This is a genomic window from Streptomyces sp. NPDC048506 (assembly GCF_040651315.1).
Classification (GTDB): domain Bacteria; phylum Actinomycetota; class Actinomycetes; order Streptomycetales; family Streptomycetaceae; genus Streptomyces.
Window position 1 is genome coordinate 1 of the sequence record NZ_JBEZIX010000038.1, and the last position, 57,671, is coordinate 57,671.

The following is a 57,671-nucleotide window of genomic DNA, read 5'->3' on the forward strand; positions in this document are numbered from 1 at the left end:
AGCCGGTGGCCGTTCATCTATGCGGGCATCAGCCAGAAGCCGGAGCAAACCCCCGGATCAGGTCGAACCCCTACACCACTTCCCTGGACGCAACCTCGGTCTGCCGCTGGGTGATGGTGCCGCTCATGTCCGCCCCTTGGTCCGTCTTCGTGGTGCGCTTTCGATGCCACTGATCTTTCCGTTCGGCGTAGCGGGCGGGCAGAGCCAGCTGTACCGCATCGGTCAGGACAAAAGTCACCGTGGCTGTGCTCGCGAGTCTCGACAGCAGGTGTGGGGAGTCAGGTGTGGGGAGTCAGGTTCGGAGAGTCAGGTGTGGAGAGTTCCGGGAGTTGGCCGGATCGGCCCGGGGCCGTGCAGGCTGAGTCCAGCTGTACCGTGTGCGCCATGTCAGAGATCGGGTCCTCTGGTCCGTCAACGCCGTTCGGCGACATGCATGGTTGGGCTCTGCGGTGGGACTGGCGGTCCACAGGGGAAGTGGCCTCCATGCCACCGGTGGTGGGGCCGCCGCCAGCCCGCCGGCAGGGCGTACATGCGGTTGCCACCTCGATGCTCGAGGGCCGACCGGTGGCTGCCGCCGCCGGCAAGGAGGGCTCGGTACGGCTGTGGGACCTCACCACCGGGCAGCAGATCCGTGAACCGGCCACTGGACACTCCAAAGCGGCCTATGCAATGGCCACCACAACGCTCGACGGCCGGTCCGTGGCCGTCACCGTCAGCAATGACAAGTCGGCACGAGTGTGGGACCTGACCACAGGCCAGCAGATCGGCAGCCTGTTCACCGATCACGAGGCGATGGTGCGGGCGGTTGCCACGACCACGCTCGACGGTCGACCGGTGGCGGTCACCGGCGGCTTCGACGGAGCGGTGCGAGTGTGGGATCTGCGGACGGGACGCCAGGCCGGTGAACCGTTCACCGGCCACCTGGGCATGGTGGGGAATGTTGCCACTACGGTGCTCGACGGTCGACCGGTCGTTGTTTCCAGCGGCGCACTCGGGCAGATAGCGGTGTCGGATCTGTCCACGGGCGAACAGATCCGTGAGACGTTCACCAGCCACAAGGACGGAGCATCAGCGCTGGCCACCACCGTGCTCGATGGCCGGCCGGTGGCCGTTACCGGAGGTCACTACGACGAAGCGGTGCGGGTGTGGGACTTGGCCACCAGCCGGCAGATCGGTGAACCGTTGACGGGCCACCGCCGGGCGGTGGAGGCGATTGCCGTCACCGAGCTCGATGGCCGGTCGGTGGCCGTCACCGGCGGCGACGACACAACCGTGCGACTTTGGGACCTCGCCACCGGAAAACAACTCCACGTTTTCGCCGGGCACAGCGACTTTGTGTGGGCGGTCGACATCGCCGTTCTCGACGGTCGGCCGGTCGCCGTGACCGGCAGCAGTGACGGAACCGTACGGGTGTGGGACCTGCTGTTCGGTCTGGGAAGTGCCGAGCTTGCCACAGGCCATCGCCGCCAAGTGAGAGCGGTGACCACCGTATCGATCGACGGACAGCCCATTGTGGTCACCGGCAGCGACGACCACAGCGTCCGCATGTGGGACCTGGGCTCCGGAGAGCCGTTCGGGCAGCCGCTCATCGGTCACACAGGCCCGGTGAGGGCGCTCGCCGGCACCGCCGTCGACGACCGCGCGGTCGTCGTGACCGGTAGCGACGACCACACCGCCCGGGTCTGGGACCCGGCCGCAGGACAGCAACTCGGCACTCCACTGACCGGCCACACCGCCGCTGTCTCCTCGGTCGCCACCACCTCGGCGAGTGGACGGCCGCTGGCCGTGACCGCCGGCCCCGACAAGACCGTACGGGTTTGGAACCTCGCCACCGGCGGGCAGATCGGTGCACCGGGTGTCAGTCACCACCGGTGGGTAAGCGCCGTCGCAACCGCCTCCATCGACGGAACACCCGTTTCCGTGGCAGGTTCCTGGAACGGCTCCATCCGGGTCAGGGACCTGGCCACCAATCGGCAATCCTGCGCCCACCCCACCGGGCGCCACGGCAAGAACGTGCAGCAGATCGCCACCGCTGTGGTCGGCGGACAACCGATGGCGCTCACCAGCGGCAATGACGTCGACGAGCCGGTGAAGCTGTGGGATGTGACCACCCGCCAGCAGATTGGCGAACTGCCTTCTGCCACCGGGGTGCAGATTGTCACGGCAGCAACCGTCAAGGGCCACCCCGTTGCCGTCACCGCCAGCTACCGCACGGTGCAGGTGTGGGACCTCACCACCCGTCGGCAAATCGGCCCTGCCCTACACGTCCCCGCCTACGTAACAGCCGTAGCCGTAGCGGAGGGTGGCGACATCATCGTCTGCTTCGGCACAGACATCGCCGTGTTCACCAGCGCACCAAGCCGATATGCCAACCCTGTATGTTCTCCTGTCCTCTGAGGGAAATCCGAAGTCGCATGACCCGACGACGAGTTCACGAAGTCGCAGCGGTACATGGAGGCACCTGAACCCGCGACTCTCACCGCACAGGTCGCCTGGGGCGTGGCGCCACCGCGCACCGCGGTGGTGGCGCAGCACGACGGTTCTGGATCAGTTTCTGTAGTCGATCACGCTCCGTGTGCGCTTCACGCCCAGAGGACCCGTTTCCGGGGCGTCGACCTCGGTGTCGGTGAGGTCACCGCTGATCTGGCGCGGCAGTGCGCGTTCGCGGTCGATCACCGCGCCGCCAGAAGGGCGTCCAGGCCGGAAGTCACACTCAGGCCAACGGACGCCCTTCGCCATGGTCGCGGCCGGCACAGACACCGGACTCAATCATCTACGCGATGTGGCGCTTCAGCCGTCGGTGCTCGAAGCAGTACGCGAGTGCGTTGAGGGCCAGCATGGTTGTGGCGAGGGCCGGCTGGATGGGCGGAACCCAGTCGCCGTCGACGAGGGCGGTGCCGGGGTAGAGAATCGCCGACAGCTGAGTGATCCAGTACAGCGACTCGGCCACGACGATGACCTGGACCAGTGAGCGCGTCCAGGCGCCTCGGTGCACCCATAGCAGGTACAGGCCGATCAGGCCGAGTGCGGCGCCCATGCTCATGGTCTGGGCGTTGTGGAACTTGGCGTGCGGCGGCCAGTTGGGGTTGTAGATGTGGGTCTTGTTCCAGTCTGCGATGTAGGCGCCGGTCAGGGTGACCAGTGAGGTGAGGGTCAGCAGGACCTTTCCAGTGGTGATCTTGGGCATGGAATTCCTCCGTGGGGTGTGAGTGCTGTGTGCGAGGGCGTGGTGGCGGGTCCCGGAACGGGTCAGACAGCGATCTGATCGCGGAACTTCTCGGCCCGCCGGCGGGCCTGCTGGTGCGCGTCGGTCAAGGACGCCTTGTGGATGGGGACCAGGTGGGCCAGTGCCGGAACGACGGGCGCCATGGTCAACTCGGGTGTGAACGAGGTGACTTCGAGGCCGAGCAGGTCGTGCAGGATCGTCTCCAGCGCGGGCACGACGAAGTCCTTGCCGTGGTTGGGAGTGCCGGGGCCGCAACCGCCGCCGCGTGCCGAGACCACCAGGGCCGGACGACCGGACGCCGGAGGCCCGTCGGGCAAGCCGAAGCTGCGGCCCTTGACGATGACCTGGTCCAGCCATGCCTTGAAAACCGAAGGCATCGTGAGGTTGTACATCGGCACCGCGAACAGGTAGGCACTCGCCCCGAGGAACTGATCGATGAGTTCGTCCTGAACGGCTGCGGCCGCTGCTTGTTCCGCACTGTGCCGGGCGGGGTCGGTGCCCCAGGCGGCTATGCCTGCCGCGGACAGGTGGGGTACGGGCGAGGCGGCCAGGTCACGGTGGACGACCGGCGCGTCCCAGGTGTTGCGGAGGGACCGGGCCGCGGGGTCGCCATGCTGCGCGCGTAGGCGTCGCAGCCCGGTGGGGAGAGCGGTCAGGCCGCGGCGGGCCCGGCGGCCGGTGCGTGACCGGTGGCGTACCGGTAGGACGCGGCGATGACCTTCTTGGCCGCCTCCAGCTCGGCCTCGTCGCGCGGGGCGTAGAACATGACGACATTGGCGCCACGGTCGTAGAGCGGGTGCTTCTCACCCCATCCGGAGGCCAGGAACGCGGCGTGGTCGGCCGGGTCCAGGGCCAGGTGCAGGCTGCCGTCGGCGTGCAGGTGCACGAACTCCGCGTCCCCGCGCGGCAGGAACAGTCGGGCGCCATCGGCGGGGGCGACCTCGCTGAGGAACACCGCCCAGGTACTGGGAACGGAAATCTCGCTACGGCCCGAGACGGTGCCAGGAAGCGCGGTGGCCAGCCACCGCCGCAGTGTCTCCTTGATCTGCGGCGGGCTGGGCTGGGTGAGCTGTAGGTGCGGGACCTCGGGCCCGGTCTCGGGCCGGTCTCCCGCACGCTCGGGCAGCGCGGGGAACGTCATGGTGGTGCCTCTTTCGGTGGTGCGGACGGCCCGTCGGTAGGACGAGCAGTCGGTTGATCGCCGAGCGGTCCGGCTGACTGCCGCCCCGCTCGCTGACACCACCAAGCTAGTATCCTCCGGATAGTGGTTTCCTCCAGGAAAGTGCCCCTGGCCGCTGAGTACGGGGGTGCGGGCGAGAGCGGAAGGAAAGGTGCCGTGACCGATCCGGCGCAGCAGGCGTGCCCGATCAACCCTGTGGTGGAGTTGGTGTTCAGCCGCTGGACCACCCCGATCCTGTGGACTCTCGAACACCACGGCCGCTCGCGCTTCAACGAACTGCAACGGCTTCTGCCGACGATCACACCGAAGGTGCTCACCCAGCGCCTGCGCCAGCTGGAACGGGACGGCCTGATCACCCGCACCTACCATGCCGAGATCCCGCCGAGGGTCGAGTACGCCATCAGTGAGCTGGGCCGCACCCTCGTGCCCGTCTTCGACGCCATCGCCAACTGGTCCGACGCCCACCTGCCCCAGGTCACCACTGCCCGCCGGGCCTACGACACGGCACGCGCGGAGGAGGAAGCCTGGGCTGAGGGCTGAGGGCTGAGGGCTGCGCTGGGACAGCCGTACCCGCGTACCCGCAGCTACCTGGAACGACGCGTCACCGAAGGCAAGACACGTCGTGAGTCATCCGATGCCTCACACTCTACGTCGCCCGGGAGATCTACCAGGCCATCGCCCCGGACGGGAACAACACACCACTCACAGCGGACAGTTGACATCCGCAGGGGCATCACACTACCCGTCCGCTACGAACCGACCGTACTGGTCGCAGCCATCAACGAGTAGCTGTGACCGTTGAGTTCACGGAGGCCTCAGTCAGCCTCAGTCGGTCCCTTCGTGTCGAATGCCTGGGCTACGGCAAGGCTGTCTTCGTAGACATGGTGCCGGGTGACAAGGCCGTCTTCGACGGTGAGGTGCAGAGCGAACCGAGCGCGATAAGCACGTCGGGTGGACCGGGCGGTTTGACGGATCTCGCCGAGCACGACCGCATCGCGGCCGTCGACGAGGATGCGCTCGATTTCGGTCGCTGCCTGCCCAGGCACATGGTGCTCGGCGAGCTCACGGTAGTGGGCTGCGGCATCGCCTCGGGTGGAGCGGTGACGGATCCATGGGGTAGCGGTCCGACCGTGCTCGGCCTCCGGCCAGTCCAGCTTCCAGTCGCCCCGCTCGGCATAGATCTCAGCGATGCGCTCGGGATCGCCCTCGCCGATCCGGCGCAACAGCTCCTCCACGACGGCGCGGGTGGTTGCGGGTGCAGCTATGGTCACGACTCATCACTCCGATCCGACATCCGCGTCCGCCTGACGCGGCGAGATCAGCATTCTCGCGGGCGTCCACAGATCGGTGCCATTACCTCCCAGGTAACGGCACAGAGCGTCAAAATCCACTTTCGCAAAGGCCTTACGGATCGTTTCAGAATGCGATGCGTAGTCGTCTCAAGCAGATGATGGAGCAGGCGAGTTCGAGGAGTCCTGGGTGGAGGTCGGCGCGCATCTCGTAGCGGATGCGGAGGTGTTTGAACTGGTGGAGCCAGGCGAAGGTGCGCTCCACCACCCAGCGGGTCTTGCCCGGGCCGGAGTCGTGCGGGGTGCCGCGGCGGGCGATCTTCAGGCTCCGGGACTCTCGATACCTGGTCGATTCGCCAGGGCGAATGAGGCCGCGTACTACTCCGAGTGGCTCGTCAGCGTGTATTCGTCGCCCCTGTCACCAACCATGTCACGCCAGTGCTTTTCAGCGGAGCGGATGAGGTCGTCGCCGAGGCGTTCGAGGAATCGGCCTGCCAGGGCGAGCCGGGATCCGGCAGCGGTCTCGGCTCCGAAGAGCTCGGCGCCACGCAGCGCGGTGGCGGCGAACCGCTGGTTGGCGGCGACGCTGGCCGCGACGGTCCGCAAGCCCGCCTTGTCGTCGAGGAAATACCGGTGGCGGCGGCCACCGTCATCGCGACCGCGACGGATCAGATCCTGCCGTTCCAGCAGGCGGACCGCCTGCGAAATGGTCGCCGCGCTGACTTGCAGGTGCTGCGCCATCTCGATGGCGGTGCGACTGCCGGTCTCGGAGGCGAACAGGCAGGCCATCACGCGGGCGGCGGTGCGCGGGAGACCGGTTTCGACAAGTGCTGTGGTGAGGTCGGTGACGAACGCGGCCGTTGCGTCGGGGTCGGGGCCGAGATGCTCGATGGTCCGCTGCACCGGCGCGGGGGGCTGTGGCCGGCGCCGGGCTCGGTGGGTGGTCGCGAGCTGCGCCAGTTCCGCGCGGTACCGGGCTGGTCCGCCGTTGCGCGCGACCTCGCGGCTCACCGTCGAGGCGGGACGGTTCAGGCGTCTGGCGATGTCGGCGTAACTCAGGCGCTGCGCCAACCCCGCGGCGATCTGTTGCCGGTCGGCTCTGGTCAGCCTGCGTCCTGGCATCGGGTCGGTTCCTCTGATTCGGTTGTCTCGGCACACAGTGTGTGCACCGGTCGCCGATCGTTGCAACACCCTCTCCTTCGCCGTGCATTGACCCTCACTGTCATTGCAATCGACAGTTGCGCAGCTGACCAGCGCAAACAGCACGGTCCCGAGGAGATCGCCGTTGACTGGCTTTCGGCTCGTGCCTAACGTTCGGCTCCGATCGCCGAACACGGGTGTCAGGTGGTCTCCCAGGGAGAAGCGAGGTAGCACGTGGCCAAGGTCGCCGTCGAGCTGATCTCCAGACGCACCCGAGTCGTCCATGCGATCCGTCCGCCGAACCGATTCCCATCGACGCCCGGTGAGACGCAGCAACAGATATCGATCGATTGTCAGGAGCATCCCATGCGAGCCAAAGGCATCACCTACGACACTGGCTTCACTCCGGGCGGAAAGAGTTCGCGGCCCGTCTTCGACGCCGACGCGGTGCGACGCGAGATCCGCGTCATCGCAGACGACCTGCACTGCGATGCCGTGCGGATCACCGGCGGCGACCCTGGGCGACTGGCCCTTGCGGCCCGGCACGCCGCCGATGCCGGGCTTGAGGTCTGGTTCTCCCCATTCCCTTGCGAACTGTCCGCCGAAGAGCTGCTGCCCTACTTCGCCTCCTGTGCGGACCGCGCCCAGGAGGTGGGAGCGGATGTCTTCGTCGCCGGCTGCGAGCTGAGCTTGTTTGCTGCCGGCATTCTCTCCGGAAACGACAGCCTCGCCAGAATCGAAGCCCTGACCAGCGGCGCCCCCGAGGCATTGGCCGAGCTCGCCGAGGTTCCGGCCCGGCTGAACTCCTTGCTGGCCAACATCGCAGAGACGGTGCGCTCACGGTTCCGCGGAAAGATCACCTACGCTTCCGGAACGTGGGAACAGGTTGATTGGGCGCCCTTCGACATCGTAAGTGCGGACGCCTACGGCGATGCCAGTGACGCCTTCCGTCAGGGCCTGCGCGAGTATTTCCGGCACGGCAAGCCGCTCGCGGCGACCGAATTCGGCTGCTGCACCTACCGGGGCGCAGCCGAGCGCGGCGGCATGGGCTGGGTAGATGTCGTCGATCACGACGCCGATCCGCCCCGCATCAACGGCGATTACGTCCGCGACGAGGAAGAACAGGCTCACTACCTGCGCGAGATGCTCGCCGTCTTCGACGAGGAAGGCGTGGATACCGCCTTCTGGTTCACCTTCGCCGGCTACGAGTACCCGCACCACGCCGACCCGCGCTTCGACCTCGACATGGCGTCCTACGGGGTATGCAAGCTGATGCCCAATGGCAGCCTCGCCCCCAAGCGCTCCTTCCAGGCCATGGCCAAGGCATACCGATCAGCGACGTCAGCGTTGCCTGTCCAGGGTGAGGACGGCCCTACTGATGTTTCAGAATGCGATGCGTAGTCGTCTCAAGCAGATGATGGTGCAGGCGAGTTCGAGGAGTCCTTGGTGGAGGTCGGTGCGTATCTCGTAGCGGATCCGCTGGCGTTTGAATTGGTGGAGCCAGGCGAAGGTGCGCTCTACCACCCAACGGGTCTTGCCCGGGCCGGAGCCGTGCGGGGTGCCGCGGCGGGCGATCTTCGGTGTGATGCCCCGCTTGCGGATCAGGCGCCTGTACTTGTGTACTGGTCGAAGTCGTAGCCGCGATCGGCGAACAGCCTCCGCGGGCGGTGCCGTGGTCGGCCTGGCAGTCCCCGAATACGGGAAATGGCATCCAGCAGCGGCATCAACTGGGTGACGTCGCGTCGGTTGCCGCCGGTCAGCGACACGGCGAGCGGTGTGCCGTGCCGGTCGACGATCAGGTGGTGCTTGCTGCCCGGCCTGCCCCGATCGACCGGCGAAGGCCCGGTGCGAGCCCCCCTGAGCGCCCTGACGTGCGAGCCGTCCACTGCCGCGTCGTCCATTTCCAGTAGACCGGACCTGCGGAGTTCAAACAGCAACGTCTCGTGCAGGCGGGGCCACACGCCGGCCTCGGTCCAGTTCCGCAGACGGCGCCAGCAGGTCACCCCGCTGCAACCGATCCGCTCGGCCGGGACGTCCCGCCAGCTCACCCCCTTGCACAGCACGTAGACGATGCCGGCCAAGGCAACGCGGTCGTCCACCGGAAGCCTGCCGGGGAAGCGACGCCGCCGCTGCGGACGGGCCGGGAGCAGCGGGACTATCCGCTCCCACAGATCATCAGGAGCAAGATCGTCAGGCACCCCGCAGACCCTGCCCGATGCCGCCCTCAACTACCAACCACCACAACGAACTCATTCGGAAACGATCAGTTAGGCCCGCTTGGACTTGACGTCGGTGTTATCGCAGCCGGTGGCGAGCTCGCGCAGGGCCTCCACGATGTCACCGGAGGCAGGCGGGAAGGACCAGGCGGTATCGTCGCCGTACGGGGCGGTGTCCACGCACGCGTCCAGCGTCCGCCAGGGGCCCGGCCGGCCGGGGGATCGCCACGAGCAACCCACCAGGTGCCCGGCGTCGTCGTGCAGGCGGCGGTGCGGCAGGGGGCGAACGGCAAGCCAGTCCTCCAACACGCCCAGGACAGGGCCGTGGTCGTCGATCCCAGCTCGGCTCGGGTGCCGGATCAGCTCCTGGGCCAGCTCGACCACGGACGCCGTACGGGCCCGGGTGGCCTGCTCAAGGTCCTCGCGCACGCTTCTCCCCACCACATCGGCGAGCGCCCGGTGCCGCGGCGGCCCGTACTGCACGCGGTAATGCACCAGGTCCGGGTGCTGGGCCACGGCCGTCTCGATCGCCGCCGAGTACGCCTCCTCCCGCGACCGACTGCCGGTCACGACCAGCTGCTCGCGCGTCCCGGCGGCAACGCTGACCACGGCCTCGACCAGGTCGGCCTAGCTGGTGAGCACCTTGACCACCACGGCTGAGCCGGAGGTCTCCAACACGCTGGTGGCTGCTCCCTCCTGGTGGACGAACAACACCTCGGGCCGCTCCCGGTACAGCCGGCACAGACCGGACCGGTTCCGCTTGCCCGTACGACGCCGACCGGACTCCCACGCGCTCATCAGGCTCGGGCCCGTCGCACCACCGGTGATCGCGTTCAGAGCGTGGGCGGCCTCCTCCAGCGTCATGTTCAGCGCGAGCCGAGCCCGCTTGAGCACGGAGTCCGTACTGCTGGCCGGCCGCGGCCATGTACACCTGGAAGGCGGGATGTGGCAGCTGTGCGACCCGGACGCCACCGAGGAGGTGTGGTCGGGCGCGGGCAGGTGGCCAGCGTGTTCCAGCTGCCAGGCTCGGCCATGGCCGGGATGTGCCGTCCGGCCGGAGAGCAGATGGTTCGTGGCTGATTTGGCTGGTGGGAGCGGCCGTCCTCGGTCGATGGACTCGGCGTCGACATCCGGAGTGCTTCAGCCCGGCAGCGCGTCCTCAAGGTGCGTCAGCTCCTCCGGGCTCAGCTTGAGTTCCGCGGCCTGAGCCGAGTCGGTGATGGAGGTCGGGCGACTGGCTCCCGGCACCGGGATCACCGCGGGGGAGCGGCTCAGCAGCCAGGCCAAGGCGATTTGCTGCGGGCTGACGCCGTGCTCGGCCGCGATGCGGTGGAAGGCGGTGTCGATGGAGGTCGGGCCGGAGGGGCCGTCGAGGGAACTGCGGGAGATGCCGCCGAGGGGGCTCCAGGGCAGGAACGCCAGGCCCAGCTGTGTGCTCAGCCGTAGCTCGGGCTCGCTGTCCCGGACGGCGGGCGAGTACCGGTTTTGTACCGAGACGAGTCCGTCGCCGAGGATCTGATGCGCCTGGCGGATCTGGCTGGTGGTCACGTTCGAGATGCCGGCGGCGCGGATCGTGCCGACGTCGAGCAGGTCGCGCAGAGCGCCGACGGACTCCGCCCAGGGCACGGCCGGGTCCGGCTTGTGCAGCTGGTACAGGCCGACGGCCTCGCCTCCCAGTCGCCTGGCGGAGGCTTCGGCGGCGCACTTGAGGTGTTCCGGGGTGGCGGTGACCGTCCAGCTGCCGTCTCCGGGCCGGCCGCGGCCGCCCTTGGTCGCGATCAGGACGCCGGAGGTGTCGCCGCCGTAGCGGGCCAGGGCGCGGGCGAGCAGGAGCTCGTTGTGGCCCACCTCGTCAGCGTGCCAGTGGTAGCTGTCGGCGGTGTCGATGAGCGTGACGCCGGCGTCGAGGGCGGCGTGGACGGTGGCGATGGCCCGCGTCTCGTCCGGGCGGTCCTCGATGGACAGCGGCATGGCGCCCAGGCCGATGGCGCTGACGGTGGTGTCGGCGATGGTGCGGTACTGCATGGCGGTTCGCTTTCCTCAGGCGGTCGGGGCGGTCGGGGCGGCGGATGCGGTGAGGGCTTCGGCGACGGCGCCGGGCAGCCAGTCGGCAGTACGGGAGAAGGCGAAGCCCAGCTGTTTCGCACGGGTGTTGCTCATGGCGTAGTGGCGGTCGAAGGAGAACGGCGAGGCGGTCCCGCCCTCGGCGACGGTTCGGTAGACGGGCTCGCGGCCGGTCTGCGCGGCGACGATCGCGGCCAGCTCGCGCACGTCGAGCAGGCCGTCGGAGCAGGCGTTGACCGGACCGGCGAAGTCGGTGGCGGTGGCCGCCCACAGCAGCAGGTCCGCCAGCTCCTCGTGGTGGATGAACACCGTCGGCAGCGCCTTGGCGTGCACAGCGATCTCGTCGCCCCGGGCGATGCGCTCGGTGTAGTGCGAGAGTCGGCCGGTGAACTCCTTTCCGCCGCCGCCGAGCACGTGCGCGCTGCGCACAGAGGCGAACGCGAAGCTGCCGTCCCGGGTGAGGACGGCCTCCGCCTGGCGCTTGCCCTCGGCGTAGTGCGCCTCCAGGTATGCCTCGTCGTGCCAGGGCAGGTCCATGGCCACCAGCCAGGCGCGCGGGTCCACGTTCCTCTCCGGCACCGGGGCGCCCGCCGGCTCAGCCGGAAGCGCGGCGGTCGCCGGGTCGTAGACCTCGATCGTGGAGGTCATGACGTAGCGCCGGGTGCGGCCGGCGAAGGCGCGGGCGGCGATCGCGGCCTGTACGGGGGTGTAGCAGATCTGATCGACGACCGCGTCGAAGGTGCGCGAGCCGAGCGCGGCGACGAGAGCGGCCTCGTCGTTGCGATCGACAACGAGGTGCTCGACACCGGTGGGTGGCCGAGCGGAGCCGCGGTTGAGCACCGTGACCTGATGGCCGGCCGCCTTCAGGCGCTCGACCAGGAGCTTTCCGAAGTAGCGGCTTCCGCCGATGACGCAGATTCTTTGCATGCCTCCACCCTGGACGCCTACTGTCATCAGCAGAAGTGGCGGCTTACTGAAAGCGTTTTAAGGAATACTGTTGATCGATGTGCAGCGGCTCCGCGTCCTGCGGGCGGTGGCGGACCACGGCAGCTTCAGCAAGGCGGCCGCGGCTCTCCACCTCACCCCCTCCGCCGTCTCCCAGCACGTGGCGGTCTTGGAACGCAGCCTCGGTGCCCAGGTGGTGGCACGCAGCACGCGCGGGGTCACCCTGACTCAGGCCGGCCAGATCATGGTCGGGGCCGCCGAGTCCGTCGCAGCCGAGCTCGAACAGGCGAAGCAGCAGGTCGAACGGCTCAGCACGGGCCGCGTACAGCTCACCGTCGCCACCTTCACCAGCGGCGGCAGACGCCTGCTGCCCGGCGCTCTCACCCGGCTCATGGCAACCCATCCCCGCACCCTGGTCCACGTCAGGGAGGGCGAGCCCGAGGACACCTTGCCCCTTGTCCGCCAAGGCGCCGTCGACCTCGCACTCGCCTACCACTTCGACGGCCCGCTGCCTCTCGGGCCGGGATCGAGCTCCAGCCCGCAGTGGACCGCACTCCTGGAAGATCCCCTGCACGTCGTCATGCCCAAGGAGCATCGACTCGCCGACCGCGAGTCACTCGACATCGCCGAACTGGCAGCCGAGCCCTGGGTGCTCGGCTGCCTCAAGACCGAGGCATACCTGCGCCGTTACGCCGAGCGCGCCGGCTTCGAACCGGAAGTGCGCGGCACCACCACCGACTACTTCTTCGCCCGCTCGCTGGTCGCCGCGGGAATGGGAATCTCCCTGATCCCTTCCATCGCGCTCGTCCCGACTGTGCCGGGTCTGCGCGCTGTCCCGATCCAGCCGCCGGCTCCGACCCGGCACATCGGCGTTGCCACGATCGGCCGCCGTCGCGACGGCTCGCACGTCACGACGTTCATCGAGGCCCTCCGCGAGCAGGCGACGCATCAATCGGAGATCCCCGAACAACGACTGCCGGCGGCAGCCCAGCCACCGGCAGTCCTGCGCGACTGACCGCGCCTCCGTCTCCGACCAGCCCAGTCGGTGTTCACCATGGCGGATGGCATCGGGGCGCCGCGCTGATCCGCAGGCTCGCGCCTGACTTCAGGAAGCACAGGACGGCCCCTGGGGTCGATCAACTTCTCGCCACGATCCATGGCTGACGACACAAACGGTGACAGGCGGCATACCGGTCACCCACCACTTACCCACCACTCACCTCGCGGACACGGTCAGCCAGACCTCGCGTTCCCCGCCGACGCAGGGGGATCCGTCGGGGGCGAGCCGACGACCTTTGAGGACTTGTCCGGGCGAACACGTTCAGTCGTCGACCGCTTCCGGTCTGCGGGACTGAGCCCACGCATTCGGCCCACCGTCACTCGACGTCGCGGGCGGCGGTCCCCCGCGTCTCCAGGTTCCAGGCGATGACCCTCCGGGGGTGGACGCGGATGATGTCCCGGCTGAAATGGTCGGGTGATACGGGCGGCAGGTCGACGGTCAGCACCTCGGCCCGGCCCCTGATCTCGACCCCGCGCCCCCACCCGCCCGCGACCGGGTCATTGGCCGGCGCCAGATCGTCGACCAGCACGGAGACGTCGGGGTGGGCCTGTGCGTTGCGGTACTTCTGGCTGCGGGCCATAGCGGGCCCGCCGATGTCGATGGTGCCGTCGTCCTTGAGCTGGAAGCCCACCGGGCGGACCTGCGGACGGCCGTCGGGGCCGATGGTGGCGAGTCGAGCCAGTGGCTGGGCGGCGAGGTACTCGCGTTCCTTCTCGGTGAAGATCATGCGGCCGACCCTAGAGCCTCAAGTGTGGTTGAGATCAAGGCTGTTGAGGTCAAGATCTGTTGAGGTCGGCACCGCCCCTGTGATCCCTTGCGCAGGCGGACGGTGGTCGTAGCAGGCGGCCATCTCTCCGATCGTCAGGCCGACCTTCCTGATGTGGCCCCGGCATGGGCATCCCCCCCGCCGGGGCCGCTGCACGTGTTCGGCCCGCATCGCCAACCGGGTAATCGACGGGCGGGGCGCTTCGCTGTGAGCGGGTGGCGTGCCTGAGGGACCCCGCTTAACATCACCTTCCATGACTGCTGAAGCCGAGCCCCCAGCGGAGCCCGATGTCACGCTCACCAGCCCGGCCGAGTTGTTGGCGGGCTATCTGGACTTCTACCGTGACGCCGTGCTGCGCAAGCTGGACGGCTTGACCGACGAGGAGCTGCTGCGCAGTCGGGTGCCATCCGGCTGGGCGCCGCTGGAGATGTTGAAGCATCTGGCCTATGTAGAGCTGCGCTGGTTGCAGTGGGGCTTCGCCGGCCAGCAGGTGGAACAGCCGTGGGGCGATATGGAAGCCCGTGGCGGCAGATGGCGTGTCGAGGCGGGTGAGACCGTCGAGGATGTGACGGCGTTCTTCCGCGCCCAGTGCGAGCGATCCCGCGCGATCGTCGCCGCTGCGCGGCTGGAGGACCGGATGGCCACTCTCGGGGGCCGGGTCCCGCCCGAGGAGGAGCGGCCAACGCTGATCTGGGTTCTGTTCCATTTGCTCCAGGAGTACGCGCGGCATGTCGGGCACCTCGACGTCGTCCGGGAGCTTGCCGACGGCATCACCGGCGAGTAGCCGGAGGCGTCGTCCCCCCGGCTCTCGATAGGGCAGGTCGTTTGTGACGACCACAAACCCGCCGACGGCATTGGCTTCTTCAACTTTCTGCGGAAACTGCCGGTAGAAGGTGCTACTACGAGACCGGGCAGTCATCGTGGTCCGGTGGCCATCGCGCAGGCGTAAGGCACCCTGTGCATCTGTGCCGGCGGGGCATCGAGGCGACCATCGTCCAGCCCGCTGACCAGCGCAACAACCGCCGGCGTAAAGCCCGGGCAGGCGGATCGGCTGCCTTTTGGACCGACCTGCTGTGCGACTGCCAGTGCCAGTGGCGCGGGACGGGCGTCCCTGTCCTGGCGGTCGGCGACGGCGCGCTCGGCTTCTGGAAGCCTCTGGCCGAGGTGTTCCCCGCGACGGCCACCAGAGGGGCTGGGTCCTCTGCCGAGCACGCAACGCCGCCGCCGTTGCCGCCTGGCTGACAGCCCAGCCGACCTGGTGGACCACTTCGATCCGCTACGGCGCCATCGACCTGTGTGCCACGTTCCGCTCCGCCGTACGCACCGCGCTGCCGCATGCCACCGTGGTCGTGGACGCCTTCCCATTCGAAGACCCCCTTTCCCGGGACGAAATTTCGCGGGAAGGTGGGACCTCTCTCCGCCGGAAGGACCTCCCCCATGCGCCTGACGCGCACCGCAGCCCTGACCACCGCCACCGCGCTCGCCCTGCTGCTTCCCGCCACCAACGCCCACGCCGCCGCCATCGCCTGCGGCGGCTCAGTCTCCACCCAGGGCATCGCCGCCAACGGCTGCATCAGCGCCGAAAAGGGCAAGGAAGGACGCATCTACACCCGCGAGATCAAAGCCCACGTCGTCCTGACCAACACCCGCCCCCACGCCGCCTACGTCGACTACGAAGCCTTCTTCCGCGTCGTCTCCGGCGGCCACTGGGTCAAAATCGGCAACGGACGCACCCTCGTCCCCCGCCGCACCACCACCGGCCCCACCGAAATCGGCAGCACCACCCGCGTCTGCTTCGTCGTCAACGCCAAGGTCGAGATCCGCGTCCACGTCAAACCCGCAGGAGGCGCCTGGAGCAACTGGACCGGCGCCGCGACCTCCCAGTGCCAGACCTGACCGCCACGGCGCCCTGCGCACGCCGTCCCCGTGAAACCCCAGGCAGAGATATTCGCGGGGACGACGTGCTCCGCCACGGACCCCAGTGGTACCCAGCGGCTCCCTGTGCCTCCCCGCGGCTCTCAGCGGCTTCCCGTGGTGCTGCTGTGTCTGCTGACGCCCAGAGAGTCCTCGACCGTATCCTCACCCGCCCACCAACTCTCCGCACCTTGATCGAAGCTCCCCAAACACCTGCCAACACCCGGTAACTGCACGGGCTTCGCTGAAGCGACACGCACACCACGCGTGTCGCCTCAGGCTGTCCTTGGCGAGCCGTACCCACTGTCGATGCCGAGCTCGTAGTACCTGGCCGAACGTGTTCCTCATCTGCGGTGAGCGCCCCTTGGGCCTGGTGACACGATTCTCACAACCGCCTTTGAACTCGCGCGGAAAGGCGGCGAGATGAGGGTTTGGAGGAACGGGCATGTTCCGGATATGCCAATCTCACCGGATGAACGTGGAACACGCCCTCGATCTCCTCGCCCAGTGCGCCTACCGCTTCTGGGACGACCACGGCACCGACGAGATCGGTGCGCTGCTCGCCGAGGCGCGCGCCTGCTACGACTCTGCCGAGCATGCCGATCCCGCGACGGTGGCGATAGGCCGTTCTGTGATCGAGGCGTTCGAGCTGCGTCTCTGCACCGACGTCGAGCATCAGGTGAACTCCGGCTGGGACTACGACCTGGAAGGCCCACCGCTCAATGGCGTGGAGGAAGACGACTGGGACGACGTGAGCCGACCGGTCGCCGAACGCGCCGCTGAGGCCGCGCGGGCGGCGCTGGACGCCGACCCCGAAGATCCGCTCGTTCCGATCCACCTCGGCCACGCGCTCGCCTGGCTCGGCGATCGCGATGGCGCGGTAGCCGCCTACCGCGAGGCGCTGCGCCGCGACCCGTATGACGACCAAGTGGACACCTGCCTAGAAATCCTTGAGGCCGAGACCGGTCCGCCACCCGCCCTGGAGACGAGCCCGCGCACGTACGCATTCGCCCTGCTGCGCGAGAAGCTGCGGATCAGCAACTCCGAATGGATCGACGTCGGCCACGTGTGCAGAACACTCGCCGGCGCACGGGACGCCGCCGAAGCGAGACTGCGCGAAACCGGCGACCTGACCCGCGAGGACCTCGACGGTTTCGTCAAGCTGGAATTGGATGTCCATCGCCCCGGGCAGCCGGTCGCCACGTTCGAGCTGATGGGCCGGATCCCATCCGAGCTGAACGAAGGCCCGTTCCGACTCGACTGGTCGGGCGTCCCCCTGGACGAACCCTTGGAGCCGCCGCTGCCGCCGGGGGGGGGCCAGTACGAATAGAGAACCTGTTGTGCTTCTGAAGCGTGTGCGACGGCCAGGAGATCTACTGGGTGTCAATGACGGTAGCGCGGCGTTCGTGGCAGCGGGCGAGGAGGCGACAGTCGCTGCTTGGATCCGTCGCCGACGCCTGGACGCCGCCCGCGGCGATCTCGCCGACCCGGCGTTGGACGCCGTCCCCATCCATGCCATCGCGGCCCGTTGGGGTTTTCCTCGTGCGGCTGTCTTCACAAGGGCCTTCCGTAGCGCCTACGGCATCCCTCCCAGGGACTACCGGTGCCAGCGCTTGATCCTCGAAGCGGACTGTGTGCCAAGTGACGTCCCAACTGAGTGCTAACGACTTTCCGGTGGGATTCCGGGACCCTTGAGGCGTAGGGGAGTTCGGTGAATGTGATGCCGAACAGGTGACGGGCTGGGGGGTTCCTTGCAGTTCTGAGGTACTGCCACAGCTGTTGCCACCGTGGCCGTTCTGGGGATGGGCCTTCCGGCCGGCACTGCGCACGCCGACACGACCCGGCCTTCGTCGACGGGGGTGACGAAGGCCGGCATCGTTCCCTCGGCTCAAGCCGAGGGCGGTGACAAGCACGCTCTGGTTCGCGCCCACGGCCATGGCCAAGCGCGGACCTTCGCACTCGCGAGCCACCAGCCGGCGCGTGCACTCGACGACCGATTCACCTGCATAGGACACGGCCTTAGGAAACGAAGCCCACGATGCCGAAACCGGGGCGTGCCGCCGCGTGGCGAAGCCAGCCTGCGACGTCCCTGACGGCTTCGACCACCGCGGGTTCCAGCTGCGGGGCCGTGTCCTTCTCGGTCTGCTCGAACTGCTCGTGCGCCTCCAGGCACTGCTCGTGCGTCCACTCGCCGCAGCGCGGCAGGTCGTAGTGCGGGATGGAGGCGGGTATGCCGTTGTAGTAGCCGAACTCCGCCACCGATATCGCGGTGATCCGCAGCGCTCGCAGCCCTTCGTCGACCGCCTCCAGCCAGTCGCCCCGGAATGGGCAGAAGGAGGAGTTGTCGAGGAAGGACCCGGTCAGGGAGCACAGGCGTTTGTAGGCGTAGCCGTACTGGAAGGCGTACTGGCCCTCCCGGAAGGGCCCGCCGTGCACCACCGCGTGCAGTGCCTCGTACGAGGTGGGGGCGCCGTTCGCGATCTCCGACGAGAACCAGCTGTCGTCGGATTCCAGGTCGTCACCGAAGTTGTCGCGGATGGCCTGGAGCAGTTGCTCGTCGCGCGAGCCGACAAGGGATCGCGTGGCCTTGGGGTCGAGCATGTACACACTCAGGGAAGAACTCATGAGAGCACGTTAGCTACCGTGACTGACAGCCGGGTCGGGGCGAGGGACGCCCCTACCTGTCGTGCGCGGTCTCCGCACGCTCCGGTCTCCCGGACCGCCGCTCCCATCCACTCCAGGCCGCCGACGTGGGCCGACTCGCCGCGTGGCGCCGCTGGTAGCTGATCAACTCCCAGCGGAACCAGCATGGTTACCGCAAGTGCTCGGGCGTGCCGGTCAGCCACCAGGTCACTGCGTGGGACGAGGCCGGCCCGGCCGAGCTCCAGCGCCACCACACGACGGCCCAGGCCGCCCAGCTCGCCGAGGTCGCGACGAGGGGCGGGAGCGACGCCGGCAGGAGGTGGAGACCCGGCACTGGCTGAATCTGCTGCGACCCGCCATCAAACCCGACCCGCAGCGCGAGCCTGAGCTTGGCGTTCAGCCTCGTGTGACTGAGCGCCCCAGTTGGCCATTGAGTGCTCGGGTTGGCCAATGTGACGCTCAGCAGCACGTTGCGGCAACGGGCCGGCACCGGGCCGGAACCGCGTCGGCGGGATGTCGGCTGTCCGGCGGGACTGTCGGTGATCCATAGGCGATATGTAGGTGGCGGCCGGAACCGTGGGCGTCGAGTTGCCCAGCGGAGCAGCCGCAGCCGCCTTCACCAGTAGGGGAGCCCCGTCGCCATGTCGTCCACGTCCTCCACCCTGCCCTGGGACGTCCAACGGCCACGTCGTGCCGATGACAGCGTCTTCCTGGTCACCGGCGGCAACGCCGGCATCGGATACTTCGTCGCGGAGCAGTTGTCGACAACCGGAGCCACCGTCGTGCTCGGTAGCCGGAATCCCGCGAAGGCCGAGGTCGCCATGGCCTCGATCCGTGCGCGTGTCCCTGGCGCGAGGGTGCGGGCCGTACGGCTGGACCTCGCCGATCTCTCGTCGCTCGAAACAGCGGTGGAATCACTGGAGATGGACTGCCTCGATGCGGTGGTCCACAACGCTGGCGTCGCGCTTGACGCCCCGCCGCGCAAGGAGACCGGGGACGGCCACGAACTCATGTTCGGCACGAATCACCTTGGGCACTTCGCGTTGACCCAGTGGCTGATGCCGCTGCTGTCGGCTGCGCCGACGGCCCGCATTGTGACCATGGGCAGCTTCGCGGCCAGGTCCGAGCGGCTCGACCTGGACGACCTGGAGTCCCGGAAGGACTACCAGCCCAAGCGCACCTACGGACGCTCCAAGTTGGCACAGATGTACTTCGGCGTCGAACTCGACCGCCGCCTGCGCGCTGCCGGCAGCACTGTGGCGAGCGTGGTGGTCCATCCCGGTGGCGCGCTGGACTCCCTCACCCCGTCACGGCCGCCGGTCCATGTGCGAACGACCGGCGCACGGCTGGGCGCGGCACCCGCGGCCCTCCTTGTCCAGGGCAAGCACGCCGGCGCATGGCCAGCGGTCCGGGCGGTGCTCGACCCGGCCGTGCGTGGAGGCCAACTATGGGGACCGCGCGTCTTCGGCCTGCGCGGCGAGCCCCGAAGCCAACCGGTGTGGACCCACCTCACCGACACCTCCGTCGCGGCGCGGTTGTGGGACGCAAGCTGTGATCTGGCCGGCGTCGCCCTCGGCACCATCCCCGGATAGCCCCCGGCGCGCGTTCGACAACGCCGACACCGCCAACAGCTACGTCGCTGAGGACCTCACCGATGCGTTCACCGCCCGCGTTCGTGCCAACACCCAGACTGAGCAGGCCGCTCGCGGAGGCGTATCCGGCCACCCGGATACGGCCGCATGCCGCCTCTCCGCCGTGGCGGTTCGCAGGTGTCAGGCGCCGGGCGGGCGAAGCCCGGCGACCGCCCATTTCGCCCGCGTGGACAGCTGACTGAGCGCCTTCGCCGACTCCTTGCCGATCGTGTCCAGCAGAAGCCTGCCGTGCACCATCGTGGCACGCGCGAGTTCCGCGTCACCCACCCCGACCGCGGCGAGCGTCAGCTCCAAATGCTGCTCCGTGATCAGTCGGCCGAGCCCCCGGCGGTGCCACTGGGAGACCGTTCCGTCCGGAGTGGTGCCATCGGCACCGACCGCCGCCCGTGCCCGCTCCAGCGCCCGCCCCGCTGCCTCAAGGTCGCCCTTGCGGCGCTCCAGGCGGGCGAGGACGTGCGCCTCCGAGGCCCGGTCCCATGCCGTGTCCTGAAGCGAGAGGAGGTTGAACTGGGCGCGGGCCGCCTGCGCGTGGTCGCCGATGCGCTCCAGCGCGCGGCTCAGCTCCCGGAGTCTGTCCACGTGCGGGCCGGTGTCGTCCAGCAGACGGATGAGCGCGACCCGGGCGTGCTCGATGCGACCCTGCCGGTGGGCAAGCTCGATCCAGGTGAACTCGCTCTCCGCCGTCACATCCCGCCCGTACCGCTTCACCTCCTCGGCGCGGGCCCACTCCAGGGCTCCGGCGCCGTCGGAGACCTGCCCGGCAGTGGCCGACCGCAGCAACGGAACGTCCTCGTCCTGCCCGTGCAACGCCACCAGCACCGCGGCCAGCCACCGCTCCTCGAACCGCTCGGTCCGTGCGGCGCTCTCGCACTCCAGCAGGAAGCGCAGATGGGGCAGATCGTCAGCACGGCGGTCGTACTGCGCGGCCCGCAGTACCCCCGCCCGCAGCACCGGATCCGCAGCCGCCTCCTCCCGCGCGCCGAGGTCACCCGAGCGCACCCGCTCCAGCACCTCCTGCCCCGGGCCGAGGACGACGTCGCGCAGGGGCTGTTGGAGGGACTCGTCCAGCCGGTACGCGCAGAGCTCACGGGAGTTGAGCAGGACGTAGTCCGGCTCGGTGCGCCGGGCGGCCGACTCCGACATGGCGACGAGTTCGACCAGCGGCCGGTCCGGCAGACCCAGACCCCTGATCAACGCCGCTCGCTGCGCGTCCAGTTCGGGGGCGAACTCCTCCCGCGCTTCGTCGTCTGCCGCACGGATTCCGGCAAGCAGTTCCGCCTCGTCCAGATCGGCGGAGATGTTGTCGCACCACCCGGGCAGCCGGACGAGCATTTCGAGCGCCTCACCGACACTTTCGGCGAGAAGCACGGCGTCTCCCTCGGAGGATGCGTGGAGCACGGCCGTTCCCCCGCACAGGAAGTACGTGCCGCCGGTGTCGTCACCGGCGATCGGCGCCAACGACGCACCGGACGCCAGGTGCACCTCCTCGACGTGGTAGGCCCGGCTCACATCGAAGTCGAACGGAAACGCGGCCAGTTCGGCCAGATCGGGGCGGGTGCGCAGGAGTTCCAGAACGCGGTCGGTCATACGACCGAACCCTAGCGAGGCTCCGGCAGGAACATCCGACGGAGGTGGCACTCCGAGGTGACCGCAGTGCGCACCAGCCTGCCCAGGCCGATGGACGGGGCGATCGGGGGCTCGATGTGCTCCACAGAGGCGCTTGGCCCGGCCAAGCCGGCCACGCCGGCCACACCGGCGTGGCCGGCGTGGCTGAGCAGGCTGGACCAGGACACGTCGGCGACCCGACACCCGACCTCAGCCAACCGCGAGGCTCGCATGGTCGGTGTCCGGGAGCCAGTCGCGCTGGGGGGCGTAGTCGAGCCAGCGCCGGGAGCGGCCGGTTTCGGTGAAGCCGCGCAGCAGGGTGTCGAGCTGCGGATGGCGGGCGGACTCGCGCCAGGCCAGCGACCAGGCGTAGAGCGGGGTCGGTTCGACGAGCGGGATGGCGCGCAGGCCCGCGTGGTCGGGCAGCGGCGCGTCGGCGGGGAAGAGGGTGAAGCACCCGGCGTCACTACGGAGGTGCTGGACGAGGTGCTCCAGGCCCAGGTTGGGGCCGTCCTGGCGTCGGGTGAGGGCGAAGTGGTCGGCGAAGCGGCGGAGAAAGTCCAGGCGGCTCAGTTCGGCCGGGCACCACAGGGTGCTGCCGCGCAGGTCGGCCGGGCGCAGCGCGTTCGCGCCGGCCAGCGGATGGGACGGGCCGACCAGCGCGTCGACGGGTTCCAGCCGCACCAGCCGCTGAGTGAGGCCTGCATCGCGGCCGTCGGGTAGCGGGTGCACCCGGCCGAAGCCCAGGTCGCTCTCGCCGCGCAGCAACGCCTGGGCGACCGAGGGCCAGTCGCGTCCTGGGCCGGGCTCCAGCTGCACAGGCCTGAGCGCCTGCACAGCCTGGGCGACGGTGCGCATCGGCGCGTAGAGATGCCCCCAGGTGTCGATCCGTACGACTGAACCGGCGCCGCCCACGGCCGCGATCGCGCGCTCGCCCGCCGCCAGCGCCTCATGCGCGGCCGGCAGGAACCGTTCGCCCGCCTCGGTCAGCCGGACGCCGCCCTCGCGCTCGAACAGCCGAGCCGCCACCAGCTCCTCCAGCCGTGCGATGCGCTTGGACAGCGCCTGCTGACTGGTGTTCAGCTCTTCGGCCGCGCGTCCGAAATGCAGTGTCCTGGCGGTCGTGGTGAACGTGCGGACCAGGGCGAGGTCGAGATCCATGCCGCTGACCTTATGCGACAACCGCACGTTGTCGCCCGGGCGACTTCGTTGTTGGCTGGGCCACCCCGCTACCCGGTCAGATGGTCCTCGACGCCGCACCAGGCGCCGCACCGGGGGAGGGCCCCTGAGGCCGACGAGGAGGGGAACCACGATGAAGGCCCTGTTACCGACAGGAGATCCCGCCGAGCCGGTCGTGTTCTACCTCGACGCGGACTCCCGCCTCGACGACGACCTGGCGGCGCTGGTCCGGCTGACCGACGAGGGCCGTCCGCACCCGGAGATCGGCCGCGTCACGGACCGGGCCGCCACCGCGACAACCTTGACCGACCTGCGCGACCGCCGCATCCGCGGGAAAGCCGTCCTCGCCCTGTCCTGAACCCGTCCCCCGACCGGAAACCTCGCAGACCACACCAAGGAGCACGACCATGAGCAGCACCCCCACCCCCCGGACCGTCGTCATCCGCTACGTCGAGGCCGTGCGCGACGGCGACGTCGACGTGATCCACGACAGCTTCGCCGAGGACGCGACCTGGCACTACCCCGGCAGCCTGCCGGTCTCCAAGGTGTGGCACGGCCGCGACGCGATCATCAACGACTTCCTCGGCGGCATGGGGCCCGCCTTCGTCCCCGGCAGCCTGGAAATAGCTCTGGTCAGCACCCTCGCCGAGGGCGACCGCGTGGTCGCCGAATGGACCTCCAAGGCCACGACCATGCACGGCAGTATCTACGACAACCGCTGCCTCGGCATCTTCACCGTCCGCGACGGCAAGATCACCTCCGTCATCGAATACGCCGACACCCACCACGTCGCCGCCACCCTCTTCCCGGACCACGACACCCCCCGGCCCGTCGGCGATGCGTAAGCCGCACACCGCCGGATGGCCGTGATGCCGGCAGGCACTGCGGGGTGCGGCTGCCCGGAAAGTGGCTTTCAACGGGCGTGGCCTGCGGGGTGTCGGGCTCCGGGCCGTGCACTCGTGGCCGCATGGCCGAGAGGACGCACCGGCTGAGAGCGGTGCGGGGAAGCAGCCGTCCCGTGCGGCAACCGCCGCCCCTGAGGTCTCCCAGGCACAAGCGATCAACACGTAGACCGCCCGGTAGCCGCCGGCGGTGCTTCGGCTGGCAGACGGCTCGCGGCAATGGCGGCGGTGCGCAGTCGGCCGACGTGAGGTCCCGGCTGAACATGTACAGCTGTGCTTGCTGGGCGATGTCGGGGGCGGGTCGCCGTTCTCGACGATGATCGCTTGCACGGTGAACCGGCGGAACAGGTCACGACAGAAGGCGATCCCCACCTCTGCGGGCACGGTCTGTGAGGAGGTGTCCTCTCGGCACCCGCCCGACCACCACCAGCTCAAGCACCCGAACCACGCACCCGGTCTACGTTGAGGCCTTGCCGGCCCGGCTGCCCATGGATGTCACGGTCTGGTACTCGAACGCTCCGAGGAGCCCCCTGCTCCCGCGGAATCCCACTGACAACGGATCAGGGGCTACTCCGTCGTACGGGGGTTCGGGGCGGATACGAGGTGGAGCAGCTCGGTGGTGGTGAAGGGGCGGGCGAAGCGGTCAGGGTGGGCCAGGAGGTGGCCCAGCAAGCTCGTGAGGATGTGGGCGTATTGCTCGGTGGTTCCCGGCCAGCTGGTGGCGTGGAGCATCCATGCCGGGGTGCCGGGGTGCCGGGGTGCCGGGGTGCCGGGGAACGCGGTGGGACCGCCAGCGGTGCGTATGAGCGTCTTGGAGAGCTGGGCCCCACTGTCGAACAGCGCCAGCGGCGTGAACAGGCGTGCCGGCAGGGCGCCCCCTGGGTGCCGAGCACGGCATGGGCGCGGTCGACGAAGGAGCAGGCCGGTGCCCAGTCTGCGCCCTTTGTGGTGAGTCGAGGTGAGCTGGCGGATCCGGCGTGGGGACGGATCGCCCCGCTGCTGCCAGGTGTGGACGGGCGGGGCCGGACCACCGACAGGTGATCAACGTGTGGGGAGCAGCGGCAGCAAGGTGGGCGATCGGTCCTCCGGTCGGGACCGTCCCCACTGGCGCAGGAGCCATTTTCGACCAGACCATCGTGTGCGTTCGAAGGCGAGGCCATTCCCGCACGCGCGGGGAGCAGCGGCGCGGCGGGCACACCGCACAGCCACCAGGACCATGTCGTCCAGGCCGAGGACGTGGACCTCAGGAGTCGGACGTCGGCTGACTGCCTGCTGCTCGGGGGTGGCGAGGGCGGTGGGAGCCGGCGGCGCTGAGGTGAGAGGTGCTGTGATCGGTGTGAGACTGGGTGCGGAAGGGGTGGTCCCTGTGCCGGACCCATCACAGGTGCCCGCCGATCCCGGCGCCGCCGTCGACGAGTCTCTGCTGGAAGAGCTGATCACCGAGGCGCAGGTCGTCCTCCCGGTGGATTTGCCCGCACTGGCGAACCGGTGCGCCTTGGCCCTCGGCCTGAAAACAGCGTTGATCTACCTCGTCGACCTGCAGCAATGGCTGCTCGTCCCGCTCGACGAGTCCCTGGAACCGCTGCCGGTGGACGCCTCGCAGGCCGGCTGGGCGTACCGCACGGTCTCCCCGCGGGTGACGGACAACGGCGATGGCGTGGTCGTCTGGGTGCCGTTGGTCGACGGTTCGGAGCGGCTGGGGGTGCTGGCGGTGCGGACGGCCACACTGGACGGGCCGCGGATGCGCCGCAGCCGGATGCTGGCCGATCTGCTCGCGATGGTCGTCACCTCCAAGCGCGCCTACAGCGACTGGATCGCCGCTCGTACCCGCACCGCGACCATGCAGCTGCCTGCCGAGATGCTGCGGGCGTTCCTGCCGCCCCGCACCATTGGGAGCAAGCAGTGCGTGTCGACCGCGGTGCTGGAGCCGGCGTATGACGTCGGCGGCGACGCCTTCGACCACGCGGTGGTCAAGCACGTGCTGCACACCATGATCCTCGACGGCATGGGCCACGATCTGGCCTCCGGCCTGACCACCTCGGTGGCCATGGCCGGCGCGCGGAACGCCCGCCGCAGCGGCGCCGACCTGCCCGACCTCGTCGGCAACGTCGACCGCGCGCTCGCCCAGTGGCTGCCCGACCACTTCTGCACCGGTGTGGTGTGTCGGCTCGACGCCAACACCGGGAAGTTGCACTGGATCAACTGCGGACACCCGCCACCGCTGCTGATCCGTGCCGAGCGGGTCCTCGACGGGGCGCTGGACAGCCCCCCGCAACCACCGATCGGCCTGCACCTCGAACTCGCCCCGACCGCCCGGCAGGTCCACGAGACCACGCTCGAACCGGGCGATCGCGTCCTGCTCTACACCGACGGTGTGGTCGACGCGCGCGACACGAACGGCGTTGAGTTCGGCCTCGACCGGTTCACGGACTTCATCATCCGCGCCTCCGCCGTCGGCCAGCGCCCGGCCGAGGTGCTGCGGCTGCTCATCCACGCCATCCTCGACTACCAGCACAACGACCTGCGGGACGACGCCACCATCCTGCTCTTCGAATGGCACCCGCAGGACCCGTGAAGGCCGCCTCGATCGGAGCGGGCCCGCCAGCCTGGTGGTCCTGGTGGACCCGACAGTCCCGGTGGTCTTGGCGGACCCGGCGGACCCGGCGGACCCGGCGCTGAGGCCGGGGCGCACTGGTTAGCGTGCGTCGAATCGGCGACAGCGCCCATCGGCCTTTGGCGCATATCTGGGCCGTATGCCTGGTATACCGATGAGAGGTCCTTTGCCACCCCCACACACTGGGATGGTGACGGACATATGGAGCGTGCTGGTCCCATCTGTTGGCGCGGTCCTGACCACGCTCATCGGCGTTTTCGCCGGCAGTGTGGTCAGCAGGCGGGCGCAAGACCGTAGTTGGAACCGTGATCAGCAAGTGGCGGCGTGTCTGCGTGTGTTGGAGGAGTCGTCCGCTGCGTTGACGGGGCTGAGCGTGATGGAGGCCAGTCGTCCCGCGTCCGCTGCGCAGGGGATGGTCGTATCCACCACGGTTGACTGGAATCCGTGGAACGAGGCGATCAGCCTGGTCAACGTCGTTGCCGACCGTGATATCGCGAAGGCCGCACATGCTCTTGATGAGCAGTTGTGGCGTATGCACATAAAGATCAGGCGGGGTCTGACTCCCGATGAAAGCTGGTTGGACCTACAGGCCGGGGTGACCGCGGCTCGGTCCGATCTCGTCATCACCGCGCGTCGTCGGCTGTCCCTCGCGGGGGATGCGCTGCCGCGTCTGTCGGGGCGTCCGGCGCCGGATGATCCGGTTTGGCCTCCCGCACATCCCAGGTGAAATCCGGGTCGCGCTCAGGATCGCTCCCGCAGGCCTGCTCAGCCTCGCCCCGGCAACCGTTGCATGAGCGTCCTCCCGTCGACGCGGGGGTGATCCGTACTGGGTCCGGGACATGACGTACGGAGGCAAAGGAGTGTCCGTGGGTCGGTACGCTGCCGCGCCATTGCCCACTGCGGCGGCGGGATGCAACTCCCCGCCCCGGCTCGTTCGCGCCCGGCGTGGCAGGATATGCGGTATGACGAACGACCACGGGACCCATGCCGCGTAGGCCCCCGCACAACGTCCGGGCCGGGCTCCCCGCCCGCCGACCGGGCCGTGACGCCGAGGCCGACATCGACGGCCTGTCCGCGCGGACCATGTCCGAGATCCGGCGGATCGAACGCACCCGCACCTACCTGGAACCGGGACAGACCGTAGTGGCGGTGCGGCTGTGGAAGGACCATGTGCGGCTCCCCAAACGCCAGTTGTGGGCAGACTGGGAGTGGGGCGACGAACTGGACTGGGACTGCTGCGGCAACCCATTCCACGCCAGGGATCTTCTGGAGGACATGGTGAACGCCCTCCCGGCCCGCAGCGCGGCCGAGTTGCGCAGGCTGATCGAACGGCTCGATGCGCTGGCCGGACGCCAGGACGTGCCGCGCCAGGTGCCGCCAGCGGTACCGCCGTGGCATGTGTGGTGACCACACCCGTCCCCCCTGGGCCGCACCCCGGCCAGCACGCGACACTACGGACTGTCCTGTCCAACGGGTCACGAGCGAAGCCAGATGCTTGGCCGCTTCGGCGCCCGATGCTCCCGGCCGACGCGGGCGCGGGGGTGATCCGGAGCAGTACGCCGCGCTGGACCTGCCGGACGCGTGCTCCCCGCCGACACGGGTGCGGTCCGCAGGCGATTCTCGTGTGGGCGCGCCCGTGTATCCTCCGCCAGCTTGAGCGTCACGCCAGCCGTGAGCAGGGCGCGTCGCTGCTGATGCTGATGGCGAAGTCGAGGCACAAGAAGCCGGAGAACGCCCGCCGTTACTTCAAGCCCTGCCCGGTGGCGATCGCCGAACTCACCGGCCTGCACGCGCCGGGTGACGCTCGGCACTGAGTCGGCATCCGCGTCGCCGGCGGGGCCGCCCATGCCGTTGCGGTTCGGTTCCGCGGCCACTCATCCGTCCCACCGGGCCAGTGCAGGTATGTCCCTCCTCGTATGAGCCGATTCTCGGGCCGTTGCGGGCACGGTTCCGCCGGTAAATTGACGCCCCATGCCGGAAACCCGCCGATCCGCCCCGACGTCCTCTCTGCCGCCGTCGACCGCGCCTCACCGCGGGGCCTGGATCCCGCACGGCTTCCAGCTCGATCCGCACTCCCACGCCGAGGGCCAGCTGGTGTACGCGGCCGCCGGGGCCCTGGCCACCACGACCGAGCGTGGAACCTGGGTCGCTCCCGCTCACCGCGTGACGTGGACACCGCCGGGGTTCGAGCATTCGCACCGCTTCTACGGCACTACCGACGCCCGCCTTGTCACAGTCCCGGTCGACCTGTGCGGCGAGCTGGTGGCACACCCCAGCGTGTTCGCGGTGAGCCCCCTGCTGCGCGAGGCCCTGCTGGCGCTGACCGACCGAGCGGAAGCCCGCCCCGGCGCCGTCCGACGACTGCTCGCCGTGGTGCTCGACGAGCTCGCCGAAACTCCCGAGCAGTCCCTGCACCTTCCCGAGCCCGATGACGACCGGCTGCGCGCTGTCACCGATCTCCTGCACGCCGATCCCGGCCGGAGCGCGACCCTGGCCGACCTGGGGCGGGCCGTGGGAGCCAGCGAGCGGACCTTGAGTCGCCTGTTCCACGCCGAACTCGGCATGAGTTTCCACCGCTGGCGCACCACGCTGCGCATCCACCATGCCCTGGCGCAGCTCAGCAAGGGCCGGTCGGTCACCGACACGGCGACGGAGTGCGGCTGGTCCAACCCGTCGAGTTTCATCGACGCCTTCACCGAGATCGTCGGCCAGACCCCCGGCCGCTACCAGGCCGATCTGCGCAACCAGAGAAGGTAACCGATTCCGGCCCGATGGGCGGACCGGCGCCCCCCCGCTGACATGTTGGCGGGTTTCCGGTACCTCCTGTCCACATCCCGGTTGGTGGCGATTACTGCCGCGTCCACAGTGGTGAGCAGGCCGCACTCTCCGTGCGGCACGACGGCCGTGCATCTGCGGCACGGCCAGTTGTCCCCTTCGCCGAAAGGCTCGCAAAACACATGGTTGCGACAGCGGAGAACACCACCACTATCACCACCACCGTCGTCATCATCGGCGCCGGGGTGGCCGGGCTCACGCTCGGCAACTTCCTCCTGCGCAGCGACATCGGCTGCATCGTCGTCGAGAAGCACGGCCGCGCATACGTCGAGAAGCGGCAGCGTGCGGGCACCGTCGACAGCCGCGGGGTACGGATGTTCCGCGAGTGGGGGCTTGAGGACGTCGTGAAGGACGACTCCTCCCCGAAGGAGATCACCGGTGGCACCTGGATCGACGGGGTCAGGTACCCCATCGGGTTCGAAGACGACGACACCGACGCGGTGTTCTGCCCCCAGCAGGTCCTCGTCCGCAACCTCACCGACGCCTTCCTGGAGGCCGGCGGCGACCTGCGCTTCGAAGCCCTCGACGTCAGTCTGGAAGACATCGACAGCGAGCGTCCCACGGTGCGCTACCGCAACCCCGACGGCTCGGCCACAACCGTCACCTGCGACTTCGTCGCCGGCTGCGACGGTTTCCACGGCGTCAGCCGGGCCTCCGTCCCCGCCGACGCGCTCACCCTCTACTCCCACGAGTACAAGTACTCCTGGCTCAGCATCATGGCCGAGGTGCCGACGGACCCCTTCGGCATGGCGATCCACGACCGCGGCCTGGCCGCACGGTTCCCCCGCGGTGCGGACGCCAGCCGCCTCTATCTCCAGTGCCCGGCCGGCGACACTCCCGAGCAGTGGCCGGACAAGCGCATCTGGAGCGAGCTGCAAGCCCGCTTCGGCGCCGACGTGCCCACCGGTCGCATCGTCGACAAGCGGATCGTGCCTCTGCGGTCCGTGGTGTTCAGCCCGATGAGCTACGGCCGCCTCTACCTGCTCGGCGACTCGGCCCACATCGTCCCGCCGATGAGCGCCAAGGGCATCCACCTCGCCCTCTACGACACCGAGGTGTTCACCCACGCGATCATCGCGAAGGTCCGGGAAGGCGACGCGAGTCTGCTCAACAGCTACTCCGACACCTGCCTGAGCCACGTCTGGAACTACCAGGCGTACGCGATCTGGATCACTGATCTGATGCACGACGCCGGCGACGCCTCCTATGAGGGAGCCTTCCGCAAGGAGATCGCCCGAGCGGAACTGCAGCGCCTGAACGACTCTCCCGCGGCCGGCCGCCTGTATGGCGAACTGAGCGGCGGACTGCTCTAGACGACATCCCCCAAGGTTGACGGCGGCGTCGATGTACCGCGTGGTCCACAGCACCACGGCGTTGAGGACCAGGCCGAGCGCGCAAGGGTAGTGGTCAAGACTTCGCGACCGCGGTCTTCTTGGGTTGGCGGGGCACGGTCCTGGCCTTGTCGAGGTGCCCGTACACCGTCGACCGCGGCACTCCGGACATGGCCCGCCGAACACTACGTGACCTCGATGACGTACGGTGCCGACCACCGCCGGGTCGCCGGAGCTGCTGAGAATGCCTCTACGATCCGGTTGATCACCGAACCGGGGAGGGGACATGGCCGAGGGCCGGGAAACGGGCGCGGTCGCCGAGAGACCGGTGGAGCTGGCCTACCGGCCGACCGTCGGCGAATTGACGTCCGCGCTGCGGGCACGCGCGAGGAGTACCGGTGCGGGACGCTTTCAGCGCGGGGCGCTGGTCTGGACGGTGGCGGTCGCGACCGTCGGCGCCCTGCTGTCGGCGGCTGGCTCCGGCCACCGGGACACACCGTGGCCGCTGTATGCGGGGCTGGTGGTCTTCGTCGCCTTCATGACTGCGGTGCCGTGGTTGCAGGCGCGCCGCCTCCACCGGCTCGCCGAACGGCAGGGGGACATCTGCGGGACGGTCGACGACACCGGAGTCCGGCTCACCACCGCGCACAGCTCGGGCAGCCACGACTGGCACCTCTACTCGCGCTATGTCGAGACGCCGGAGTTGTTCGTGATTCTCAGCGCCGACAAGTCCGCCGTCGGCTTCGTCGTCCTGCCCAAGCGGGCCGTGGCGGACCCCGAGGAGGTGGACCGGCTGCGGGCGGTCCTCGACCGGCGGCTGGTGCGCGCGGACGCCGCCGGGGCGCCCGGAAGCCCGCGGAGCCGAGGTCGGGCCGTCGGCCGCGGGGCCGGCTCCGTCGGACTGTTGCTGCTGGGGCTGTTGCTGTTCTTCTTCGCCTTCGCCGCCGTCCAACAGGCCGCGCACCCAGACCGCTTTCCCGGGATCCAGAACAACACCGCCCCGATAGCGGCCGTCATGCTGGGGCTGGGGGCGCTTGCGGTCGCCGGGGCTTGGTGGCTCGTACGGCGGATGACGGCCATGCGGATCGTGACCGCCGTGCTTGCCGTCCTTGTCCTGCTGGCCGGTGGCTTCGCCCTGTACCGCGTTGGGCCGATGCTCCACTGCTGGGGCTCGGACCGGATCGCCCGCGGGCCCGACGGCGCCTACGTCTGCTACGACTTCTGAGCGGGCCACGGTCTCCGAGCGGGCCGGGAGATCATCTCTCGGCGGCGGCCCGCAGAAGCCGCGCAGTCAGCAGGGCAGTGAGAACCGTGTCACCAGCCGCAAGCGAAGCTCTCAAGGCCACTGGTTACCTTACGGCTGGTGCCTGGGTCAGGACTCCGGGGCCGTGTCCCCCGCGGGTTCAGCGAACTGAAGGTTCTCCAGCGGGAACCGGAGCGTCCGTCGCCCGGATTCCGGGGGATGGGCCCTCGGGTCCGCGGGAACTCAGCCGTGTCGGATTCGACGGACTGCTCCAAGAGAGCGCTGGCGGAGTCCGCGTAGCGGATCGCGGTCTTCTCATGCACGCCGAAGTCCTCGGCGAGGTGGAAAGGGTCGGGTTGAGACCTGTAAAGCCTCCTGCTGGCTGATCGGCGCTTCGAACAGGGGTGATCGGGCGGCGGGGCCGTGGTGTCGGTGGCATCTCAGGGGCTGTCGGTCCGATGTCGGTGGGGTCCGGCACCTTTCGAGAGGTCCTGCCGGGTGCCCATTCGGCTGTGGGTTTCCGCTTTCCTCTCCTCACCCGAGTTCAAGGAGCGCACATGACGATCACTGTCCGACCGGGAAGCACCGTGATGTTCACCGGCGATTCGATCACCGACTGCCAACGGCTGGAGAGCGAAGACGGTCTCGGGTTCGGCTACCCGCTGCGCGTCGCGGGCGAGTGGGGACTCCGCTACCCGGACCGGCCCGTGACCTGGCTGAACACCGCGAACGCGGGCGACAAGGTGATGGACCTCGAAGCCCGCTGGCAGACAGACGTACTCGACGCGCGCCCGGACGTGGTGTCGATCCTCGTCGGGGTCAACGACATGGGCTGGCACACGCTGGACCCGAAGGGGTACGTGATCCCCCCGGAGGAGTTCGAAGCGGGTTATGATCGCCTGCTCGCTCCCCTCGCCGAGGCAGGCACGAAGCTGATCCTCATCGAGCCGTTCCTCCTGCCGATCCACGGCGTCGTCGAGGCCGGTGCCGGTGCCGCGCTCATCGGAGAGGAAGAGCGAAAGAAATGGCGCACCGACCTGGACCCGAAGATCCAGGCCGTGCGCAAACTCGCCCGCAAGTACAGCGCGCATCTGCTCGCCGCCGACGGCATGTTCGCCGAGCTCACCGCGGCGACCGGGCCGGAGTACTGGGCCGCGGACGGCGTGCACCCGACGCCGGCCGGTCACGCCGCACTCGCGGCGGCCTGGCTGCGCCTGGTCGCGTGACCAGGCCCCGCGATCACCCGCGACACCGGCGATCGCGAGGAGCTTCGTCGGCCGAGCCTCCTTGCCTTCGGTCCGACTGCGGATCGGTCGGACTGCGGATCGGTCGGACGAGGTGAGAACGCCTCAAGATTCCCGAAGTCACGTCACAGAGCCGCAGAGCATACGACGAAGGAAGAACCCCCTGGCCACGAGGTTGGGGACTCAGGTGAGGTGACCCGCCGCAGTGGGGGGCGACAGCCCTGCGCAGTGCCGCGGCGGTGCCCGGGACCGAGGCCCCGGGCTCGGTGTTCTTCGCCGCCCGGAGCAGGTCGGCGGCCGCGCGCCGCCGACGATTGGCGGTGCTGACCAGTACGGGCAGGACCGGCAGCCGCGTCCGATGGACCGAGCAGGGGAGCGATGCCTTCCGGGGCACCCCGGCCTGTCGGAGGAGACGCTCACCGCTTGCTGAGCAACCGGCCGGGCCAGGGAGTCCTCCTGGTCCGGCGGCGGGCGAATCGTCATCAGGACGGTGCACATCGGCATGCCGCACGGCCGTTGTGGCACGGCGCAGGTGACAGGCCGAGGAGCGAAGCTCTGATCAGCCGCACCGTGAAGGCTGCGGCGGACGAGGAAGGAGCTGTCACATGGGTCGATACGACCTCGCCCTCATCGGGTTCGGCGGTGTCAACCGCGCGCTCGCCGAGCTCATATCCCAGCACGGGGACCGTCTTGCCAAGGAGCTGGGCTTCACCCTGCGAGTTGTTGCGATCACCGATCTGCGGGCCGGTTCCCTGGTCGACTCCGACGGCATCGACCTGGCTCCGTTGCTGACGGCCGAACCCGGCGAGCTGACCTTCTCGGGCCTGGCGGGCGGAAGCGCCGATTCCCGCAGCGAGTGGGTGATCCGCGAGGTCCCGGCCGACATCGTCGTGGAGGCGACGTTCACCAACCCCGCGGACGGCGAGCCCGCCCTCTCCCACGTCCGTTGGGCCCTGGAGTCCGGCAAGCACGTGTGCACCACCAACAAGGGACCGGTCGCTCTCGCCAGCCGGGCACTCAAGCTGCTGGCCGCCGAGCGCGGTGTCAGCTTCGAGTTCGAGGGCTCGGTGCTCAGCGGCACCCCCATCCTGCGCACCGCCCGGCGCATGTTCGGCGGGCTTCAGATCACCGGCGTGCAGGGCATCATGAACGGCACCTCGAACTACATCCTCGGCCGGCTCGAAGAAGGCATCGAGCTGCCGGCGGCCATCGCGGAAGCCCAGGAACTGGGCTACGCCGAAGCCGATCCCACCGCCGACATCGAAGGCCACGACGTCCAGCTCAAGGTCATGATCCTGGCCAACGAGATCCTCGGCGCCGACCTGCGCCGCGAGGACGTCTTCCGCGAAGGCATCTCCAAGATCACACCGCAGGAGGTGCAGGACGCAGCGTCGAAGGGGCTGCGCTGGAAGCTGGTCGGTTCGGCCAACCGCCGGGCGGACGGCACTGTCGACGCCCGCGTGGTCCCCCTCGCGCTGCCCGCCCACCACCCGCTCGCCGGGATCTCCGGACCGGTCAACGCGGTCGCCTTCCACACCGACCTGCTCGGCACCGTCACGGTGTCCGGACCTGGCGCCGGCCGGATGGAGACCGCCTACGCCCTGCTGTCGGACATCATCGCCGTCCATCAGCGCCACCACGCGGACGCCGACACCGCCCCCACGTACCGCGTTCTTCAGGAGACCCACCGTGGCTGACACCGTCGCACCCCCCAGCATCCAGCTCGGCGCCGGGATGGCGCCCGTGCACAACCCCTACACCGGTGAGACCATCGGCTCGGTCCGCACCGTCGACGCCACCGCCATCGACACCATCCTGCAACGGGCCAGGCGCGGCCGCCGTACTGCGGCCCCGCTGTCACGCGCCAGCCGGGCCTCCGTCCTGGACCGCACCGCCCGGCTGGTCGAGCTGCGTGCCGAGTCCTTCGCTCATCTGATCGTCAGCGAGGCCGGCAAGACCATCACCCAGGCCCGCAAAGAGGTCGCCCGCGCGGTCAACACGCTCGCGCTGTCTGCGGCCGAGGCCCGGCGCAACGCCGGCGAGGTCGTTCCCTTCGACGCCTACGAGGGGTCCGAGAAGCGGCGGGGCTGGTTCACCCGCGAACCCCTCGGCATCATCGCCGCCATCACCCCGTTCAACGACCCCCTCAACCTGGTCGCCCACAAGCTCGGCCCGGCCATCGCCGGCGGCAACGCGGTGATTCTCAAACCGTCCGCTTACACCCCGCTGTCCGCGCTCCGGCTGGTCGCCACACTCATCGAGGCCGGCCTGCCCGAGGAGATCGTCACGGTTGTCAATGGCGGCGCCGACCTCGGTGCTGCGATCGTCACCGCCCCCGACGTGCGCATGGTGTCGTTCACCGGCGGGTTCGCCACCGGTGAAGCCATCTCCCGCACGGCCGGTCTGAAGAAGCTGGCCATGGATCTCGGCGGTAACGCCCCGGTCATCGTCATGGACGATGCGGATCTGGACGCGGCGGTGGAGTCGTGCGTCTCCGGCGCGTTCTGGGCCGCGGGCCAGAACTGCATCGGCACGCAGCGGATTTTCATCGCCCATGAGGTGTACGAGCCCTTCCGCGACGCCTTTGTCGCCCGCGCGAAGCTGCTGCGCGTCGGTGACCCGTTCAACGAGAGCACCGACATCGGCCCCATGATCACCAAGGAGGCCGGGCGCGCCACCCAGCGGAAGGTCGAGGCCGCGGTGGCCGAGGGAGCGGTGCTGCTGTGCGGCAATGAGCTCGACGGCTCCCTGTATGCGCCGACGGTCCTGGAAGACGTCCCGGCCAGTTGCACGATCTGGCAGGAGGAGGCGTTCGCACCGGTCGTCGTGCTCCAGCCGTTCGAGTCCTTTGAGGACGCCATCGAGCAGGCCAACGCCATCGACTACAGCCTGCATGCGGGCATCTTCACCTCGCGTCTGGACCGTGCACTGTCCGCAGCCCGGCTGCTGGAGGCCGGGGGAGTGATGATCAACGACTCGTCCGACTACCGGTTCGACGCGATGCCGTTCGGCGGGTTCAAGTACGGAAGCATGGGCCGCGAGGGTGTGCGTTTCGCCTTTGAGGAGATGACCCAGCCCAAGGTCGTCTGTGTCAATCAGCTGGACACGGTGTGGTGACAGCCTTCCGCATCGAGCGCGACTCCCTGGGGGAACTCCCGGTCCCGGACGACGCCTACCGGGGTGCACACAGCCCGGGAACTGGAGAACTTCCAGGCAAGCGGCGTCCCACTTGCCGCACATCCGTCTCCGGTCCGGGCGTTGGCCACCGTCAAGCCTGCTGCGGCCCTGGCCAACAGGGAGATCGGTGTGCTGGAGCCGAACACCGCGCAGGCCATCGAGACGGCCTACCAGGCCATCGAGGCCGGCCGCCACCACCAGGAGTTCCGCGTAGACGCCATCCAGGGCGGCCCCGGCACCAGCACCGACATGAACGCCGACGAGGTCATCGCGCCCCTGGCCGGCGCCGACGTGTCTCACGTTGGCCGCCGAGAACGGGCAGCTCCAGCTGGACGCCTTCGAGCCGCTGATCGGGCACCTGCTGCTCACTTCAATCCAGCGGCTCACGCGGGGCTGTCAGCGCTGCGCACGCGCTGCGTTGACGGGATCACCGCCAACGAGGAGCGGTCGGCCCGGCAGAGCGCCCGGTCAGTGGGCTCGGTGACGGCTGTGACCTGGCACATCGGCTGCGCGGCAGCCACCCAGATCGCCGAACAGGCTCTCGCAACTGGGGCGGACGTGGCGGACCTCGTGCTCCGAGCAGGGCTGCTCGGCAGGGAACGGGCAACCGGACTGCTCACCTATGCCGTAGAACCTTTCCCTGCTCGCGGGCGGTCGACGACCCTGGACAAGGTGAGAGCCGTGACCGTGTCACGTACGCCGGGCATCTGGGCAATATCTTCCCAGATGCTCCGAATGCGTTCCAGAGACAGTGCTTCCAGCCGCACCATGAGATCGAAGTCACCGCTGAGGACCTCACAGATGACGACCTCGGGGATGCGCTTGAGTGCAGCGAGAACCTCACCGCCTCGCATGCGGTCCTGACGGTAGACGAGTACCAGAGCCGATACGACGTCGCCCTCACTGTCTTTTGGCTGGCGGACGATCGTGTATCCGGCGATGTGCCCCTGCCGTTCCAGCCTTTCGATGCGCTGGCGTACGGCATTGCGGGACAGGCGGACCCGGCTGGCCAACTCGGCGTGCGAGATACGGGCGTTACGGGTGAGCTCGGCGATGATCTTCTCGTCGATGGCGTCCACGGCGGACGGCCTCCTGAGGCTCCGGTAGTCGTTCCATGCTGTCGGGGGCTTGCCGGTCGGCAATGCAGCTGCGCTGCAACATCATTATTGCTTCGCTCCTACCTCTGGCGAGTGGCGCGTCGAGCGCGCGCCACACCCCGGGTCCCAACGGCGACGCCGACCGGGATCGCCGCGATGGCCGGCACCGTTCCCGGGCGCTGTAGTGGTCGGGGCACCAAGCGCGACGAGCAGCAGAGCTCGACATCGACCGGGCTGTCTCTCCAGTCGAAGCCTGGGCTCCGGGCCGCGATGTAAGGAGGGCATCGCAGTAGCCGGGGGCCGGCCGGTGCTCCAGAGATGCCGACGCGATGCGTCGTGAGGACGGCGAGGAGTCTTCTGGGTGGGGCGAGAGGCACCGCCGGACCCCACTCCGTCTTCGCGCCGGGCTACTGGGCGGCGGATGCTACGAGGCGACGTAGCGGTTCGATGAGTGCGGGGTGGTCGCCGATGGGCGCGGACTGCAGCAGGTCGGCTGCGACGACGAGGAGTGCGGTGTGGCCGGCGGGAGTGTCGAGGATGGCACAGGTGCGTGACTGCCGGGGTGCGAGCGGGGACTGCGGAGGCCGGGCCGTGCTGGTTCGCGCAGGCTGTAGAGGCCTGGCGCCGCCGTGCTGTCCGGTGGATGTGGAGACGCCGTCTTGCGGCTCGGACGCGTCGGGTGGCTGGCGCGATGCCCGGTGGACGGTTGAGATCATGGGGCGATTGCACGCCACACGCACTGACGGCACAGCGGGCGCGGCTGGCTGAAATGACATCTATGGGGCTGGTGGTGCAGCGTTAGGCGCCTGCACAGTCCAGTGGTAGCTGAGTCTGTAGGGAGCCCGCTGTTCACGCGGTGCGGTGGGAGGAAGTGATCTCCTCGGGGCTCCGGCCGGGGCTCTGGCCGGGGCTTCCGGCGGGGTCTCGCCGGCCCTCACGAGTGATCCATTTTGGCCACCTGGCGATTGTCTGCATGTGGAGTACTTCAAGAAATTGACGCACTTTAAATTTGGGGAAGTTCTGGCAGGAGAGCAGGACCAAAGTGGCAGGAGCGAGACGGCGCTCGTGGCATTGCGGTCAGGGAAGGATGGAGGACCGTCGGGGCGCCAGAGTCTCGTACTCCTTCGCGGAGAGTCCCACGGTCCTTCCCACCGTGCCGGCTTGGCGGTTCTTTCGAGGACGAGGCCAATGCGGCTGTGTGGACGGCCCGGTTCGACAACGGCCCTGAAACGGACCGGGCACGATCCTTGAGAGCACCGAGGTTCTGCCGGTCCGCACCTCGCCAGAGCGTGAACGTACTCATGGCAAGGGTGACTGGTCCTTTCCGGAAATCAGCGGCGAGACCGCCCTACGTCGCTGGTCAGAGCTGCCGAAGTGCCCTTGAGGTCAGCACCGCTGACGTCGAACTCCGATCGCGTCCGCATCCCTCCGCCCGGTCGAGCCGGGGCCCTTGAACCGCCAGCCGACGACCTGAGGGTTTGCCACAGACTTCTGGAAAGATTGGGTGTGAAGTGTCCCGTCCTCAGCACCGCAGCTGGCCGTTGTCGATTGCGCAGCGTGGTATTTGGTTTGCGCAGCAGCTCGACCAGGAAAGCCCGAGCTATAACATTGCGCAGTACCTGGAGATAGCGGGCCCGATCGATGTGGTGCTGCTCGACGCCGCGGTGCGGCGGGTGGTGGCGGAGACCGACACGCTGAACGTCCGCTTCACTCAGGACGGCCAGGAGCCCCGGCAGATATTCGAGCCGGCGGACCATGGGTTGTCCGTCCTGGACATCAGCACGGAACCGGATCCGCGGGCAGCCGCCGAAGCGTGGATGCGGGCCGAAACGGGCCGGCCGGTGAGCCTTGAGTCCGGTCGGACGTTCACTCTGGCGCTGCTGCGGGCCGGTACGGACCGGTACTTCTTCTATCTGCGCGGCCATCACCTGGTCACCGACGGGTACATGTGTGTGCTGTTCCTGCGCCGGCTGGCCGAGGTCTACACGGCTGCGCTGCACGGGGCGCCGGTACGGGAGGACGACGGCGGCGGCTCACTGGACCTGCTCCTGGACGACGAAGCCGAATACCGCGCCTCGGAGCGATGTGCGCGGGACCGGGATTACTGGCTGGGCCGGCTGGCGGGCCGCCCCGAGCCGCGCGGCCTCGCGGACCGGGTGGCCGGGGTCTCGCGGAGCGTTCTGCGGGAGACCGCACAGCTGCCGTCCGCGACCGTGGACGCCTTGCGGGCGTCGGCGCGCCGGTCACGGGTCGGCCTGCCCGTTCCCCTGATGGCCGCCGCGGCGGTCTACCTCAGCCGGATGACCGGCGCCGAGGAGGTGGCCCTCGGCATCCCCGTGACCGGGAGGACCCGCAGCGGACGAGGCATCCGCGGGCCGATGTCCAACGAACTGCCGCTCCTGCTGGAAGTCCGGCCCGGCATGAGCGGCGAGGAGCTCCTGCGCCATGTGTCCACCGAGGCACGGCAGTTGCTCAATCACCAGCGCTACCGGTACGAGGACCTGAGCCGCGACCTGAAGACGGTGGGCAGCGGCCGCCGCCTCATGGGCCCGTCGGTCAACATCATGTCCTTCGCCCATGAGCTGGCATTCGGCGACGCCCGGGCGACGCCCGTCAACCTGTCGAACGGGCCGGTTCACGACCTCTCGATCTGCGTCGAGGACCGGTCGGGCGACGGCGCGATGCGCGTGCATTTCGACGCCAATCCCGGCATGTACGGCGCCGCGGAGAACGCCGTCCATCAGCAGCGCTTCCTCCAGGTGTTGGACGGCCTCGCCGCGGCCGATCCGGGACGGCCGATCGGCAGGCTCGAGGTCCTGCTCCCGGAGGAGCGCGCACACGTGCTGCCGCCTGTGGGCGAGTTCCGTGCCGATGTCCCGGACCGGACGCTTCCGGAGTTGTTCGAGGCGCAGGTGCGGCGGACGCCGGATGCGGTGGCGGTGGTGGCGGGCGATGTGGAGTTGCCGTATGCGGAGGTGAACGCCCGGGCGAACAGGCTGGCGCGGGTGTTGGTGGGGCGAGGCGCGGGGCCGGAGCGGTTGGTGGCGGTGGCGTTACCGCGTTCCGCGGACCTGGTGGTGACGTTGCTGGCGGTGGTGAAGGCCGGTGCGGCCTACCTGCCGATCGACCCCGGCTATCCGGCGGGCCGGATCGAGATGATGCTGCGTGATGCGGATCCGGTGTGTGTGGTGGCTCCGGGTGGGCTCGCGCGTCAGCTTCCGTGCGCCGAGGGCAAGGTGATGGTGCTCGACGACGAGAGCACTGTTGCGGCTCTCGCCGCACAGCCCGGTGATGACGTGACCGGGGCGGAGCGTTCGGCGCCGTCGGTGTCGTCGCCGGCGTACGTGATCTATACATCGGGTTCGACCGGTGCGCCGAAGGGTGTGGTGGTCCCGCACCGGAACGTGGCGCGGCTGTTTGCCGAGACCGAGCGGTGGTTCGGTTTCGGTGCGGACGACGTGTGGACGCTGTTCCACTCCTTTGCGTTCGACTTCTCCGTCTGGGAGTTGTGGGGGGCGTTGCTGCACGGCGGTCGGCTGGTGGTGGTGTCGCACGAGGTGTCGCGTTCGCCGGCGGAGTTCCTCGACGTGTTGGTGCGTCACGGGGTGACCGTGCTCAATCAGACGCCGTCGGCGTTCCACCAATTGATGCGGGCCGAGGCCGAGGCCGCCGAGGACACCGAGGGTTCGGCGAAGCTGGCACTGCGGACGGTCATATTCGGCGGTGAGGCCCTGGAACCGGGGAGTGTGGCGGAGTGGTTCCGGCGGCACCCGGTGAATGCGCCACGGCTGGTGAACATGTACGGCATCACCGAGACCACGGTCCATGTCACCTACGCCCCACTCGGCGAGGACGACGTGGCGAGCGGGCCGTCCCGCAGCGTGATCGGCCGGCCGATTCCCGACCTCCGTGTCCATGTGCTGGATGCGGCGCTGCGGCCGGTACCGCCCGGCGTCACCGGAGAGATGTACGTGGCGGGTGCGGGGCTGGCCCGCGGATACCTGAACCGCTTCTCCCTGACCGCGGAACGATTCGTGGCCGATCCCTTCGGCGGGCCGGGCTCTCGGATGTACCGCAGCGGTGACCTGGCCCGGTGGACCGCCGACGGCCGACTCGACTACATCGGGCGCGCGGACGGCCAGGTGCAGCTGCGAGGGTTCCGGGTCGAGTTGGGCGAGGTCGAGGCGGTACTGGCCGGGCACGAGGACGTGTCCCAGGCCGTGGCCGTCGTACGTGAGGACCGCCCCGGCGACCAGCGGATCGTGGCCTACGTCGTCGGCGTGCGGGCAGACGCACCGGACCCGGTCGAGCTGCGGGAGGCCGCCGCCCGGAGTCTGCCCGCGTACATGGTTCCTTCCGCGATCGTGTCGCTCGAGGTGCTGCCGCTGACGGTCAACGGCAAGCTCGACCGCGCCGCGCTGCCCGCCCCGGGCCCCGTCGCACCGACCCCGGGGCGGGCGCCGCGCTCGACCGTGGCGGAGATCCTGTGCGGCCTGTTCGCCGAGGTCCTCGGTGTGGACCGGGTCGGCGTCGACGACGGGTTCTTCGATCTCGGCGGACATTCGCTGCTCGCCACGCGCTTGATCAGCCGCATGCGGACGGTACTGGGGGCGGAGCTCTCGGTGCGGGATGTCTTCGAGGCGCCGACGGTGGCCGGACTCCTGGCGCGGATGGGTGACGGAGGTGAGCGGCGGCTCGCCCCGCGTCCGGTCGACCCTCGCCCGGATGTGGTGCCGTTGTCGTTCGCGCAGCGCCGGCTGTGGTTCCTGCACCAGTTGGAAGGGCCCAGTCCGACGTACAACATGCCGTTCGCGCTGCGGCTTTCGGGGGATCTGGACGTCGGTGCGCTGAGTGCGGCCCTGAACGACGTGGTCGCCCGGCACGAGACCCTGCGCACGGTGTTCCCGGAGGTCGGCGGGGCCCCGAGCCAGAGGGTGCTCGCACCGGACGAGGCGGTGGTGGAGCTTACGGCCCACCAGGTGACCGAGGCCGGGCTCGGCGAGGCGCTGGGTGCCGCGGCGGCATACCGCTTCGATCTGACCGCCGAACCGCCGCTCCGCGCACACCTGTTCGCGCTCGCCGCGGACCAGCACGCGCTGCTGCTGGTGCTCCACCACATCGCCGGTGACGGCTGGTCGAACGTCCCGTTCGCCCGGGACCTCTCCGCCGCCTACACCGCCCGCTGCTCCGGCCGGGCCCCCAACTGGGCTCCGCTGCCGGTCCAGTACGCCGACTACGCGCTGTGGCAGCACGACCTCCTCGGCAGCGAGGACGACCCGGACAGCCTGATCTCCGCCCAAGTCGCCCACTGGACCCGCACGCTCGACGGGCTGCCCGAGCAGCTGGACCTGCCCACCGACCGGCCCCGTCCGGCCGTCACCGCCCACCGTGGCGGCAGTGTGCTGTTCACGCTGGAAGCGGACCTGCACCGGCGGCTCGCCGAACTGGCACGGGAGTCCGGCGCGACCCTCTTCATGGTGCTCCAGGCCGGACTCGCCGCCCTGCTCAGCAGGCTCGGCGGGGGCACCGACATCCCGCTCGGCAGCGCCATCGCCGGCCGTACCGACGAGGCCCTCGACGACCTCGTCGGGTTCTTCGTCAATACGCTCGTGGTGCGCCTGGACACCTCGGGCGACCCGGCCTTCGGCGAACTGCTCACCCGCGTACGGGAAGCGGACCTGGCCGCCTACGCGAACCAGGACGTGCCCTTCGAGCATCTCGTCGAACTGCTCAACCCGGTCAGGTCGGCGGCCCGGCACCCGTTGTTCCAGGTGATGCTGACGCTCCAGAACAACGCCGCCCCCGAGTTCGCCATGCCCGGCCTGCGCGTGACCGTCGGCGCCGCCGAGCTGGCCGCGGCCAAGTTCGACCTGCTGTTCAGCCTCACCGACCGGTACACCGACGACGGCGGCCCGGACTGGGTCGACGGGGTGCTGGAGTACAGCGCGGACCTGTTCGACCGCGCCACTGCCGAGGCCCTGGCGGCCCGGTTCGTGCGGCTGCTGGAGGCCGCGGCGGCCGGGCCGGACCGGCCGATCAGCGCCTTCGACCTCACCGACGCCGCCGAGCGCGAGAAGCTGCTGGTGAGATGGAACGGCGTCGAGTGCGCGCACCCCCTGACACCGCTTCCCGGGCTGTTCGAGGCACAGGTGGCGCGGACGCCGGACGCGGTCGCGGTGACCGACGGCACCACCGATCTGAGCTACGCCGCACTGAACACGCGGGCCAACCGCCTGGCGCAGCTGCTCATCGGCCGCGGCATCGGCCCGGAGCAGGTGGTGGCGGTCGCCCTGCCGCGCTCCGCCGACCTGGTCGTCGCGTTGCTGGCGGTGCTGAAGACGGGCGCGGCGTACCTGCCCGTCGAGCCGGCCCACCCGGCCGAGCGGCTCCGCTTCCTGCTCGACGACGCGTCCGCGGTGTGTGGACTCACCTCGAGCGCGGTCGCCGCGGACCTGCCCGCGACAGGCCTGCGCTGGATCGTGCTGGACGACGCCGAGACCGAGCGGGACACCGGGGAACAGCCCGAGCGCGATCCGTCGGACACCGACCGGACGACGGCGCTGCGGCCCGAGCATCCCGCGTACGTGATCTACACGTCGGGCTCCACGGGCCGCCCCAAGGGCGTGCTCGTCGAGCACCGGGCGCTGGCGTCCTACCTGCACTTCGCGCGGGGCGCGTACCCGGGCACGGCCGGGACGGCGCTGCTGCACTCGCCGGTCTCCTTCGACCTGACCGTCACCGCGCTGTTCGCGTCGCTGACCTCGGGTGGCCGTTTGCTGGTCGGGGACCTGTCCGGCGGGTCGCCGGCGCCGGGCCCGTACACGTTCCTCAAGGCGACGCCGAGCCACCTCGCGCTGCTCGGCGCCCTGCCCGGTCATGAGGCGGTCGCCGACCTGGTCCTGGGCGGCGAGCAGCTCACCGGCGAGCAGCTCGGGTCGTGGCGCCGTGCTCAGCCACAGGCAACGGTGGTCAACGAATACGGGCCGACCGAGACCACGGTGGGCTGTATCACGCATCGCGTGCCGCCCGGCACCGCGACCGGGGACGGCCCTCTGCCCATCGGGCGGCCCGTCCCGAACACGCGGGCCTATGTACTCGACGCCCGGATGCGACTGGCGCCGCCCGGGGTGACCGGGGAGCTGTACCTGGCCGGGGCGCAACTCGCCCGCGGCTACCTGAACCGGCCCGGCCCGACGGCGGAGCGGTACGTGGCGGACCCGTTCGGCGGGCCGGGGACCAGGATGTACCGGACCGGGGACCTCGCCCGGTGGACCGCCGACGGATTGCTGGTCTTCGTCGGCCGCGTCGACGAGCAGGTCAAGCTCCGGGGGTACCGGATCGAGCCGGCGGAGATCGAGACGACGCTCTCCCGGCATGAGGCCGTGTCACAGACCGCCGTCGTCGCCCGGAAGGACAAGGCGTCCGGCACGCAGTTGGTGGCCTATGTCGTCCCGGCGGCCGACGAGCGGCGCGACGACGAAGCGACACAGGCACAGCTGGGCGAGTGGCAGGACGTGTACGACTCCCTGTACGGCGCCGGGCGTGCCGGTGCGGAGCCCGCCCCCTTCGGCGAGGACTTCACGGGCTGGACCAGCAGTTACCACGGAGAGCCGATCCCCGTCGGGCAGATGCGCCAGTGGCGGGACGCCACCGTCGCGCGGATCCGCGAGCTACGGCCGCGGCGGGTGCTGGAGATCGGCGTGGGCAGCGGCCTGCTGCTCTCGCAGCTCGCGCCGGACTGCGAGGCCTACTGGGGCACCGACATCTCGGCGGACGCGATCGAGGCGCTGCGGGGCCAGGTGGCCGGGCAGGGCCTGGCCGGACGGGTGGAACTGCGCGTCCAGCCCGCCGCGGACGCCGACGGCCTGCCGGCAGGCTCCTTCGACACCGTGGTGATCAACTCGGTCGCCCAGTACTTCCCGGACGCCGGCTATCTCACCGGCGTGATCGGCACGGCGTTGGAGCTGCTGGTGCCCGGCGGGGCGGTGTTCCTCGGCGACGTGCGTGACCTGCGGCTGCTGCGGTGCCTGCACACGGCGGCGCAACTGCGCCGCGCCATGCCGTCGGCCGACGTCGCCGTGGTGCGCCACGCGGTGGAGCAGGCCGTGCTGCTGGAGAAGGAACTGCTGCTCGACCCGGGATTCTTCACCGCGCTCGCGACGCAGCGGGACGATGTCGCCGGCGTCGACCTGCAAGTCAAGCGCGGCGCCTACGTCAACGAGCTGAGCCGCTACCGGTACGACGTCGTGCTGTACAAGCGACCGGCCACCCGGATGCGGGCCCTGGAGACGGCGCCGGAGCTGCGGTGGGACCACGACGTCTCCGGCCTCGATGCCCTGGAGCGGAACCTGGCCGCGGCACGGGTGCCCGCGCTGCGGGTGACCGGAGTCCCCGACGCGCGGCTGGCGGACGAGGCCGCCGCCCTGCGGGCCCTGGACGAGGGACGGCCGCTGGCGGACCTGCTGACCCTCCTCGGAGCCGCGGAGCGGCCCTCGGCGCCGGCCCTCGGGCCCGACACCTTCTGCGAACTGGGCGAGCGACTGGGCTACCGGGTAGCGGTGACACGCTCGGGAAGCGATGCCGAGAGCCTCGACGTGCTCTTCACGGACCCGGCGTCGGCCGCGCTCAGCGGCGTCCACCGACCGGCCGCGACCGCCCCGGGGGCGTCACCGGAGGCGTTCGCGAACGACCCGGGGACCTCCCGGCGGCGCGGTGAACTCGTCGCCGCGCTCACCGCGTCGCTCGGGGAGCAGTTGCCCGCGTACATGGTGCCGACCGCAGTGGTGGTTCTCGACGCGCTCCCCCTGACCGCGCACGGAAAGCTCGACCGGGCGGCGCTCCCGGCCCCGTGCCTCGGGTCCGTCGCGGGCTCGCGTCGGCCCGCCACACCACGGGAGCAGACGTTGTGTGACCTGTTCGCGCAGGTCCTCGGCGTGGCGACGGTCGGTGTCGACGACGACTTCTTCGACCTCGGCGGGCACTCGCTGCTGGCGACCCGGCTGATCAGCCGCATCCGCTCGGTCCTCGGCGCCGAACTGACCGTCCGCGCCGTGTTCGAGGCGCCCACGGTCGCCGGGCTCGCCGAGCGGCTGAGCGATGCGGAGGCACGGCCGGAGGCGCCGCGTCCGGCCCTGCGGCCGGTGCCCAGGCCCGATGTGGTGCCGCTGTCCTTCGCGCAGCAGCGGCTGTGGTTCCTGCACCGTCTGGAGGGGCCGAACGCGACGTACAACATGCCGTTCGCCCTGCGGCTGCGCGGTGAGGTGGACGAGGCGGCGCTGCGGGCCGCGCTGGCGGACGTCGCAGCGCGCCACGAGAGCCTGCGCACCGTGTTCCCGGTGGTGGACGGGGTGCCCCGTCAGCTCGTCCTCAAGGCGGCCGGTGTGCGCCCCGAACTGATCGTCCGGCATATCGACGAGGCCGGGCTGCGCGAGGCCGTGAGGCAGGCGGCGCGCTACCCCTTCGACCTCGCGGTCGACCTGCCGCTGCGGGCCGAACTGTTCGTCCTGGGCCGGCGTGAGCACGTACTGGTGATACTGATGCACCACATCGCGGGCGACGGGTGGTCGATGGCTCCGCTGTCGCGGGACTTCGCGACCGCCTATGCCGCGCGGTGCCGGGGCGAGGCTCCGGCGTGGGCGCCGCTGCCGGTCCAGTACGTGGACTACACGCTCTGGCAGCGCGCGCTGCTGGGAGACGAGGACGACCCGGACAGTCTGTTCGCCCGGCAGATCGCGTACTGGAGCAAGGCACTGGCGGACCTGCCCGAGCAGCTCGCGCTCCCGGCGGACCGTCCCCGCCCCGCCGTGTCCACGTACCGCGGCGAGATGTTCGGCTTCGACCTGAGCCCGGAGCTGCACCGCAGGCTCGCGGGTCTGGCCCGCGCCGGGGAGGCCAGCCTGTACATGGTGCTGCACGCCGGTCTGGCCGCCCTGCTGACCAGGCTCGGCGCCGGCAGCGACCTGCCGATCGGCAGCGGCATCGCAGGGCGCCGCGACGAGGTGCTCGACGACGGCATCGGGCTCTTCGTCAACACGCTGGTGATGCGGACCGACACCTCGGGTGATCCGTCGTTCGACGAACTGCTCGGGCGCGTACGGGAGACGGCACTGACCGCCCACGCCCATCAGGACGTGCCCTTCGAGCATCTGGTGGAGGTGCTGAATCCGGTCCGCTCCGCGAACCGCCATCCGCTGTTCCAGGTGGCATTGGTGTTGCAGAACACTCCGGAGGCGGATCTGACGCTGGCCGGGGTGGACGTGACACTCGAACCGGCCGGATCGGGGACCTCGCGGTTCGACCTGTTCTTCAGCGTCACCGAGCGCCCCGCGCCGCCGGGAGCGCCCACCGGCTCCTTCGGTGGAGTGCGCGGGACGGTGGAGTACAGCACCGACCTGTTCGACCGGCGGACGGTCGAGGCCATGGTGGCGCGGTGGATCCGCCTCCTCGAAGCGGTGAGCCGTGACCCGGCACGGCGCATCGGCGAGGCCGACATCCTCACCTCCGCCGAGCGCACCCAGCTGCTGGGCGCCGCCGGCGACCCGATCCCGCCCTCCGTCGTCCCGGCGCTGTTCGAACGCCGGGCGGCGCGTGAACCCGGGGCACCGGCGGTGCTGTCGGAATCCGGCGTGCTGACCTACGAGGAGCTCAACGGCCGGGCGAACCGGCTGGCCCACCTGCTGATCTCGCGGGGGGTCGGACCGGAGCAGACCGTCGCACTTGCTTTTCCCCGCTCCGCGGACCTGGTCGTGGCGTTGCTCGCCGTTCTCAAGGCGGGCGCGGCCTACCTCCCGCTCGACCTCAACTACCCGGCCGAGCGCCTGGCGTTCCTGTTCGGCGACGCCCGGCCGTCGCTGCTGCTGACCTGCGGTACCGGCGGCGCCGGGATACCGGGCGTCGACGATCTGCCCACGCTGAACCTGGACGACGACGCCGACGGACGCCGGGCCGCAGACCTGGCCGGCCGGCCGGACACCAACCCCGACAACGCCGACCGCGTACGGCCGTTGACGCCCGCGCACCCCGCCTACGTCCTGTACACGTCCGGTTCGACCGGCACCCCCAAGGGCGTGACGGTCACCCACGCCGGAGCGGCCGCCCTGGTGGCGACGCAGACCCAGGCCCTCGACTGCGGGCCGGGCAGCCGGGTCCTCCAGTTCGCCTCGCCGAGCTTCGACGCGGCGTTCTGGGAGCTGTGCATGGCGCTGCTGACCGGCGCGGCGCTGGTGGTGGCGCCGCCCGAGCGGCTGCTTCCGGGGCCGGACCTCGCGGCACTGGTGGCCGAGCGCGGGGTGACGCACCTGACCGTGCCGCCGGTGGTGCTCGGGGTGATGACCCCCGACCAGCTGGCGTCGGTGACCACGCTGGTGGTGGCCGGTGAGGCCTGTTCGCCGGAGACGGTGGCGACCTGGAGTCGGGGCCGACGGATGATCAACGCCTACGGGCCGACGGAGTCGACGGTCTGCGCGACGATGAGCCGACCACTGTCCGACGGGGGCGACGGGCGCGGCGAGGACGACGTTCCGCCGATCGGCACCCCGATCCTCGGCGCACGGGCCTATGTGTTGGACGCCGGGCTGCGTCCGGTGCCGCCGGGCGTGGTGGGCGAGCTGTACCTGGCCGGCGCGGGCCTGGCCCGCGGCTACCTGGGGCGGCCGGGCCTGACCGCCGAGCGGTTCGTGGCCTGTCCGTTCGGCGATGCCGGATCGCGGATGTACCGCACGGGGGACCTTGCGCGGTGGAACTGCGCGGGCGACCTGGAGTTCGCCGGGAGGGCCGATCAGCAGGTGAAGGTCCGGGGCCACCGGATCGAGCTAGGCGAGGTCGAGTCCGCGATGGCCGCCGACTCCCGGGTGGCGCAGGCGGTCGCGGCGGTCCGCGACGACGGGCCCGGCGGGAGCCGCCTGGTGGGCTACGTCGTGCCTGCGGCAGAGGAGACCGCGCAGGCCACGGACCCCGCGACGCCCACGGACCTGGACGGCACGCCGGACGGCGCGGGCCGGGTGCTCGGGGAGTGGCGGCAGCTGTACGACACGCTGTACGGGCAGTCGGCGCCCGCTCCCTTCGGTGCGGACTTCACCGGCTGGAACAGCAGCTACGACGGGCAGCCGATCCCGGAGGGCGAGATGCGGCAGTGGCGGGACGCGGCCGTCACGCGGATCCGTGAACTGCGGCCGGGACGCATCCTGGAGATCGGGGTGGGCCGAGGGCTGATCCTGTCCCAACTCGCCGCGGAGTGCGAGCAGTACTGGGGTACCGACCTGTCCGCGGTCGTGGTCGAGGCCTTGGCGGCCCAGGTGGCCGACGAGCCTGAGATCGCCTCCCGGGTCGAGCTGCGGGCGCAGCCGGCCGACGACCTCAGCGGGCTGCCGCAGGGCTTCTTCGACACCGTGGTGCTCAACTCCGTGGTCCAGTACTTCCCCCACGCCGACTACCTGACCGAGGTCATCGACAAGGCGATGGGTCTCCTTGTGCCGGGTGGTGCCCTGTTCCTCGGTGACGTCCGCAACCTGCGGTTGCTGCCGATGCTGCGGGCCGCCACGGGCAGCACCGCGCAGGAGCGGGAGTTGCTGGTCGACCCGGACTTCTTCCCGGCCCTGACCGGCGTGGTGTCCGGGATCGGCGCCGTGGACGTCCGCCTCAAGCGAGGGCGGTACCACAACGAGCTCTCCCGCTACCGCTACGACGTCGTCCTGCACCGCGCGCCGCTGGCCTCACAAGTCCGCTCGTTCGCTGACGCACCGGTGCTGCGCTGGCCGGAGATGACCGGCGGGACGGAGAGACTCGCCGCGCTGCTGGTCGAACGTCGACCGGACCGGCTGCGGGTCACCGGTGTCCCCAACGCCCGGCTGGCGGGCGAGGCCGCCCCGGCGCACGCCGTGACCGTGGACCCGGAGGACCTCTACGAGCTGGGTGAACGGCTCGGCTTCCAGGTGGCCGTCACCTGGTCGGGCGAGGAAGGCGACGACTGCTTCGACGTACTGCTCTCCGACGCCCCGGACAGCGCCGGTGCCGCCGTCACCGGGGCGTACCGGCCGGTGGTCTCCGGGGCGCCGGACCGGTCGACACTGCGGGGCTTCACCAACGACCCGGCGGCGGTGCCACCGCCGGTGCCCCTGGGAGCCTCCGTACGCGCCCGGCTGAGGGAGAAGCTGCCGGAGTACCTGGTGCCCTCGGCCGTCGTCGCGATCGACGCCCTGCCGCTGACGCCGAACGGCAAGGTCGACCGCGCGGCGCTGCCCGCGCCGGAAGCCTCCGGCGCCGTGGCGCACCGCCCGCCGACCACCGCACAGGAGCGACTGCTGTGCGACATCTTCGCCGACGTACTCGGCCTGCCGGACGTCGGCGTCGACGACGGCTTCTTCGACATCGGCGGCGACAGCATCGTCTCCATCCAGGTGGTCGGCAGGGCCAGGGCCGCAGGGCTCGCGATCACCGCCCAGGACGTGTTCCAGCACAAGACCGTGGCCGCACTGGCGGCGGCTGCCCGCACGCTCGACGCGGCACCGGCCGAGGCCGAGGCGCCGCAGGCGGGCATCGGCGCGGTGCCCCTGACGCCGGCCCTGCACGAGCTGTGGGAGCGGGACGCGGATCCGGGCACCCGGTACGAGGCGATGGCCATGGAGGTCCCGGCGGGGCTGGACGCGGAGCGGATCGAGGCGGCCCTGCAAGCGGTCCTGGACCACCACGACGCGCTGCGGATGCGCCTGAACCGGGTCTCCGGCCCCGGCCCGGAGACGGACCGGGACGAGTGGCTGCCGGAGGTGATGCCCCCCGGGGCGAACCGGGCCGCGGACTGCCTCCACCGGGTCGATGCCGCGGCGAGCGAAGACCTGCTCGCCGCGGAAGAGCGGGCCGCGTCGTCACGCCTCGCGCCGGAGTCGGGAGCAGTGGTCCAGGCGGTCTGGTTCGACGCCGGGTGCGGCCGGCCCGGGCGCCTGCTGCTGGTGCTGCACCGGCTCGTGGCGGACGCGGAGTCCTGGCGCATCCTGCTCCAGGACGTCGCCCTCGCCTGCGAGGCGGCCGCCGACGGCCGACGGCCCGAACTCCCGGAGGTCGGCACGTCGTTGCGGCGCTGGGCCCAACACCTGCGCGCCCAGGCAGAGGACGTCCGACGCGTCGAGGAGCTTTCCCGGTGGACCGAGGTCCTCGCCGGGGCGAGAACCGAGCCCGGGGAGTCGGGCGGGGACCTGGGCGGTCGGCCGATGGAGGTGCCTGGGGATGCGCTGGCCGCAGCGGGCACCGGGGATGCGGTGGCCGCAGCGGGCGCGCTGACCCTCACGCTGCCCGCCGAGCGCACCGAGGTGCTGCTCACCAGCGTGCCGGAGGTCTTCCGCGCCGACGTCGAGGACGTGCTGCTGACCGCGTTCGCCCTGGCGGTGGCCGACTGGCGGCGGCACCGAGCGGCCGCCGGCCCGAGCGGTGCGGACACATCGGAGAATCCGGACGCCCGGGACGCCGATGGCGACGCAGTGGTGGCCGAGGTACGGCGGCCCGGCCGGACGGGCCGCACCGAAGGCGTCGGCCTGTCCCGCACCATGGGCTGCTTCACCGTCACACATCCGGTCCGCCTGGACCTGGGTGACCTGGGTGGCGTGGACCGGCACGAGCTGTGGGAGGGCGGCGCCGCCGCCGGAGCGGCCCTGAAACGGGTCAAGGAGCACCTGAGATCCCTGCCGCACGGCGGACTGGGCTTCGGCCTGCTGCGCCACCTCAACCCCGGCACCGCCCCCACCCTGGCGGGCCTGCCAGCGCCGCGGTTCGCGTTCCAGTACCTCGGGCGGCTCCCGCAGACCCCGACCGGCTCATGGCCGGCCGAGCCGGGCATGCCGCTGAAGTACCAGGTCGAGGTGAGGGTGGCCGCCGTGGACCATCCGGGCGGCCCGCGGCTGGCCGCGACCTGGTGTTGGCCGCAGGGGTGGTTCACCGAGCCCGACGTGCGCGACCTGGCCGACACCTGGGCGCGCGCGCTGGAGGCACTGGCCGCCCATTCGAGGAGCCCCGCCGCGGGTGGTCTCACCTCGTCCGACGTACCACTGGTCCGGCTGAGCCAGGACAAGATCGAGCGGCTCCAGGCCGCGTGGAGGCGATCACGATGACACAGGCGGAGACGCAGGCGGAGCTGGAGGACATCCTGCCGCTGGCACCACTTCAAGAAGGGCTGCTCTTCCACGCGCTCTACGACGAGTCGGCGCTCGATGTCTACACGGTGCAGCAGGCCTTCGACCTGGACGGTGCCCTCGACGTCGGCGCACTGCGCGCGGCCGCGCGGGCACTGCTCCGGCGCCATGCGAGCCTGCGGGCCGGGTTCTGGCACGAGGATCTGGACGAGCCGGTGCAGATCGTCCCGCGCGAGGTGGCGCTGCCCTGGCAGGAGGTCGACCTCGGCGCGGTGGATCCCGATGCGCGGGAAGCCGAGGCGGAGCGGCTGGCGGTGGAGGACAGACTCCGCCGCTTCGACCCCGCCCGCCCGCCGCTGCTGCGGTTCACGCTCGTCCGGTTGGGGCCGGCGCACCACCGGTTCCTCGTCACCGCCCATCACCTGGTGCTGGACGGGTGGTCCGCGCAGCTGATGTTGGCGGAGCTGTTCGAGCTGTACGCGCGGGGCGGCCGGGACGAGGGGATGCCGCCGGCGGCCAGGTACCGCGACTACCTGGCCTGGTTGGCCGGTCAGGACCGGGCGGCTGCCGAGGACGTCTGGCGCGACATGCTGAAGGGCGTCGACGAACCGACCCGGGTCGCTCCGGCGGACCCGTCCCGGGCGGCCGAGCCGCCGGGCCAGGTGCTCCGCGACCTGCCCGACGACCTTGCCGCGGCGCTCGACGGCCTGACCCGCCGTGCGGGCCTGACGCTGAACACGGTGTTCCTGGGGGCCTGGGCGATCGTACTCGGCCAGCTGACCGGCCGGGCCGACGTGGTGTTCGGCACGACGGTGTCCGGGCGCCCGCCCGAGGTGCCCGGGGTGGAGAGGATGATCGGCCTGTTCGCCAACACGCTGCCGGTCCGGGTCCGTCTCGATCCGACGGAGCCGCTGGCCGGGATGCTGGCGCGCCTACAGGAGGACCAGACGCGCCTGATGGCCTGCCAGCACGTGGGCCTTGCCGACATCCAGCGCACGCTGGACGCCGGTGAACTCTTCGACACGACAACGGTGTTCGAGAATCTTCCGACGGAAGACGCCGCGGCGGCCACCGTCGCGCACGGCAGCGGGCTGCGGGTGGTGGCGAGCCGGAGCCACGGCGTCACGCATTACCCACTCAACTTCATGGTGATGCCGGGAAATCCGCTGCGGCTGCGTCTGGACCACCAGGTCGACCTGTTCGATCGGGAGACCGCGGAGGCGATCATGGGCCGGGTGGTCCGGGTCCTCCGGGCCGCGGTCGCGGACCCGGGACGGCGGATCGGCGCCCTGGAGATCCTGACACCGGCCGAACGGGAGCAGGTCCTGGTGGAGTGGAACGGCACGGTCGGCGAGCCGCCGTCCGTCCTGGTTCCCGAGGCCTTCGAGGCTCAGGCCGCGCGGACCCCGGACGCGGTGGCCGTGGTCGCCGACGGGGTGGCGCGGACGTTCGCGGAACTGCGCGCGCGGGCGGACGAGCTCGCCGGGCAGCTGGCCGACCGCGGCGTCGGGCCCGATGTGTTGGTCGGTCTGTGCGTGCGCCGGTCGACCGAGATGATCGCCGCCGTCCTGGCCGTCTGGAAGGCCGGAGGGGTGTGCGTGCCGCTGGACCCCGGCTATCCGGCGGAGCGCCTGGCGTTCATGCTTGCCGACGCGGCGGTCTCCGTGGTGGTGACCGAGCGGGCACTGGCCGGGCGGCTGGGCGAGTGCCGGGCGCCACTGTTGCTGCTGGACGCGGACGCGCCCCCGGCCACGGACGCGCCCCCGGCCACGGACGCCCGGGGCGCCACGGGACGGGGCGCGCCGACCGGGCAGCCGGTCGTGCAGGGAGAGCGGGGAGCGTACGTGGTGTACACGTCCGGGTCGACGGGCGTGCCGAAGGGCGTGCTGGTGACGCACCTGGGCCTGGCGAACCTGTTCGTCAGCCACCGCGAGCGCGTCTTCGCCCCCGCGGCGGCCGAGGTGACCGCGGCGGCCGGGCGGCGGTTGCGCGTGGCACACACGGCGTCGCTGTCGTTCGACGCGAGCATGGGACAGCTTCTCGGCCTCGTGGCCGGGCACGAACTGCACGTGGTGGACGACGACACCCGCCGCGACGCCGCCGCGCTGCTGGAGTACGTACGCAGCCGGGGTATCGACTACCTGGGGATCACGCCGTCGCTGATGCGCGAGTTGGCAGGCCTCGGGATCCTGGACGGCCCCGGGCACCGGCCGGGTGTGATCCTGTTGGGTGCGGAGGCCACGGACGCGGCGCTGTGGGAGACGCTGCGGGAGTACCCCGGCGTCGAGGTGCACAACTACTACGCGCCGAGCGAGTGCACCGTGGACGCCGTCGGCGCCCGGGTACGGGACAGTGCCCGGCCGGTGATCGGCAGGGCGATCCGGAACATGCGGGTCTACGTGCTCGACGCGCGGCTGCGGCCGGTGCCGCCCGGAGTGACGGGCGAGGTCTACCTCGCCGGGGTACAGCTCGCCCGCGGGTATCTGAACCGACCGGGTCTGACCGCGGAGCGCTTCGTCGCCGACCCGTTCGGCGCGCCGGGGACCAGGATGTACCGGAGCGGCGACCTGGCCCGCTGGACCGCGGACGGGTTGCTGGAGTTCGCGGGCCGGGCGGACGACCAGGTCAAGCTGCGCGGGTTCCGTATCGAGCTCGGTGAGGTCGAGGCGGTGCTGGCCCGGCACGCCACGGTCGGGCACGCCGTCGCGATGGTGCGTGAGGACCGGCCCGGCGACCAGCGTCTGACCGCCTACGTGGTGCCCGCGCCCGGTGCCCGGGTGCACCCGGGCGAGCTGCGGGAGTTCGCCGCCGGGAAGCTGCCCGGGTTCATGGTGCCCGCCGTGGTCGTCGTGCTCGACGCGCTGCCGCTCACCCCCAGCGGGAAGGTGGCCCGCCGCTCCCTGCCCGCCCCCGGGCCACGGAGCCACGGGGCCGGCCGGGAGCCGCGCGAGCCCGCGGAGGAGATCCTGTGCGGGCTGTTCGCCGAGGCCCTCGGGAGCGCGCAGGCCGGGATCGACGACGACTTCTTCGCCCTGGGCGGGCACTCGCTGCTCGCGACCCGCCTGGTGTCGCGCATCCGTGCGGTGCTCGGTGTCGAGCTCGCCGTACGGGACGTGTTCGAGGCTCCCACGGTGGCCGGTCTGGCGGCCCGGATCGCCGCGTCGGGCCGAGGGGCTTCCCGGCGTCCGGTGCTGCGGCCCGACGACGACCGTCCGGCCGAACTGCCGCTGTCGTTCGCCCAGCGCCGCCTGTGGTTCCTGCATCGGCTCGAGGGCCCGTCGGCCACGTACAACATGCCGTTCGCCCTGCGCCTGACCGGGGCCCTCGACGTCGGCGCGCTGCACGCCGCCCTGAACGATGTGGTGGCCCGGCACGAGGTGCTGCGCACGGTCTATCCGGATGCGGCGGGCGTGCCGCACCAGCACGTCCTCGACCCCGGCGACGCCGTCGTCGAGCTGCCCGTGGAGGCGGTCGACGAGGCCGGGCTCGCCGCTTCGGTCGCGGACGCGGCCGCGCACCGGTTCGCCCTGTCGTCCGAACCGCCCCTGCGCGCACAGCTGTTCACGCTGGGCCCGGGCGAGCACGTCCTGCTGCTCGTGCTCCACCACATCGCGGGCGACGCCCTGTCCAACCGCCCGCTGGCCCGCGACCTGTCCAGCGCCTACACCGCCCGGCGCGCGGGCCGGGCACCGTCCTGGACACCGCTGCCCGTCCAGTACGCCGACCACACCCTGTGGCAGCGGCGGTTCCTCGGCGAGGCGGACGACCCGGACAGTGTGCTGTCCCGGCAGGTGGAGTACTGGCGGCGGACGCTGGCGGGGCTGCCGACCGAGTTGGAGCTGCGCCGGGACCGGCCACGTCCGGAGGTGGCCAGTCACCGCGGCGCCACGGTGCCGCTGCGGGTGGGCCCGGACCTGCACGCCCGACTCGCCGCGCTGGCCCGGGCGGGGCACGCGAGCCTGTTCATGGTCGTCCAGGCGGCGCTGGCGGCGCTGCTCACCCGGCACGGCGCGGGCACCGACATCCCGATCGGCACGCCGACCGCGGGGCGCACCGACGACGCGCTCGACGAAGTCGTCGGATGCTTCGTCAACACCTTGGTGATGCGTACCGACACCGGTGGGAACCCGAGCTTCGCGGAGCTGCTGGACCGGGTGCGCGAGGCGGGCCTGGCCGCGTACGCGCATCAGGACGTGCCGTTCGAGCACCTGGTGGAGGTGCTCAACCCGGCGCGCTCGGCAGCCCGGCACCCGCTCTTCCAGGTGCTGCTGACGCTCCACCACACCGACGACGTGGCGGTGGACCTTCCGGGGCTGCACTGCCGAGCCGAGGGGACGCAGTCGCAGTCGGCCAAGTTCGACCTGCTGTTCAGACTGGAGGAACGCCGCACCCCGGACGGGCTGCCCGGCGGTCTGGAAGGCACCGTCGAGTACAGCACGGACCTGTTCGACCGGGGCACGGTGGCGGACCTGGTGACCCGGTTCGAGCGGCTGCTCGATGCCGCGACCGCCGATCCCGCCGAGCGGATCTGGCGGCTGGGCACCCTCACGCCCGCCGAGCGCGGGCGGGTCTTGGAGGAGTGGAACGACACCGCGCGGCCGCCGTCCTCCTCCACGCTGCCGGAGCTGTTCGAGGCGCAGGCGGCCCGGACGCCGGACGCGATCGCCCTGTCCGCCGAGGAAGTCGACCTGACCTACGCCGAGTTGAACGCCTGGGCGGACCGTCTGGCCCATGCTCTGATCGAGCGCGGCGCCGGACCGGAGCAGGTGGTGGCCGTCACCCTGCCGCGCTCGGTCGAACTCGCCGTGGCCCTGCTGGCCGTGCTGAAGTCCGGCGCGGCCTATCTGCCCGTCGATGCGCACTACCCGGCCGAGCGGATCCGCGCCCTGCTCGAGGACGCCGCGCCGGTCTGTGTCCTGGACGACCCGGACCAGGTCCGGCACCCCGGCGACCGGCCCGCCGCGCCTCCGGGCGGCGCGGCCCCCGGTACGCCGCTGACGCCCGCACACCCCGCCTATGTGCTCTACACCTCCGGCTCGACGGGCGCGCCCAAGGGAGTGGTCGTCCCGCACGCCGCCGTGGTGAACCGACTGCTCGGCATCCAGGCCGAGTTCGGCCTCGAACCCTCCGACGCGGTCCTGTACAAGGCGCCGACGTCCTTCGACGCGTCCGTGTGGGAGTTCTTCTGGCCTCTGACCACCGGGGCCCGGGTCGTGGTCGCCGACCCCGAGGG

Annotated in this window: 38 protein-coding genes and 6 pseudogenes (1 of these 44 running past the window's edge); 25 read left to right on the forward strand and 19 right to left on the reverse strand. The window is 70.4% G+C overall.

Annotated features, from left to right (window positions below; genetic code table 11):
* The first annotated feature begins 384 nt into the window (after positions 1-384).
* Entirely contained in the window at positions 385-2,397 is a 2,013-nt protein-coding gene (locus AB0C96_RS27735) for a WD40 repeat domain-containing protein (protein ID WP_362920924.1), read from the forward strand.
* Between the two features lie 150 nt (positions 2,398-2,547).
* Here AB0C96_RS27735 and AB0C96_RS27740 read toward each other — a convergent pair whose 3' ends face one another.
* The 4 genes from AB0C96_RS27740 to AB0C96_RS27755 form a co-directional block, all read right to left on the reverse strand.
* Positions 2,548-2,676, reverse strand: coding sequence for a hypothetical protein (locus AB0C96_RS27740; protein WP_362920926.1), 129 nt, complete (start codon positions 2,674-2,676; stop codon positions 2,548-2,550).
* A gap of 97 nt (positions 2,677-2,773) precedes the next feature.
* Positions 2,774-3,187, reverse strand: a complete 414-nt coding sequence (locus AB0C96_RS27745; protein WP_362920928.1) for a DUF6640 family protein — start codon at positions 3,185-3,187, stop codon at positions 2,774-2,776.
* Between the two features lie 62 nt (positions 3,188-3,249).
* Positions 3,250-3,882, reverse strand: coding sequence for an NAD(P)H-dependent oxidoreductase (locus AB0C96_RS27750; protein ID WP_362921042.1), 633 nt, complete (start codon positions 3,880-3,882; stop codon positions 3,250-3,252).
* Positions 3,879-4,367 (reverse strand): luciferase family protein, encoded by a 489-nt coding sequence (locus AB0C96_RS27755; RefSeq protein ID WP_362920930.1) that lies wholly within the window; start codon positions 4,365-4,367, stop codon positions 3,879-3,881. Before AB0C96_RS27755 ends, AB0C96_RS27750 begins: the two co-directional genes overlap by 4 nt.
* Before the next feature lie 195 nt (positions 4,368-4,562).
* On the opposite strand from AB0C96_RS27755, the gene AB0C96_RS27760 reads away from it, so the two are divergent.
* Positions 4,563-4,946 (forward strand): helix-turn-helix domain-containing protein, encoded by a 384-nt coding sequence (locus tag AB0C96_RS27760; protein ID WP_362920932.1) that lies wholly within the window; start codon positions 4,563-4,565, stop codon positions 4,944-4,946.
* Between the two features lie 275 nt (positions 4,947-5,221).
* Here AB0C96_RS27760 and AB0C96_RS27765 read toward each other — a convergent pair whose 3' ends face one another.
* The 3 genes and pseudogenes from AB0C96_RS27765 to AB0C96_RS27775 all read right to left on the reverse strand — a co-directional run bounded on the left by AB0C96_RS27765 (position 5,222) and on the right by AB0C96_RS27775 (position 6,817).
* Positions 5,222-5,677, reverse strand: a complete 456-nt coding sequence (locus AB0C96_RS27765) for a nuclear transport factor 2 family protein (RefSeq protein WP_362920934.1) — start codon at positions 5,675-5,677, stop codon at positions 5,222-5,224.
* 145 nt (positions 5,678-5,822) lie between these two features.
* Positions 5,823-6,041: pseudogene (locus tag AB0C96_RS27770) on the reverse strand (transposase); the annotation flags it as partial.
* 32 nt (positions 6,042-6,073) lie between these two features.
* Positions 6,074-6,817, reverse strand: a complete 744-nt coding sequence (locus AB0C96_RS27775; protein ID WP_362920935.1) for a helix-turn-helix domain-containing protein — start codon at positions 6,815-6,817, stop codon at positions 6,074-6,076.
* Positions 6,818-7,069: 252 nt separating this feature from the next.
* Here AB0C96_RS27775 and AB0C96_RS27780 point away from each other — a divergent pair, with 252 nt between their 5' ends.
* Positions 7,070-8,236 (forward strand): hypothetical protein, encoded by a 1,167-nt coding sequence (locus tag AB0C96_RS27780; protein WP_362920937.1) that lies wholly within the window; start codon positions 7,070-7,072, stop codon positions 8,234-8,236.
* On the opposite strand, the pseudogene AB0C96_RS27785 reads toward AB0C96_RS27780, so the two are convergent.
* The 5 genes and pseudogenes from AB0C96_RS27785 to AB0C96_RS27805 form a co-directional block, all read right to left on the reverse strand.
* Positions 8,219-9,033, reverse strand: a pseudogene (locus tag AB0C96_RS27785) (IS5 family transposase). The gene AB0C96_RS27780 and the pseudogene AB0C96_RS27785 overlap by 18 nt on opposite strands.
* A 69-nt stretch (positions 9,034-9,102) precedes the next feature.
* Positions 9,103-9,660 (reverse strand): hypothetical protein, encoded by a 558-nt coding sequence (locus AB0C96_RS27790; protein ID WP_362920938.1) that lies wholly within the window; start codon positions 9,658-9,660, stop codon positions 9,103-9,105.
* Between the two features lie 18 nt (positions 9,661-9,678).
* Positions 9,679-9,945 carry a helix-turn-helix transcriptional regulator gene (locus AB0C96_RS27795; protein WP_362920940.1) on the reverse strand — a complete coding sequence of 89 codons (267 nt, stop codon included), beginning with the start codon at positions 9,943-9,945 and terminating at the stop codon, positions 9,679-9,681.
* A 246-nt stretch (positions 9,946-10,191) separates the two neighbouring features.
* On the reverse strand, positions 10,192-11,076 hold the full coding sequence (locus AB0C96_RS27800; protein WP_362920941.1) for an aldo/keto reductase: 885 nt from the start codon (positions 11,074-11,076) through the stop codon (positions 10,192-10,194).
* A 15-nt stretch (positions 11,077-11,091) separates the two neighbouring features.
* Positions 11,092-12,042, reverse strand: coding sequence for an NAD-dependent epimerase/dehydratase family protein (locus AB0C96_RS27805; RefSeq protein WP_362920943.1), 951 nt, complete (start codon positions 12,040-12,042; stop codon positions 11,092-11,094).
* 70 nt (positions 12,043-12,112) lie between these two features.
* On the opposite strand from AB0C96_RS27805, the gene AB0C96_RS27810 reads away from it, so the two are divergent.
* Positions 12,113-13,075: a LysR family transcriptional regulator gene (locus AB0C96_RS27810; protein WP_362920944.1), complete on the forward strand. Its 963-nt coding sequence runs from the start codon at positions 12,113-12,115 to the stop codon at positions 13,073-13,075.
* Positions 13,076-13,436: 361 nt separating this feature from the next.
* Here AB0C96_RS27810 and AB0C96_RS27815 read toward each other — a convergent pair whose 3' ends face one another.
* Complete coding sequence (locus AB0C96_RS27815) at positions 13,437-13,847, reverse strand: PPOX class F420-dependent oxidoreductase (protein ID WP_362920945.1); 411 nt, start codon at positions 13,845-13,847, stop codon at positions 13,437-13,439.
* 292 nt (positions 13,848-14,139) lie between these two features.
* Between AB0C96_RS27815 and AB0C96_RS27820 the strand changes: the two genes are divergently transcribed.
* From AB0C96_RS27820 to AB0C96_RS27840, 5 genes and pseudogenes are all read left to right on the forward strand, one after another.
* Complete coding sequence (locus tag AB0C96_RS27820) at positions 14,140-14,670, forward strand: DinB family protein (protein ID WP_362920946.1); 531 nt, start codon at positions 14,140-14,142, stop codon at positions 14,668-14,670.
* Between the two features lie 454 nt (positions 14,671-15,124).
* A pseudogene (locus AB0C96_RS27825) lies at positions 15,125-15,187 on the forward strand (hypothetical protein); the annotation flags it as partial.
* 136 nt (positions 15,188-15,323) lie between these two features.
* Positions 15,324-15,782, forward strand: a complete 459-nt coding sequence (locus tag AB0C96_RS27830) for a hypothetical protein (RefSeq protein WP_362920947.1) — start codon at positions 15,324-15,326, stop codon at positions 15,780-15,782.
* 496 nt (positions 15,783-16,278) lie between these two features.
* Complete coding sequence (locus AB0C96_RS27835) at positions 16,279-17,130, forward strand: tetratricopeptide repeat protein (RefSeq protein ID WP_362920949.1); 852 nt, start codon at positions 16,279-16,281, stop codon at positions 17,128-17,130.
* A 76-nt stretch (positions 17,131-17,206) separates the two neighbouring features.
* Positions 17,207-17,464: a helix-turn-helix domain-containing protein gene (locus AB0C96_RS27840; protein ID WP_362920951.1), complete on the forward strand. Its 258-nt coding sequence runs from the start codon at positions 17,207-17,209 to the stop codon at positions 17,462-17,464.
* 355 nt (positions 17,465-17,819) lie between these two features.
* On the opposite strand, the gene AB0C96_RS27845 is transcribed toward AB0C96_RS27840, so the two are convergent.
* Positions 17,820-18,425: a hypothetical protein gene (locus AB0C96_RS27845; RefSeq protein ID WP_362920953.1), complete on the reverse strand. Its 606-nt coding sequence runs from the start codon at positions 18,423-18,425 to the stop codon at positions 17,820-17,822.
* 659 nt (positions 18,426-19,084) lie between these two features.
* Between AB0C96_RS27845 and AB0C96_RS27850 the strand changes: the two genes are divergently transcribed.
* Positions 19,085-20,035: an SDR family NAD(P)-dependent oxidoreductase gene (locus tag AB0C96_RS27850; RefSeq protein ID WP_362920955.1), complete on the forward strand. Its 951-nt coding sequence runs from the start codon at positions 19,085-19,087 to the stop codon at positions 20,033-20,035.
* A 180-nt stretch (positions 20,036-20,215) separates the two neighbouring features.
* On the opposite strand, the gene AB0C96_RS27855 is transcribed toward AB0C96_RS27850, so the two are convergent.
* The 3 genes from AB0C96_RS27855 to AB0C96_RS27865 are packed head-to-tail and all read right to left on the reverse strand — an operon-like array spanning position 20,216 to position 22,861.
* Positions 20,216-21,682: a hypothetical protein gene (locus tag AB0C96_RS27855; RefSeq protein ID WP_362920957.1), complete on the reverse strand. Its 1,467-nt coding sequence runs from the start codon at positions 21,680-21,682 to the stop codon at positions 20,216-20,218.
* Positions 21,683-21,693: 11 nt separating this feature from the next.
* Positions 21,694-21,888 carry a hypothetical protein gene (locus tag AB0C96_RS27860; RefSeq protein WP_362920959.1) on the reverse strand — a complete coding sequence of 65 codons (195 nt, stop codon included), beginning with the start codon at positions 21,886-21,888 and terminating at the stop codon, positions 21,694-21,696.
* A gap of 22 nt (positions 21,889-21,910) precedes the next feature.
* Positions 21,911-22,861, reverse strand: a complete 951-nt coding sequence (locus tag AB0C96_RS27865) for a LysR family transcriptional regulator (protein WP_362920960.1) — start codon at positions 22,859-22,861, stop codon at positions 21,911-21,913.
* Positions 22,862-23,090: 229 nt separating this feature from the next.
* On the opposite strand from AB0C96_RS27865, the pseudogene AB0C96_RS27870 reads away from it, so the two are divergent.
* Both AB0C96_RS27870 and AB0C96_RS27875 read left to right on the forward strand, forming a co-directional pair.
* Positions 23,091-23,237: pseudogene (locus tag AB0C96_RS27870) on the forward strand (alcohol dehydrogenase); the annotation flags it as partial.
* Between the two features lie 49 nt (positions 23,238-23,286).
* On the forward strand, positions 23,287-23,724 hold the full coding sequence (locus tag AB0C96_RS27875) for a nuclear transport factor 2 family protein (RefSeq protein ID WP_362920962.1): 438 nt from the start codon (positions 23,287-23,289) through the stop codon (positions 23,722-23,724).
* A gap of 624 nt (positions 23,725-24,348) precedes the next feature.
* On the opposite strand, the gene AB0C96_RS27880 is transcribed toward AB0C96_RS27875, so the two are convergent.
* Complete coding sequence (locus AB0C96_RS27880; RefSeq protein WP_362920964.1) at positions 24,349-24,513, reverse strand: hypothetical protein; 165 nt, start codon at positions 24,511-24,513, stop codon at positions 24,349-24,351.
* Positions 24,514-25,147: 634 nt separating this feature from the next.
* Between AB0C96_RS27880 and AB0C96_RS27885 the strand changes: the two genes are divergently transcribed.
* The 11 genes and pseudogenes from AB0C96_RS27885 to aspA all read left to right on the forward strand — a co-directional run.
* Positions 25,148-26,356 (forward strand): PP2C family protein-serine/threonine phosphatase, encoded by a 1,209-nt coding sequence (locus AB0C96_RS27885; protein ID WP_362920965.1) that lies wholly within the window; start codon positions 25,148-25,150, stop codon positions 26,354-26,356.
* 229 nt (positions 26,357-26,585) lie between these two features.
* Positions 26,586-27,122, forward strand: coding sequence for a hypothetical protein (locus AB0C96_RS27890; protein ID WP_362920967.1), 537 nt, complete (start codon positions 26,586-26,588; stop codon positions 27,120-27,122).
* A gap of 257 nt (positions 27,123-27,379) precedes the next feature.
* Positions 27,380-27,802 (forward strand): hypothetical protein, encoded by a 423-nt coding sequence (locus AB0C96_RS27895; RefSeq protein ID WP_362920969.1) that lies wholly within the window; start codon positions 27,380-27,382, stop codon positions 27,800-27,802.
* Between the two features lie 269 nt (positions 27,803-28,071).
* A pseudogene (locus AB0C96_RS27900) lies at positions 28,072-28,209 on the forward strand (site-specific integrase); the annotation flags it as partial.
* 157 nt (positions 28,210-28,366) lie between these two features.
* Positions 28,367-29,152, forward strand: a complete 786-nt coding sequence (locus AB0C96_RS27905; protein ID WP_362920971.1) for an AraC family transcriptional regulator — start codon at positions 28,367-28,369, stop codon at positions 29,150-29,152.
* 200 nt (positions 29,153-29,352) lie between these two features.
* Positions 29,353-30,543, forward strand: a complete 1,191-nt coding sequence (locus AB0C96_RS27910; RefSeq protein WP_362920972.1) for a 4-hydroxybenzoate 3-monooxygenase — start codon at positions 29,353-29,355, stop codon at positions 30,541-30,543.
* A gap of 304 nt (positions 30,544-30,847) precedes the next feature.
* A complete protein-coding gene (locus tag AB0C96_RS27915) occupies positions 30,848-31,786 on the forward strand; it encodes a YcxB family protein (protein ID WP_362920974.1) in 939 nt (312 codons plus the stop codon).
* Between the two features lie 575 nt (positions 31,787-32,361).
* Positions 32,362-33,030, forward strand: a complete 669-nt coding sequence (locus tag AB0C96_RS27920; protein WP_362920975.1) for a GDSL-type esterase/lipase family protein — start codon at positions 32,362-32,364, stop codon at positions 33,028-33,030.
* A 623-nt stretch (positions 33,031-33,653) separates the two neighbouring features.
* Positions 33,654-34,745, forward strand: a complete 1,092-nt coding sequence (locus AB0C96_RS27925) for a homoserine dehydrogenase (protein WP_362920977.1) — start codon at positions 33,654-33,656, stop codon at positions 34,743-34,745.
* The gene (locus tag AB0C96_RS27930) at positions 34,738-36,165 is read left to right on the forward strand and encodes an aldehyde dehydrogenase family protein (RefSeq protein ID WP_362920979.1); all 1,428 of its coding nucleotides are present in this window, start codon (positions 34,738-34,740) and stop codon (positions 36,163-36,165) included. The genes AB0C96_RS27925 and AB0C96_RS27930 overlap by 8 nt, the downstream gene beginning before the upstream one ends.
* A gap of 63 nt (positions 36,166-36,228) precedes the next feature.
* Positions 36,229-36,456 (forward strand): annotated as a pseudogene (gene aspA, locus AB0C96_RS27935) (aspartate ammonia-lyase); the annotation flags it as partial.
* A 389-nt stretch (positions 36,457-36,845) separates the two neighbouring features.
* Here the strand turns inward: aspA and AB0C96_RS27940 are convergent.
* Positions 36,846-37,304, reverse strand: coding sequence for an Lrp/AsnC family transcriptional regulator (locus AB0C96_RS27940; protein ID WP_362920981.1), 459 nt, complete (start codon positions 37,302-37,304; stop codon positions 36,846-36,848).
* A gap of 1,529 nt (positions 37,305-38,833) precedes the next feature.
* On the opposite strand from AB0C96_RS27940, the gene AB0C96_RS27945 reads away from it, so the two are divergent.
* Positions 38,834-52,417 (forward strand): amino acid adenylation domain-containing protein, encoded by a 13,584-nt coding sequence (locus tag AB0C96_RS27945; protein WP_362920982.1) that lies wholly within the window; start codon positions 38,834-38,836, stop codon positions 52,415-52,417.
* On the forward strand, positions 52,414-57,671 hold the 5' portion of the coding sequence (locus AB0C96_RS27950) for an amino acid adenylation domain-containing protein (RefSeq protein ID WP_362920984.1). It continues 1,909 nt past the right edge of the window; the window shows 5,258 of its 7,167 coding nt (coding positions 1-5,258); its start codon is at positions 52,414-52,416; its stop codon lies beyond the right edge, outside the window. The genes AB0C96_RS27945 and AB0C96_RS27950 overlap by 4 nt, the downstream gene beginning before the upstream one ends.

Bases quoted from the DNA above. Each gene is read 5' to 3' on its own strand.
- AB0C96_RS27735 (WP_362920924.1), top strand. From the start codon at position 385: ATGTCAGAGATCGGGTCCTCTGGTCCGTCAACGCCGTTCGGCGACATG.
- AB0C96_RS27745 (WP_362920928.1), bottom strand. From the start codon at position 3,187: ATGCCCAAGATCACCACTGGAAAGGTCCTGCTGACCCTCACCTCACTG.
- AB0C96_RS27755 (WP_362920930.1), bottom strand. From the start codon at position 4,367: ATGACGTTCCCCGCGCTGCCCGAGCGTGCGGGAGACCGGCCCGAGACC.
- AB0C96_RS27775 (WP_362920935.1), bottom strand. From the start codon at position 6,817: ATGCCAGGACGCAGGCTGACCAGAGCCGACCGGCAACAGATCGCCGCG.
- AB0C96_RS27800 (WP_362920941.1), bottom strand. From the start codon at position 11,076: ATGCAGTACCGCACCATCGCCGACACCACCGTCAGCGCCATCGGCCTG.
- AB0C96_RS27805 (WP_362920943.1), bottom strand. From the start codon at position 12,042: ATGCAAAGAATCTGCGTCATCGGCGGAAGCCGCTACTTCGGAAAGCTC.
- AB0C96_RS27815 (WP_362920945.1), bottom strand. From the start codon at position 13,847: ATGATCTTCACCGAGAAGGAACGCGAGTACCTCGCCGCCCAGCCACTG.
- AB0C96_RS27820 (WP_362920946.1), top strand. From the start codon at position 14,140: ATGACTGCTGAAGCCGAGCCCCCAGCGGAGCCCGATGTCACGCTCACC.
- AB0C96_RS27830 (WP_362920947.1), top strand. From the start codon at position 15,324: ATGCGCCTGACGCGCACCGCAGCCCTGACCACCGCCACCGCGCTCGCC.
- AB0C96_RS27845 (WP_362920953.1), bottom strand. From the start codon at position 18,425: ATGAGTTCTTCCCTGAGTGTGTACATGCTCGACCCCAAGGCCACGCGA.
- AB0C96_RS27850 (WP_362920955.1), top strand. From the start codon at position 19,085: ATGTCGTCCACGTCCTCCACCCTGCCCTGGGACGTCCAACGGCCACGT.
- AB0C96_RS27855 (WP_362920957.1), bottom strand. From the start codon at position 21,682: ATGACCGACCGCGTTCTGGAACTCCTGCGCACCCGCCCCGATCTGGCC.
- AB0C96_RS27865 (WP_362920960.1), bottom strand. From the start codon at position 22,861: ATGGATCTCGACCTCGCCCTGGTCCGCACGTTCACCACGACCGCCAGG.
- AB0C96_RS27875 (WP_362920962.1), top strand. From the start codon at position 23,287: ATGAGCAGCACCCCCACCCCCCGGACCGTCGTCATCCGCTACGTCGAG.
- AB0C96_RS27880 (WP_362920964.1), bottom strand. From the start codon at position 24,513: ATGCTCCACGCCACCAGCTGGCCGGGAACCACCGAGCAATACGCCCAC.
- AB0C96_RS27895 (WP_362920969.1), top strand. From the start codon at position 27,380: ATGCCGCGTAGGCCCCCGCACAACGTCCGGGCCGGGCTCCCCGCCCGC.
- AB0C96_RS27905 (WP_362920971.1), top strand. From the start codon at position 28,367: ATGCCGGAAACCCGCCGATCCGCCCCGACGTCCTCTCTGCCGCCGTCG.
- AB0C96_RS27910 (WP_362920972.1), top strand. From the start codon at position 29,353: ATGGTTGCGACAGCGGAGAACACCACCACTATCACCACCACCGTCGTC.
- AB0C96_RS27915 (WP_362920974.1), top strand. From the start codon at position 30,848: ATGGCCGAGGGCCGGGAAACGGGCGCGGTCGCCGAGAGACCGGTGGAG.
- AB0C96_RS27920 (WP_362920975.1), top strand. From the start codon at position 32,362: ATGACGATCACTGTCCGACCGGGAAGCACCGTGATGTTCACCGGCGAT.
- AB0C96_RS27925 (WP_362920977.1), top strand. From the start codon at position 33,654: ATGGGTCGATACGACCTCGCCCTCATCGGGTTCGGCGGTGTCAACCGC.